Here is a 57,671-nt window from a genome sequence, read left to right as displayed (position 1 = left end):
TTATAAGTCGCACCATACAATGCTGAATACCCTCCAAAACCACTTCCCATTATCGCCACCCTATTTTTATCAACTATACCTTGATGAATAAGCCAAGTAACGCCATCCATAATATCCAACTGCATTTTTCCTCCCCACTCTTTAAACCCTGCACTCCAAAATTTCTTACCATAGCCCGCAGACCCGCGATAATTCACTTGAAAAACCAGATAACCCCTATTCGCTAAAAATTGCACTTCAGACTCAAACTCTATATAATCACGTGAATACGGACCATCATGTATAAGAACGACAACAGGAAGATTTCGTTTTCCCATACCTTTTGGGTAAGTCAGATACCCATTCACCACAAGACCATCTCTACTCTGAAAACTAATCGACTGTTTCTTAACCAACTGCTTATCATCAAGCTTAGGGTTAATTTTCGTCAACAGTTTAACGGAATCTATATTCGAATCATAATGATAGAGAGCCCCTGAATTCACATCCGTAGCTACCTTTACTACCCAATTACGCAAGCTTGTATCCGTATTCAAAACATAGATATCCTGATCCTCAAAATGTGCCGCAAGTTTTTGAAAACTATTTTTAATTTTTTTATTAAAAAAATTCTTTTCTACACGATCAATCGTATGTTCACTAAACACCAGCTCCTCCAGATGATCCGAATACCACGCATCACTTATATCTACCTTGCTATTACCATAGATCATCTTCGTTTCTTCCCCTCTCGAAATATCATACTCTACTACCGCCAATTTATCACGTCCATCGTTAGAAAGAGCATAAATCCGAGTATCAGACCCCTTAACAAAACCTAAAGGTTTAATCAATGTTTGATAATCGGTCACCTCAACCTGTTTAAATTCTTCTGTATTCGCAGAACGATACAAAATACCTTCTTCAACACTATCGCTCGTTACCGCTAGCCTGACCTCTCCATCAGAAGAGGCAAACCAATTTATAACATTGCCAGGATTCTCCGTCAATAATTCTGGGGGACGTCCATCTATAAAAACCTTATACAAATCAAACGCACTTGAATCACGTGCATTGATAGAAGCCAATAAATAATCTTCATATAACCTCTGCGGATATACCCAACGAAGATGCGCATCACTCGCAGGTAAAATAGAAACCGCTTCTTCATTAAAAATATTAATAGAAAAAATACGGGCACTATCAATCGCAGCATAAGAATTTGAGTAAACCATTGTAGAGTCAGAAGTCCAAAAAAAGTACTGAACGTTTACATCCTCTTGATAAGTTAACTGTTTCGATTTTTTCTCATCTCTCAAATCCAAAACATAAATATTCCTACAATGATTATCTATGCCGATATAAGCTATCTTACTACCATCGGGAGACAGCTTAAAACTATTTTTTTCCGACTTCACAAAAAAATCCTCTACGGGCATTACATCAGCGATTTCATCTGATTCTCCACATGAAACAGAAAAAAACACAACAACCAGCACACAGATCCGAACAAGATTTTTAATCATACAGTTATCTATTATCTACCCAAATATTGTTATTTTTCAACGATAATACAGTAATGCAACTTTAATTTTACAGGAATATTTAACGATATCGCATAACCTCATTATTATTATTGTTTTTTGTACATTTGCACATGATTTTATACAATGTTTCTATCATAATAGACGACAGCAGTCACGACGCCCTTTTGGCTTGGTTAAAAAATGAACTTCAATCCATTACTTACGATATCAACTTTCTAAAAATGCTTGATTCTCCTCACGAGGGGTCAACATACTGCATTCAATTAACAACAGAGAACGAAAGTAAAATCACAGATTTTCAACAAGAAGTTCTCGTAAGAATACAAGAATATATTGGCAATAAACATTTTGAGAAAGCTTTTATTTTTGACAGTAAAATGCGTTTCCTATCAATCTAAACGAGAATTAATCTTCTCGTTTTTTTCAATACAGCGATACAAAAAACTCTATTTTTATTATTCGAGAGTCATATTTTTCACGTCACCGCATATACTATAACGCAATACAAGTCTTACAACGTCTGTTCACCAAATGGAGAAACCTTTTTAACGCTCTTTTTTCTAAACTTCTTATACCATAAAACACCAACGACCAACGCTATTAAATAAGGTAATCCCAAAAGAAACATAATACCATCATTTAACCCTTTCCCTAATGTACTGCCATTAGCAACGCTGTTCTCAGCATTAAGCGAACACATAGCACATTGTGCAAAAACGTCACCTGCATTTAGAATAAAAAGACTAAAAAAGCCCAGTAATACTAAAATTGATTTCCTGTTCATAAAACAAAACTACCACTTTTTAACAAGCTAACCTTAAATAGCTTTAATTATTTTAGAAGCCTATTAAACTTCTCCCAAAACCCATCCCTCGGCAAATCTGCAATCAGCTCCATCGGTTCATCTTTTATAGGGTGTAAAAAAGATAAAGATCTAGAGTGTAAACAAATTGAACGTCGCAAACTACCCCGCGGATAACCATATTTATTATCACCAACAATAGGGCAGTTCATATAAGCCAATTGACAACGAATTTGATGAGTTCTCCCAGTAAGTGGATTTACCTGCAGAAGATAATACCCATCAATCTCTCCCAAAACCTTATAATCTAATTGTGCAAAACTACCGTTCTTCACCTCTCTATCATAAGCTTTGGTAACCATCTTCTTACGATCCCTCAAGAGCCAGTTTTTCAATGTACCGGACATCTTTTCTGGACGATTACGAACTACAGCCAAATAAGTCTTCTCCACAGTCCGGTCATGAAATAACCTATTCATTCGATCCAAACCCTTACTCGTTTTTGCAAGAATTATCAAGCCACTAACAGGACGATCAAGCCTATGTACAACACCTAAGAACGCATCATTTGGCTTATTATATTTCTTCACCAAATATTCTTTCACCATATCCTCCAACGTCTTATCCCCCGTAATATCGGCATGAACTAAATCTCCGGCCCTTTTATTTACCGCTATATAATGATTATCCTCATATACAACATCAGAATCCTTAATTCCCATCCCTACATGTCTCTAAATAAACACAAATTTACTGCCCATCGGATAATTCCTTTTCCGCAGTCTTTAATTTATTCTGTTTTTTGAAATACCCCTTCAGCAAGAAATTACTCTGCATAGCCTTCATATTCTCATCCAGCTTCTCCGTACTTTGATTCAAATTTCTAAGTATCTGACGGATTTCATCAGCAGCTTCAGGATCATTAGTCAATACCCCGATCGCATTATCCTTCGCATTTAAACGATCGGAAGTCTTATTTAGATTTTCCATCAGCGCAGTCGCTGTTTGTGTCACACCTTGCAATTGAGCAGCAGACTCTCTTAAGCTTGAAAACACAAGCGTATCCGTCGTTAAATCATGAATTAACCCTTGGTCATTATTAAGCTTGGCGACCATAGCCTCTAAACTACTGCTCGCACGATCAGCTTTCTTCATCATATTTTCCAGCGAACTCATAGAGTTACTCAATGATTCCACAATACTGGAGTCTGTCATCAGTGCACCTACAAGTCCTTTACCATCCACAATGTCTTTGGAAAGCAAAGCAAAATTCTTGGTAATTTCCACTAAATTTTCATTATTACGCTGTAAAGTAGCAAACATAGCTTCTGTATCCGTACCCGAAACAGACTTAAGCACATCCCCATCCTCAATAGGTGTAGAAGCATCTGTCCCGCCGATCAAACTTACAATAGCATTACCTATTAGACCATCTGACCCCAACTTAGCAACAGCATCCTTACGAATAAAAGCACTTGATTTTTCCTCAATATGTAACACCACTTTCACATCATCAATACTCTGGAACTTAATTTCCTTAACAATCCCCACTTTGACACCCGAAAACCAAACATTATTCCCTACTTTCAAGCCCTTTACGTCATGAAAATAAGTAGTTAAAACTAAGTTTTTGCTAAATTTATTTTGCTGTGTGCCCAGTACTAAGATACCGGCAACTAAAATCAGTAAACCAATCAACACAAATAACCCAACAGTTAGCGTACGCTTCCTCTCATTTGTACTCATATCTTTTTATGTAATAAAGTTATAATCATAAAATGCTTTGACACGCTCATCATCTGTGTCAAATATCTCCTCAAAAGACCCCTGTCTTTCAAATTTACCATCCAATAAAATCACCATACGATCACCTACAGTTTTTGCACAAGAAAGATCATGCGTAATCACAATAGAAGATGTACGATAACGTTCCTGCACCTCATTAATCAACGTATTAATCTCTAGGCATGTAATCGGATCCAGCCCAGCAGTAGGCTCGTCATACAACATAATGTCGGGCCGTAGAATCAAAGTACGTGCAATACCGATTCGTTTACGCTGACCGCCAGAAAGCTCAGACGGCATCTGATTAATTGCTTGCAAAAGACCAACGCTATCCAATACCTCCGACACCTCTTTATCAATTTCTCCCCGCGTAAGATTACGTTGATTTCGAACCAAAGGAAACTCCAAATTTTCACGCACAGTCATACTATCGTAAAGCGCACTGTTTTGAAAAGAAAAACCAACCCGTTGCCTCAACATACGCAGCTCTCTCTCATTCAGTAAATTGACTTGTTGTCCCAGAACATTAACAATACCGGAATCAGGTTTTAACAATCCGGATATCATCTTTATAAGAACAGATTTCCCTGTTCCTGATCTTCCCAAGACCACCAAATTCTCACCATTATAAAGCTTAAGATCAACATCTCTCAAAATATGCAGATCGCCAAAAGACTTGCTAACGTTATCCACGTGGATAACGACATCGTCAAAATTTATTTTCGCTCTATTTTTCTCCATATCCTATACTACCCAAAAAACGATAAAATTTGAACAATAAGTAGCTCCTCAATAAAAACCAAAAACATCGAAGAAACAACGGCGGTATTAGCCGCTTTTCCCACTCCTTCAGTCCCTTTAGAAGAATAATAACCTACATAGCAGCTCGCAAAACCAATGGTAAAGCCAAAAACTACCGCCCGAATCACCATTGCCGATATATCTTTTATACCAATTGCTTCAAATACCTGCGTAAAAAAAGACAAAAAACTGAGATCGTCCTGAGAAGATAAACTAAGAAAACCTCCTAAAAGGCCTATGCCTGCTACATAAAAACATAAAACCGGAATCATAAAGGTAGTCGCTAAAATACGAGTTGATATCAAATATTTCACAGGGTTAGTCCCCGATACCTCCATGGCATCAATCTGCTCTGTAACATTCATAGAACTAAGTTCCGCCCCAATTTGTGAACCTACCTTCCCAGAGCCAATAAGCGCTGTAACCAAAGGAGCCAAAGCACGGACAATCGCAATAGAAATCAAAGCAGGAAGCATAGAAGTAGCACCAAACTCTTCCAAAGAAGGACGCGATTGTTTAGTAAAAACAAATCCAACAATAAATCCCGTTAAACTAATCAAAGGAAAAGATTTCCAACCAATTTCGTAACATTGACGAATAATCTCTCGAAACTCGTAGGGTGGAGACACCACTTCTCTTAAAAAATTCATCATGAAACGATGAATTCTAGCAAACTCGATAAGTAGCTTTTCTATTTTCTTTCCCATTTATGCAATTTAATGAAGTTATATTGATTATTATATAACTACGCACACTAAAAATATCGGGCAAAGGTACAAACTTATATGTTTTTTCAAGAAAACCTAAGCCAGAATAATATTTAAACAAGATCAAAAATAGACTATTGAAGTCAATAGTTCAAATAATAAAATGAATTATCAACTCATAAATTAAACCTTTACTGCGAAACAGAAGTCCTACATAACAAAGACAGGATTGTTTAACATTGATTAAAGAAGAGGGACATGAAAAAGAAACTTACAAACACGCTAGTCATAACACTTTTAGTAATTGTTGGACTATTATCGCACAAAAACATTTACGCACAATCCTACGGACATGTCTCATTCGACCTATTTTATCATGAACTGGGTCCCTACGGATACTGGGAAAGAGATCATAACTATGGTGACATATGGTACCCAAGAGTATCGGCTGACTTTCGCCCTTACGGAACAAATGGCTACTGGACTATGACTGAATACGGAAACACATGGGTTTCAAATTATTCATGGGGATGGGCTCCATTTCACTATGGCAGATGGGTTCACACACCTTATAGAGGATGGGGCTGGATACCTGGCTATGAATGGGGACCAGCTTGGGTAGACTGGCGTAGTGGAGGTGGCTACTATGGGTGGGCGCCAATGGCACCTGCTATGGGCGTTTCGGTATCCATGAATTTGTGGGTATTCTTGCCAGTAAATAGAATATATGATCGCCACATGTACAAACATTGGGATCATGGACGTAGAAACGTTTATAACCATACCACTGTAATAAATAATACATACATCGTAAATAACAACCACTACTATGGAGGGCCGCAACGACGAGACATTGAACGGGATCTTGGGCGTCGTGTCGAAGTACGAACAGTGCAGTCGAGCAATCGTCCTGGAAAATCACGTGTAAATAGCCGCTCGGTCTCTATATATCGACCTGAGTCAAGCAACTCACGCGTCACCACATCAACTCGTACTGAGAACCGAGCTTCGAACCGTATAGATCAAAATAATAGAACAACTACTGGCACAAATGGCAGAAGTAGTAGCACAAATCAATCACGCGTATCACAGGGTAACAACAACCGAAATAATAATACCACAAATCCATCACGAGCAACACAAAACAGTCGAAACACAACAAACAACAACATAAACAATGATCGGACAAGATCCAACGAAAGTAGAAGCACAACTCCAGACAAGACGAATCGGACAAATACCGAATTAAATAACCGTTCACAACGTGGGCAACAGGAGAGAAGCAACAGCGCTCGTCAGAACAGAACTATAGAACGCAATAGAAGCACACCGACCCCACCCGTACAACAGGCGAGTCAACGTAGTAGCTCCGTTACTTCGTCAAGAGCAGGGGCACGAGTTGAAAGCAGTGCGGCAATGAATTCTGGCACCACCTCGAGAATAGAACGAAATAACAATTCATCAAGCGTACGCCAATCATCATCCGCTCAAGGAAACACAAGAAGCAATAGTCGGTCTTCAAGTAGATAAAATATCTAAAACAAAGGGGTGCTCTATCTTAAGATAAAGCACCCCTTTGTTTTAGACCACTAAACTACGATTTACATAGATTCCTATCTATTATAAGGCAACTATTTATTACCTTCACAATTCATAACAACAGCATAAAACAGATAGCATGGCGCAATTAAACTCTATTCTGGACAATGACTTTTACAAGTTCACCATGCAGTTTGCGGTAAGCAGATTGTTCCCAAAAGCACAAGCAAAATACCGATTTATCAATCGGGGAAACCATGTCTTTCCAACAGACTTTCAGCAAAAACTTAAAGAGGCTATTCACAAAATGGCTGAACTTAAATTGACAAAAGCTGAAAAAGAATTCTTACGCAAAAAATGTCCCTACATAGACCCCACCTATCTTGACTTTCTCGAAGGATATCGATACGACCCTGATGAAGTACATATTACACAAGATAATGGAATGCTATCCGTAACTATAGATGGCTATTGGTATCGTACTATTTTATGGGAAGTGCCCATTATGGCACTTATTTGCGAATTATACTATGAAGAAGTTCAATTAGAACGTGTAGACGATCCTGAAGTTTGTGTGATTGTTCAGGATAAAATGAGCAAATATGACAAACTCAATATAACTATCGCAGATTTTGGAACCCGCCGTCGCCATTCTTACAAAGTACATGACTTAGTTGTAAGAACACTAAAAGAACATCCTTCTAAAACTTTTATCGGAACTTCCAACGTACATTTCGCTATGAAGTACGATTCTACCCCCATAGGCACACATGCCCATGAGTGGTTTATGTTTCATGCGGCAAAATACGGTTATAAAATGGCCAACCTACTCGGCTTGGAACATTGGGCAGAAGTATATCGTGGAGACTTAGGCATAGCTTTATCCGACACCTACACTACGGAAGTATTTTTCAAACAATTCGATAAAATGATGACAAAATTATTTGACGGAGTCCGACACGATAGCGGTGACCCTATAACTTTTGCACAAATGACCATAGATCATTATAAACAAAAGGGTATTGATCCCAAATCAAAAACAATTATCTTCTCAGATGGTCTAGACTACGATAAAGTCGAAAATATCGTAGAATTCTGCGAAGGAAAAATAGGACACTCCTTCGGTATCGGCACCGATTTCACCAATGATGTAGGTCTACCAAGAATGAATATAGTCCTCAAAATGACAGAAGCAAAACCCGATGACGGTGAATGGACAGAAGTAATTAAACTTTCAGACGAACCGAACAAAAACACAGGAAGTCTAGAAGAAATTACTATAGCTAAAACCATATTAAAAATAAAAAACTAATGAAACGTGATGTATATGGAGAAGCATTATACGACTTCCATACCCTAAATCAACTCCAAGAACCATTACTTTTACACAGTAGCTACGGAGATATAGAAGAAATGCCCATCGAAGTCTTCTTTCGTGACCAAAACGACTTCCCAGAACTCGAACACATTGCCTTGGCACTTTGCGACGGGCATATCCTTGATGTAGGCGCAGGCGTCGGTAGTCATAGCCTACACCTACAGCAAAAAGGATTTAAAGTAGATGCAATCGAACACTCTGCATCTGCTTGCACTATTATGAAACAACGGGGTGTACAAAAAGTCTTACAGGAAGACTTTTTTCAGCTAAAAAACAAACAATATGATACCCTACTTTTTTTAATGAACGGTATAGGATTAGCTGGTACAATCGACGGCTTTAAGAAACTATTACAACACAGCAAGTCACTCCTTACTGAAAATGGTCAGCTCTTATTCGACTCATCAGACATAGCCTACCTTTATGACGAGTACTGCATCACTAAACCCCAACATTATTATGGACAAATCAATTTCCAATACGAATATAAAGGAAACTTTGGCGAACCTTTCAACTGGATATACATTGCGCAAAAAGAACTCATAAAAATAGCACACGAAGAAAATTGGGTCGTTCAGGTTTTATATGAAGATGACAACGATCAGTACCTTGTTCGGATGGAACCAAGAAAAAATCAACAGTCCTTATAAAATAAATTCGATTAAAAAGAATAAAAAAAATTGAATCCCTCTGGATAAAATAAAAGCGAAAGGCATGTGCCCTTCGCTTTTATCATTATATACATAATAAAATTACTAGTCAATATATTCAAAACCGGTGTAAGGCACCAATACCTTAGGAATCCGTATCCCCTTATCCGTTTGATTATTTTCTAAAATACAGGCAACAATACGTGGTAATGCCAAAGCTGAACCGTTCAACGTATGTGCAAGTTGCATTTTACCTTCTTCATTTTTAAAACGCACCTTCAAACGGTTTGACTGATAAGTCTCAAAGTTAGATACAGACGACACCTCCAACCAGCGTTCTTGGGCCGCACTGAACACCTCCATATCATACGTTAGCGCAGAGGTAAAACTCATATCACCTCCACATAAACGCAAAACTCGATAAGGTAGTTCTAAACTTTTCAATAACCCCTGTACATAAACACTCATCTCCTCCAGTACCTCATATGACTTCTCAGGGTGGACAATCTGTACAGTTTCCACCTTATCAAATTGATGCAGCCTATTTAACCCCCGAACATGAGCACCGTACGAACCTGCTTCACGACGGAAACAAGGCGTATAAGCACAATGCTTAATAGGAAACTGATCCTCCTTAACGATACTATCACGGTACAGATTCGTTACTGGCACCTCCGCTGTCGGAATAAGATACAAATCATCCCCCCCAACATGATACATCTGCCCTTCTTTATCTGGCAACTGTCCGGTAGCAAAAGCAGAAGACTCATTAACTAAAATCGGCACTTGAACCTCCATGTATCCCCCTTCGGCTGCTTGATCCAAAAAGTAATTAATCAAAGCTCGCTGCAAACGCGCACCTTTCCCTTTATATACTGGAAAACCCGCTCCCGTAACTTTAACACCAAGCTCTAAATCTACAATATCATATTTCGCAAGTAACTCCCAATGTGGTAAAGCACGTTCACTCAAGACAGGCACAGCACCATCTTCCAAAACTACTTCATTATCCTCTGCTGTCATACCAATAGGAACAGAGCTATGCGGCAAATTAGGCACCTGCACAATTTTATCTTGTAACTCCTGCTCAATCTGAGACAATTTATCAGTCAATAACTTCACCTGCTCTTTATACCCAGACGATTTGGATTTGATAGCTTCGGCTTCTTCTCTCTTACCTTGGCGCATCAAATCGCCAATTTGCTTAGCAGCAGCATTGGCTTCAGCAGCAATTGCGTCCGACTCATTTTGAATTTTACGACGCGACTCGTCTAATTGAATTAAATCATCAATAAGCGAGACCTCGTTAAAATTCTTAACTGTCAAACGTTCAATTACCGCATCTCTATTTTCACGGATATAATTTAATTGTAACATAAATGAATAATTATTTTAGATACGCAAATATAGCAAGTGTAAACGAAATACCTCTATTTTAATCCATAATACCAACATATTATACCTAGATAAAGCCCACTTCTTCCCGTTTTCACTAGCCATAACTTGAATCTATTTTTAAGCAAAGAAACTCCATAGACAATCGACAAATTTTAACAGTACGACCACACTTCTAATGATTAAAATCTAGTAAAGCGTCAATTATGCCTTCTCATTTCATCGAAAGCCATCCAACACACAACGGAAAGCCACGCGCATAAATAACGGGATGCCCCCAGATAAGAAGAAGATAAACACGGGTTATGGATGGAGTAAGCCCCATGAACAGCGGACTTTAACGGACTTTCACGGACTTTCACGCATATTCACGGACTTTCACGGATATCTAAGGTTATAAGAAGTAGAAATTAATTGATATATTACAGCTATTCAGATCGTTATAACAAACATACTAAAACAAAAGCAGTATGAGTAAAAAAGAAAATAAAACCTCGGAAAAAACGCACAACTTGAGTAAGAATAGCAAATCTGCAGGAAAAGACTTCGCCTACGCAAACCGTCTTACTGCATTAATTTATAATACGCTCAAAGACATATTACAAAGACAGGTAGACCGCGATTGCTACAATCGTTTGTTAAAGAAAACAACCAAAATCTTACAAACTGATATTACTAGTAAATTAGGTAATAGAAAAAGGGAATCTATCCCTATTTAATAATTTTAAACTAAACAATAGACGATCTTTTGACTCAATCATGTTTTGGAAACCGTCTATCATATATGATAACGACTTAAAAAAAACTTTTATAAAGTTACCGGATAATAACCTAAGCGACTTACATAATAAACCGAATCGTGCAAGCCAAATACGACTTCAATTTTATGCCATAACAATAAATATCGCAGAAATGACAGTAGGAATCGTAAAAACACCGCCACTCTACATAACGCACGATTCTACAAAAACGAAAACTAGGGCCGCATTTAGTTTTGACGGACTAAATAATTCGCTATTGTTCATTTTAGGAACATGTCAATACTCTCTTTACGAGAAAAACTCAAAAAAAGATTTTCTTTCAAATAACCGTCTATACTTTGCCGCAGACATTTTCGAAGCAGTTTCTATCATAGAAAGCACTATAAACCACTATGAGCATCAGGAAAAAGAAAAAAAAATAATAAAAAAGATAAATATACAAGAAGTCGACTGGGAATAACAAAATAAAGCTTGTATATATCGAAACATATCCGTATATTGAAAACCCTTAACAATTTATTAACGTCGATTTAATAATGGATTTATAGGATGCATTTATATTTGTAATAACAAAAATTAAAATAATAACATATGATTAAAGATTTAGAATTATTTGAACAAGATCAGTACACAGATTTACTGGAACTCGCTTACGATGGCGACGATTACATAAGCTTTGAAGATTAGCTTTCAAAGCTTATCCCTTTCCCCCTATTTTCCCCTAAATTCCCCCTTTTACTCTTCATTCTTCCTTACAGGTTTTAATTAAAATATATTACCTTTGGGTATGCTTTATTTAGTACCTACGCCCATTGGCAACTTGGAGGACATGACATTTCGAGCTGTTCGAATTTTAAAAGAGGTCGATCTTATCTTAGCAGAGGATACCCGAACCAGTGCTCCTATGTTAAAGCATTTTGGAATAGAAAAAAAAATGTTTGCCCACCACCAGCACAATGAACATAAAGCTGTTGCTGAGATTATAAAATTCTTAAAAGAAGGGCAAAAAATCGCCTTAATATCTGACGCAGGCACCCCGGCAATATCAGACCCTGGCTTTCTATTGGTACGCTCAGTATTAGCAGAAGGGTTAGAAGTACAATGCTTACCAGGTGCTACAGCTTTTGTCCCTGCATTGATAAACTCTGGGCTACCAAACGATAGATTTTGTTTTGAAGGCTTCCTCCCTGTAAAAAAAGGTAGGCAAACCCGATTAAAACAATTGGCAGAGGAAAAAAGAACAATGATCTTTTATGAATCGCCGCATCGAATATTAAAAACGATAGACGAATTAATCACGTATTTTGGTTCGGATAGGGAAGCTTCTATTTCGCGGGAAATAAGTAAAGTATTTGAAGAGAATGTAAGGGGTACACTATTCGATCTTAAACAGCACTACGAGAACCACCCTATTAAGGGAGAGTTTGTTTTCTGTGTCGCAGGTTTACCCGATGAGCGAAAAAAAGATTAACAATCCTTTTTGAGTATTTTAGAACAATAAATTATTATTGATAGATTTTTAGTATAAGTTAGATATGAATATTGATAAATTTCTTCAAGACGGCCAAGATCCAAAAGTCCTGGAAAAGATACATAATAAGATTGTGGACATGCTGACGGCCGATGAATATATCCAATATATTTCTTTACAAAAGAAACCCGCTGTAACACTTCTTCCAGACAGCATTGCAGTCAGCAATAAAAGACTGTTCCTCTGCGAGTTTACCAAACTTGGATTAGCAACAAATTTTGAGATTTTCACGTGGAATGACATTAAAGACATTTCTTTCAAAGAGGAAATATTTGGTTCTAAAGTTACCGTTATCCCGTTCAGAGGAGAGAACCTCACGATAGACTACATACCTAAAGTACAGGCCCGAAAACTATATCAGCTTATTAAAGATGCTTTAGAGAATGTCAACAAACCACTCACGACAGGTAATATTGTGACAGAGATTCACACATCCATATTAACAGAGACTATAAAACCTGACGTAACTTCTGAAACGATAGAAGTTGAGGAGGTAATCGAGCCGACTTTCGAAATTCTTCCACCCGAAGAAGAAAAAATGCAACTTCTAAACGACCAAGCTATTGAAGTAGAGCAAGAGCAAAACGAAGATGATGAGCTTACACAACGACTAAAAAAGTTAAAAAACTTATACGACAGGCAGCTGATTACACAGGCTGAATACGAAAGTAAAAAATCGGAATTATTATCTCAATTGTAGACAATCGTGAAGAACAATTATCTATTAGCTTTTCTTAGTTCTATTATACTACTCTTAGCTTGGCCTCCTATCCCCTATAGTAGCCCGCTATTGCTAGTAGCATTCGTTCCTTTATTGGTTGCTATCGAAAATATAATGAGAGGCTCTTATACTAATAAAGGCCGAAAAATATTCGGCGTAGCGTTCCTAAGTACTTTCATCTGGAATACAGGTTCAATATATTGGGTTTATAACGCCATGAATGCTTATTTGCCCGGTTACGTCTCCATATTAATAGCTCTCATTCCTTTCGGTTTAGCCCCTTTACTGATGGCAACGGTTTTTAGGCTTTACTATCAACTTAGAAAAAAGAAAAGCATTTTGTATAGCTTCATCGGTTTAATATCCCTTTGGCTATCGTATGAGTTTTTACATCAATGGTGGAGCCTATCATTCCCCTGGATGTCGCTAGGAAATGGATTTGCAAACTTTCACCAACTTGTTCAATGGTATGAATTAACAGGTGTTTTTGGCGGGACAGTATGGATATGGGTTAGCAACCTCCTTATCTTCCTGATGGTATGGCAGAAGAAAGAAAAAGTGGAAGGTTTCAGTAATAAAAAACTAGGCTTTATACTTGCTACGGTGCTAATCGTACCTATTACAGCTTCTCTAATTCGTTACAATATTTATGTTGAGCACATTAATCCCTCAGAGGTCGTTGTAGTTCAGCCTAACATTGATCCTTATCAGAAGTTTGGCAGTATTAGCCCTGCAGAGCAATTAGAGACATTAATTCACTTATCGGAAAAGGTAGCTAAACCTAACACAGAATTTTTCTTATGGCCCGAGACCGCTTTATCTTCTCCGACGGGTATCAACGAGGAAGATTTTCGTTCACATCCGATATACGATAGAGTTGCTAGCTTCTTAGATCAATATAAAAATGGGAATGTCTTGTCCGGTATCGAAAGCCATTTAATTTACGACGAGCCAAAAACAGGAACAGCGCGCCAATGGGGCAATATCGGTTACATGGATAATTTTAATGCAGCTGTTTTAATCGACCGATCGAGCAAAGTGCAATTTTATCATAAATCTAAACTCGTACCCGGGGTAGAACAAATGCCATTTGGGGAAACTTTAAGTTTTTTAAAACCGGTTTTTGCACATTTCGGGGGTACTACAGGTGGCTACGGCAAGCAAGAGGAGCCTTCCGTATTTTATGCACAAAGTGGCATTGGCGCAGCACCAGTTATCTGTTATGAGTCTATCTGGGGAAACTATGTTGCAGATTATGTTACAAAAGGAGCCCAATTTATTGCAATAGTGACTAATGACGGGTGGTGGGGTAACACTTCGGGAAAAGATCAACATTTACAATATGCCAAATTGAGAGCGATAGAAAATAGACGCTGGGTGGCGCGTTCTGCAAACACCGGGATTTCGGGATTTATCAATCAGCGGGGCGATATTGTGCAAAAAACAGAATGGTGGCAACCCGATGCACGTTTACAGGAAATCAATCTAAATGAAGAACTTACATTTTACACGAAGAACGGTGATTTGTTTGTTTATTTAGGTTTTGCGGGAAGTTTATTGGCTTTATTCTTTATAAGTGTCCCAAAAAGAAAGAAATCAAATTTGCTTTAATTAATTTTGCAGTATGCAAGTATATTTAGATAATGCAGCTACTACTCCTTTAGATCCTGAAGTTATTCAGGTCATGATGGAAAGTATGCAACAAGATTTTGGTAACCCTTCATCAATACATGCACACGGAAGGCAAGTGAAGACACTTGTTGAAAAAGCAAGAAAAAAGGTAGCAAGTTTGCTAAAGGCATCCCCTTCAGAAATATTTTTCACTTCCAGTGGTACAGAAGCCGATAATATGGCTATAGCCCGCTCGATCATTGACTTACAGATAACGCATGTCATTAGCTCCCCTATAGAGCATCATGCTGTACTGCATACATTGGAGGACCTTCAAAAACGTGGGCAGATACACTTAGACTTGTTACGTGTTGGGGCAAATGGGGATATTGACATTGAACAATTAGAAGACATTCTAAAAGATAATCCCCGGACTTTAGTTTCATTGATGCATGCTAACAACGAAATTGGCAACCTTACAGACATCAAACGCATTGCTGAAATATGCAGAGCACACGATGCTGTCTTTCATACAGACACTGTACAGACCATGGGGCATTATAGACATGATGTTTCAGAACTAAACATTGATTTTCTAACAGGTTCTGCACATAAATTTCACGGTCCTAAAGGTGTTGGTTTCTTATATATTAACGGTCGAAATAAAATTAATCCTTTTATCTATGGCGGTGCACAAGAGAGAAATATGCGGGGTGGCACAGAAAACGTGTACGGTATCGTTGGCTTAGCGAAAGCTTTGGAAATAGCTTATGACCATATGGATGAACATCAAACATACATACAAGGTTTAAAAGAATATATGAAGTCCGAACTGCAAGCAAAAATAGCTGATGTAAGCTTTAATGGATGTGCGGATGCTGATAACTCCTTGTATACAGTATTAAATGTTTCACTTCCCTGCACAGAAATTGCGGACATGCTATTATTCAGTCTAGATATTGCAGGTATCTCTGTTTCGGGAGGCAGTGCCTGTAGCTCTGGTTCTGATATTGGCAGTCATGTTTTGCAGGCCGTTAACGGCGATTCTCCCAGACCTTCTGTTCGCTTTTCATTCAGTAAGTATAATACAAAAGAAGAAATCGATTATGTAGTGGCGAAAATAGCAGAGCTTTGTAAAAAATAGGACAAAGCTCTGACTATTCTCATAACTAAACATTACACTCTAACAGTTTCTAAAACCTTTTATATATAACTGCGTTTAAAATGCAGCTTACTACTTTTTTCGACTTTTAAAATAGGGTGCTTTAAATGCTGTTGTACTGGGAGTTTCATCACTAATTTTAGGCCACCCATCTTCCCATATAATTTTGTCTAAAAGTAGTACGCGTCGGCTCGCACCACTATTCACTTTCCCTCTATTGCTATCTATACCATGATATAAAATCCAGTCATCACCATCATCATCTGTAATAATTCTCGAAGTATGACCTACTCCAACAAATTTTTTATTTTTCTTTAATAGCAAAGAACCATTTCCTGGCTCTGCTATATCCTGTCCCTCTTTATCCAAATACGGACCTTTCAAGCTTTTAGATCGTGCAACCATTACATGATAAGTACTCTTTTCTCCCTCACAACATGTACCTTTTGATCCTAAAAAATAATAATAACCTTGTCTTTTATGTATAACTACGGCTTCAAAATCTCCTGCTGCTACTTTAAATTTGTCACTTAAATCCACGACGTTTAAACCAAGATCATCTAAAGGTATTCCATATGTTCCCTGATTAAACAGATTACTAAAACTTCCCCAAAACAAGTATTTGCTTTCATTGTCCTGAAAATAAAAAGGATCTATCGAATTCGGAACCCCTACTTCTTCACTATCAAAAAGCTTTCCTCTATCGGTAAAAGGTCCCTCAGGTTCAGACGACACCGCTACACCGATGCCTGGGTTACTATCTCCCCAAGTCGAGTAAGCATAATACAACATATACTTTCCACCAACATATACCACATCAGGAGCCCAAATTCCCCCTTGTCGCTTCCATTTAGGTTTAGTTAAAAAAGCCTCTCCTACTACCTCCCAATTAACTAAATTTCTAGATTTTAAAATAGGAACTAAACGGCTTCCTTGCCCGTCTCCCCAATCATCTTGAGTACCATAAGCGTAAAAACATCCTGTAGAAGGATCTTTAACAACTGTAGGGTCTGCCAAAATAGGTTCAAAAACAGGGTTTGAATAGTTACTTATTTCTTTTTTCCATTTCTGAGAATTTGCACATCCAAACAGAGACAATGTAATAATAAGGATGATGGTACTTTTAACAATAAAATGCATATAATTTTATGTTTTTGCCCAATAATCAATTACTAAGACCTTGTCCAAATGAGGTTTTAAGACATCAACAAAAGCTTTATGTGCCGGATGAGGCAAATAAGTATCCCTATCCTCTTCCGTTTCAAAACTAACAAAGAATAGGTGTGTGAACCCCTGGTCTTGTCCTTCTGGGCTATTATTTATTCCCCATTCAAAACCAACAATTTCTTTTATCTGACTCGGCAATTTGCGGAAAGCTTCTTCTACTTCCTTTACCTGTTCTTCAGAAGAGGTATCTTTAAATTTTAGCAGGACCACGTGTCTAAGAAGCTCTCCTTCCTTATTTATGATGGGCTGTGATGCCATAGAACTATAATTATAAATTGTAAAAAAAATTATCAATAATACACTTTTAATCTTTGTAACCATGTTTTTTTATTTATTAATGTATGAAATAAATAACTAGAAGTCGCTGTTTAAAAATCTACATCTTTAAAAAAGCATTAAACCCCGGCGTCATTTTTAGATATTTCATATAGATGAAAATTAAATTATATATGTAAAGTATAGCCTATTCTTTCGTTCAGAAAATAACAGAAACCTCTCTCTATGCCCTAAACTATTTCGCATCCGGATGATTTGCTAATATAGATTTCATTTTCTCCAAAATATCCGAACGTTCTGACGCAATATTCTTCTTTTCCACCTTACCTTCACTATAATCATACAGTTCATAATCAATCGGAGCATCAGGCTCATTTATCTTTTTCCACTCTACGAGGCGATAACGATCTGTCCGAATGGCTCTGCCCAGACGTCCTTCACGGGGGAAACTATGATAAGCATGATCACGAAGACGAACAGTTGTGTCTCGAAGGACCGGCAGCATACTAATACCGTCAAAAGGTTGTTCTACTTCAGGTAAAGCAAATCCGGCCAGTTCTACTAACGTAGGATAAATATCAACGGATTCCGTTAGTTGAGAAGTACTACTGTTAGCTGCGTTAACTCCCGGAGCAGATATAATTAAAGGTATGTGATTAGCTAATTCATAATTGACGTGTTTAGTCCAGATCCCCATTTCTCCAAGATGGTATCCATGATCCCCCCATAAAACGACAATCGTATTGTCATTAAGCCCCGACTCTTTCAAAGCATGCATTACTTTTCCTATCTGTGCGTCCACATAGCTTACACTAGCATAATAGCCATGAATAAGTTTACGCTGCAGTTCTTTAGGAAATGGATCTTGTTCAGAGGAGTGCGGTATAGGAAAATACTGATCAATTTCAGTATCCCTTTTTACGGCATAGCTAGGTGCTCCTACCGGTTTTTCTTCATATTCTGGCAAAGGTAAAGTAGCGGGATTATATTTATCCCAGTATTTTTGAGGAACGGAGAATGGAAGATGTGGTCGAGCAAAACCTACTGCTAAAAAGAATGGCTGAGAGTTAGGGTTTTTCTGCATATCCGCCAGTTCTTTAAGACGTTTTACCGCACGATTTGCAATACGCCCATCTGCATAGGCATCATCAGGCACATCCGGAGATTCCCAAGCAACACCTCGTGGCAAACCTTCCGCACTTTTATTAGAAAACAGTGCTTCCTCCCTGGTAAACCCATCTTTCTTACTCGCAGCATCTACATATTCTATTAACAGCTCCGGATGGTGAGGGACAGTCCATGAAGCCTCATCTTGATAGGTACCATGTCCGATATGATAGACTTTACCCATGCCTTCGGTATGGTATCCATTTGTTTTAAAAAACTCAGGCATTGTCAAAGCTTGCGGATAATAATCTCTAAAGTTCTGACCAAAACCATAAATTCCGGTAGAAGATGACCGGCTTCCTAACATCAAATTAAATCGAGAGGGCGCACATACCGCTTGATTTGAATAAGCAAAATCAAAACGAAGCCCATTTGCTGCCAACTTATCCATGTAGGGTGTAATTGCAGTTTTATCACCGTAGGCCCCGATTGCCGGTTTCAGATCATCGACAAGAATCAAAAGAATATTGGGTTTTCCTTTCGTTTCACTATCTATTTGTGCAGACATCTGCAAGCTTGCGAGAACAAGAAAACTTATAATAATTAATCGAAAAAAAACAAGCATTGGATTTGTTATAAAATATTTCCTTCTATAGATCAATTTTCACTAGATACAGCTAACATTAACCCCACCACACCGGATGCATCATAAGCAGAAATAATTTTATGATCTGATGTTTTTTCACTAATGTTTCTCGTGGTAAGATTACGTTCATTTCTATTATTCCAGCCCACTGTTATATTCTTTTTCATCCAATTTAAATACTCAGGTTGATTAACTTCTTTAGCTAGTTGCACGATATATTGTCCTAAAATTGCATGATAAATCCCTTGTTCCTCTCCTGTATCAAAAGGTAAAATACCAGATATAGACATGGTATTTTTCGTAAAATCAGCCGCCAAGACCGCATCGTTCAAATAATGCATCTCACCTGTTATTTTATATAAATCTACAGCAGCTCCTACACAAGTTCCTTGATTGTACCCATGTGGTTTCCAATGGGGCTCGCCGTCCCCATGTTTAGAATCCGCAACTTCTCCTGTTGCTGTGTTAAATAGGTTTTTCCGCGACCAACTATATACATCCTTTGCTTTTTCAAGGTAACTCTCGTTTTGAGTAATTTTATACAAAAGTGCAGAGGCTACTACAGTGGGGTAGTTGATACAAGACATCTTACCTGCTCTTCCCATAGTCCAATCCCAAAACATGCCACCTTTTTCTCTATCGAAAGAACCAATATCCAACTCGGGCACACCATACCAAACTCTATTAAAACCGGAAACGGCATGGGCTAAATATTTTTCCTCTCCCGTAAGTTCATATGCTCTAGCCATGGATATAACCCACCACATGATATCATCATATATAAACCAAACATCCGGATGACTATACCAATCATATCCTGCGTAATATTCATAGCAACCCTGATAAATATCTTCTATACGTTGTTTGTTCTGTTTGCTCGGTTCAGCTTTATAAGCATTCATGGCCATATCCCAGTATATTGCTTGTGTCCATATGGCCGCTACTTCTGTTCCCTTCTTTGAATCACGGAAATACAACTTTCGCATAGGATCATACAATTCATCATTAAAGGACTGGTAAGCCTGTTTGAGATCTTCCTTAGAATAAGTCGAAGTATCTAACTTTTCTACTTTCAAAAAAGGTTCATTAAGATTTAAAATTTCAGCTCTTACCCCAACAAAAACGGGGGTAAGAACCGAAATAAAAAAACAAATATGTTTCTTCATTTTTTATTTAATTAAATTGTTATTATGTCATTTTACCACTGAATGGCCTGATCCTCATCAGGAATTTGTGTATTCAATTGGCGCTCCAAAATTAAAGAGCCTGAAACCAAATAGTTAATATTAACATTAGGAACCATACTATAATCAGTAAATTGATAATCAATATTATTAATAGTGATGTAACGATGTAAGAGATAAGGGCGGACAGCATCCATCTGTTCAGAAATTGTATAGCTGGCATCCTTATTTACTTTAAAATTCATTTTAGGATTGTTTGAAGATAATGTCACTCCGCCTGTCTCATTAAAGTTCACATAAACTTTATAATTACGACGATCTTGCCGTTCTTCATCAATATTTCCTGCATAAAAGAAAATAGTCTTCTCATCAACCACGTAGCTTCTAATTTCACTCTTAACAATCGGGGTTTCTTCTTCATATCCTTCCATTGCTATTTTCAATGCTGTTCCACTATATGTCCCTGAATAATCATTGAAAGGATTAACACGAAGCAAAGCTTTCCTATAATGTTTTCTCGGGTTTGCTTTATAGCTTCCAGATAGATCATCCTCAATAGTTAATGGTAAAACCCACTTCTCCGTCATATCAATACCTTTAAGTGTAAAATCTATATCCATCAAAGATGTATTTTGACCACCACTTATAACAATCGAAGAGGGGATTGAAAAGTATTCATCGCTTAATATCCGATAATAAAAATCATCTCGATTTTGAAAGCGTTCATAATTTAAAACATTTAATGTATCCGGATCAACGCTTATTTTCACATTTAGATCTTTTGAGATTGTAGTAGAACCACTGACAATTAAAGGTTGCTGAAATACTGTTTTTTCGCTATCTCTATACCTAATAAATATATTGGCGATCCCCTCTCCAGATAAAGGTGCTTTAAATGAAATATAGTTTTCAAATTGCTCATCTTTCCACTCATCATTGCATGAGCTAAATATAGTGATGAGTGAAAAAAGCAATAAGGTTATATTAATCTTTTTCATATGCTTATCATTTTTGTGAACATCATATGTCATACTAATTTATTTCCATGATATAGAAAACATACGTACAACACATTGACTTCATATTTTTAATCGTTATAAGTCCATCCTGGATTCTGAGTTAATCTTTTGTTCCGTTTAAGTTCACTATGACTAATCGGCCAAAACCACATTTTATCTGCAAAAGTTGTTTTTAATGCCCAAACCGCAATAGGCTGATGAAAAAGATCTCTTTCTTTTTCATTCATCAAAACATTTGCTCCATAAATTGGCAGTGCTTCCTCTACAGGTGCGTCCATCCAACGACGTAAATCATAATAACGCTGTCCTTCCCCCATTAACTCTAAAAATCGCTCCCTTTTAATTGTTTTACGCAATTCTTCTTTACTACCATAAATAGCTCCTGAATAATCAGGAACACCTGCCCGTATACGAATAGGATGTATTCCTCTCTTTATCTCACTGATATCACGATAAATATTATAACTTCCTCCTCTCCATGATGGGATTGTATATGAGCCATCTAATTCATTCAACGCTTCAGCATATGCTAATAATATATCTGCATAACGAATAGCGGGTTCTGCTTTAGGTACTATATGTGATGAACTGCCCCCCTCATAAGTGTCATTTTGATGTACAAATTTTTTCACTCCAAAGCCTGTACGTAACCAATAAGCATTAGAGGAGTTAAAACCATTGCCTTTATTATCATCTCGGTAATAGAACACTTGTTGGTTACGATTACGTTCTTGAGTTTCATTAAATAAAGTCCAAAAACTTCCATTGTAAGCTACTGAAGCATAAAATCTTGGTTCTCGATTAGCATACTGTAGTGATACTCCCGCTCTCAAAGGTTTATATCTTCCTTCTTCATAATCGGTTTGTGTCACGTAACCGCTTGCCCGAACCGAACCATTTCCCCGCCCGATTTCGAGATCTTTCCCTGGTACATCTTTACCATCATTCATATAATAAGCATCCACAAGTTTTTGCGTTAACCCGTGTGTATTCCAGCCCGTAGCAGACCGTGGTAATTGATGGGCGACCATTGCGGAAATACTTTCTCCCCCCTGATTATCTCCTCTAGTAAAAATAAGTTCAGGATTTCCGGAAGGTTGTAAGGTACCATCAAATACTTGTGCATAGGATTTAGCGGGATCAATATTAGCCCAACCTTCCGGCCAGCTTTTTTCAGAAAAGTTCATATCTTTTGGAGGAATGACTGTTGCATCATCTCCTGTCTCCTGCAGAGGAACCCAATAAAGGGAATACACACCTAACTCCATTACATCCCGAGCTGCAGCTGCAGCTTTCGCCCACTTCTCTTCATTATAATTTACTGATAATAAATTTTTTCCAACATCATCCGTAAGCTTTAAAGCAAAATCAGCTGTGTTACCATTGGCCAATGGACTTGCTGCATATAATAAGGCTTTAGCCCTGGTTGCCAATGCTGCCCCACAAGTAGGTCTAGCGGACGCATCTTGCCCGCGAGTCATCCCTAACACCTCCATTTCCTTAGCCGCTAACAACATCTCACTAGCAATATAGTCTGCACACTCTTCATAACTACTACGAGGAGTCGCCAAGTTATCATAGCTTTCGGTATAATCTAGTCCTTCATCAGGTAAGAGAGGAATAGGCCCATACTTACGCAACAATAACCAATACAGATATGCTCTTGCAAAACGAGCCTGTCCACGAAAGTCTTCAATTTCAACTTCATTCATTTCCGTATTCATATATACATTTTGAATGAATGTTGTTGCGTTACGAATCCCACGATAGCTTTGAGTCCACGTACCTTGCTTCTCATTTTCATTATACAAGCCCATTTTAAACTTATTATAAGAAAGCTCATTTTTAGAAGGATCATAATCACTATCTCTATCTCCGTAAAACATATCATCGGCAAATGCATGAGGAGTATGACCTTTACTCGCAACATCTGCATTTATATCTTTAAACTCTGCAAACACATGTGCTAACCATTCTTCTGTATACACTTTACTCTGAAAAACTTTTTCAATTGTAAGCCGATCTTTAAAATACTGATCAGATTTCAAGTAATCTTTCTTGCAGGAAGAAATGATGCTTATGTTTACAACAATAAAAAGTATAAAATATAATCGTCTTTCCATTTCTTTTAATTTTATAGATTAACACTTATTCCAAATGTAAATGATCGAGGCAGCGGATAATCTTCTCCTCTTGGACTTGCTAGCTCGGGATCCCAAAGTTTAAATGTAGACCATGTTAATAAGTTAGTAGCAACAATAAAGAGACGTATATTATTGGTTTTAATTCGATTTGCTAGATGTTTGGGTAGTGAGTAGCCCACATCAATAGTTTTCAACCTTATATACTGACCATTCCGTAACCAAAAAGTAGACTCTCTAAAATTATTAGGATTACCTCCAAAACTTAAACGAGGATAAGAAGCATTGGGATTTTCTGTGGAAGGATCTCCTGAAATATCAGCGGAAACCCACCGGTTTTCCCCCATGATACCCTTCATTACCTGCCCCCACTCCCCTTCACTAAAAGCGTAGACTGTTTTTCCATAAGTCGAGAAAGTTGACTTACCAGCGCCTTGAAAATGCACACTGATATCTAAACCTTTCCAACTAGCAGACGCCCCTAATCCATAAATTAAATTGGGTCTTCTTGTTGCTCCTATCGCAACACGGTCAGCATCATCAATTACACCATCTCCATTTACATCTTTATACTTAATATCACCGGGCTGAACAGGTCCAAAATTTTGGGTCGGGCTATTACGAATATCATCATAATCCTCAAACAACCCCAAAGCAATAAGTCCCTTAGCTTGATTAACACGGTAACCTTGTTCATTTTGATAAGGATAAACATTATTTTCTTCGTCTTTTTCTAAAATCGAACTTTTACTATATGTAATATTGCTTCTAGCGGTAACATTGACATTGCCTAACTTTTGTTTATACTCAAGCCGCCCATCAAACCCCTTAGACTCAACTTCCCCCACATTTGCTTTTGGCGTACTTTCCAATCCAACAATTGCGGGTAGGAAACGACGCTCCATATAAATACCCGTTCTCTTTTCGTCAAAGAAATCAAGATTGGCAATAATTTTATCTTTAAATAAGGCAACGTCGACACCTAAGTTCTTCTTTGTTGCTATTTCCCATGTTACATAAGGCGAGGCTACCTGAGAGAATCTCATCCCTTCAAACTGCTTATTAAAACCGTAATCAGTCCATTTATAACCACTAGCCCCTCCCGATATTGTATATAAATATGGGAAACGTTGCCCTCCCATTAATTGATCATTTCCAACCCTACCCCACGAAAATCTGACTTTAAACATATTTATCCACTCTGCAGTATTCTTAACAAATTGCTCTTCCGAAATATTCCAAGCCGCAGATACAGCAGGAAAAAAACCGTACTGGTGTCCAGGAGCAAAATTTTCAGAACCATTATAGCCAAAATTAAAATCAGCAAAATATCTACTTTTCCAATTATAATTTACACGTCCAGCAAAAGCCTGATTCCTACGAGAAATACCATTCTTGATATCGTCTCCAATATTAACTGTCCAGACAAAAGCATCTCGAGTATATCTCGCTACCCCTCCAAAATGATGATCACCGACATTCCGTCCATAATTAAACATTAAATCTAAAAACTCCCGTCTATCCCCTCCTGAGCTACTTGATTGATGCATTTCCCTAGGATCTGAAACATGACGGTAAACAATCTCTCCATTTTCATCCCGAGCTCTTTCTGCTCGCCATTGTTCGGGCCATTTACGGCGTTCTATATTGCTGTTATTATTTGTATCAAATCCTAAAATACCTCGGAAACGAAGTCCTTTAGTTATAAAATCAAAATTTTGCTCTAGGGCTATATTAGTTTGTATATTATTTCTCCAGTTTTCATTATACCCAGTTTGTGTTGCAACAACCCATGGATTAGTCTGATTTCCCGTTCCAATAGCGGGAATATATCCATTCGAATAAAGAATAGGTGTCCTTATCGGTGAATAGCCAAAAAGAACTCCCCAAAAATCATGATCACCCAATCCCGGACTATTTCGCTTACTTAAAGACCCCGCTACTCCTACTTTAAGCAAAGTTGTTTTCGTGATATCAATATCCGTATTCAACCGATAATTATAGCGTTTAAAATCTGCATTGGTATTATAGTCACTTCTTAGGGTCTCATCAGTTTTATACATCCCCCCCTCATTAATGTAACTTCCCGAAACGAAATAACGCGCCGTTGCTCCTCCTCCGCTCATATTAAGATTGGCCCGATAAGTCATCGCTCCATCTTTTAAAAGTAAACTCCTCCAGTCAACATTTGGATATAAATCTGGATCTAAACCTAGTCGTAAGATTTCTAGTTCTTCCGGTTGGTAAATAGGTTCACGATTCCTCGTTATCCGCGATTCATTAAGAAGATTTGCATAAGTAAATCCATCTTCAAACTCGGGAGTAATAGTCCGTGTATTATAAATATTTTCATCCTTGATATTAATATTTATCTTACCTTCCTTTCCTCTTTTGGTAGTAATTAATATAACACCGTTAGCCCCTCTCGAACCATAAATTGCAGTAACGGCAGCATCTTTCAAAACAGAAAAGCTCTCTATGTCTTCAATATTAATCTCATTAATATCTCTTTCAATATTATCTACTAAAATTAAAGCTCCAGTCCCTCCTCCAAAAGTAGAGATTCCACGTATCCAAAATTCTGAAATATTTTTACCAGGTTGTCCGGATTGCATCATTGCCATAACTCCAGGTACATTTCCTGCCAAAGCATTTGACAAACTAGAAGTTGGATTGGACTTCAAGTCATCTACATTTACAGTAGTAACTGCCCCGGTAAGAGTTAATCGTTTCTCAGGACCTGTACCTGTTACAACGACCTCATCAAGAATATTCTTTTCTGCCTCATTCAATTGAACATCGATAACAAGTTGCTCTCTTACTATAACCTCTTTTTTTTCATATCCTAACGATGAAATTGTTAGCTTTTTATAACGCTCTACTTTTATTTTATATTTCCCTTTACTATCTGTTACAGTACCTAGCCCAGGAGCATCCGTCACAAAGACACTAACTCCCACTAAAGGTTGTTTTTTCGCGTCTGTAATAACACCTGTTACTTCCACAACATCCTGTCCTCTGATGCTCATAATGAATCCGATGCATAGCACACATGTTAAAATAATTTTATACATAACTTCATCGATTAGTTTATAAATTCGTCTGTATTAATATCTTCTTCAACAATATCATCCATCTCTTCAAGTGCAATCTTCCGAATACGTCGATTCATCTGGTCACCAATGTAAAAAGCTCCTTCTTCCTCGCTATACGCTATACCTGATGGTCTATCAAATCTAGCCTCATTCCTAAGGTCACCATCCACATATCCATACGGATCATTATTAATACTTGAGCTTCCTCTTCCGGCAAAAGTTGTCACACTGCCATGTGGGGTTAATATGCGAATTGCGTGATTATGCTGATCAGTAAAATAAAAGTCATATTGATCACTTTGTCCATCTGCAACATATTTAGAGTTCTTTACAAAAACGCCTTGATAAGGATTACGTAACCGGACAGAAGAACCTACACCATCCTCATATCCTGATGATTTAAGTTGCCCTGCTACTAAATAGGGCTGATTAAAAACCTTCCTTTCCCAATTGTAATCGACACGAAGAATATAATGTTGGTTTATTACTGAGATGTAAGCATAATTACCGGTTGGGTGCATAAAAATTTTATACTCCCACTGTGGGTCATGAACAACGAAAAGTGTTTCATAATCCTTATCGCTTAATCCTTTTTCAAAATATTTGTTTAGGTCAAACCGAAAGAACTGTCCTTTCTCATAACTATTAAAATAAAGTTCTCCATTAACAGGATGCACTGATGCTCCATTACATTGCCTATACCGTGTAAGAATTTCCATATCTTGCCATTTTTTTTGTCTAGCTAGACGATATGTTGCTCTATCATTTTCTCCACCACGATCCTCAGCAATGATCATGTGTTCACCATCAACTGTAAAATCTATGCTTCTAGGACGGTCGAAATCAGATCTTTTCTTTGTTACTGTACTATCTTCAAAATTTATAAGGTATAGTCCATTATTAAAATCAAATGTCATCCATAAGTGCTTGGGGTTTATTGGGTCGAACTTCATAAAAGAAGGTTCCCAAAAACCACTTGCCATTTTATTTTGATCCTTGTCTTTAAATTTACCGTCCTTCCATGGTTCGTCTCCTCTATCATTTCGATAACCTATTAAAGTAGAAACAACCATTTTTCGCTCATAATCGAAAGGTTCAAGAGATTTTCCTATAGATTTCTTATCTCCTTTACCTACTTGCACCTCAATATCTCCCGAAAATGCCTGCCTAGGTACTAAGCAATACAATGACTCTCCCAAAACATTTATTACCTTAGCTTTCTTCCCTCCGATCATAACCTCTACATCTTTAATATTATCTCCAAAATTCTGACCATATATTACAAGGCGCTGCCCCATACCTCCTGATCTTGGAGCAAAATCTGATACAACTATTGGTTTAGATGGATCAAAAGGAGCTATCACATCTAAAACACCTGAATCCTTGTCTTTACAGCTAGTGAGCACTAAACTCATCACCATAAAAAAGAATAGCATAGAACGATAGCTCTGACTAATGTACTTTCTCATATACTTAGTTTTTATAATGTAAATATTACATTGGTTAATTAAAAATTGTATTTAGCGCTGTTTAAAATGGGTTTTAACAATGCTAAAATCATAATTACTCAGAGTGCTTTGTCTCCTTTCATAAGCTTACAAAAGACACTCTATTTAAGTTTATTAACTAAAAGGAATATTTAAATCCTTTATTGAAAGTCTAAAAAAACATAAAAAACACCTCCTTCCCTTACATGAGCTCCAGCTCATATATTGATAACAATTAAACTAAAACGAAACAAATAAGACCTAGATGCTACCCTAGGTCTTTTCTCTCATAATTACCGGTTTATAACCTCCTTTTCTTTTAAAATAAATAATCAATGCTATGTAAAAAACAAATAATCCCATGGGAATTAACGATACAGATGATAGTGCAGATTTTTTAGCGTCATTCTCTACATCTTTCAGAACTGTTTTCACTTTTTCATCTTGAAGAGCAACAGAGCTATAATCTATAGCTTTGTAGTCACCAAAAATACTAGTCTTACTCTCCGTAACTAATCTTTCATGATAATTTTCATTATTATTCACATCATATAAGGCCAACTTCGAATCAATCTGTTTATCCTGTATATATCCTAAAAATACTGCGCCAATAATGCCTACTCCTAATTGCCCTACCGCACTCGTTACATTTAAAGCAAAAGCCCCTCCTCTTGGAAATAGCTCTGATACAAGACCAAGCATAGTCCCCCATAAATAGGTTTTCCCTAAAGCGTAAAGAAGAGCAGCAATGAGGATAAAGTAACCTACAGAAAAAGATAAGATTTGCAAACCGATAGCGGAAATTAAGGCGCTGATTGCTAATAGAGAAAGAGGGGTAAAATACTTCACAGCCACCCCACTATACATTCTTAAAAAAGCCATCACAACAGCAGTCAACACGAGTACCCAACCTCCTTGAAAGCCTAGCTTGGCCATTTCTGGAGTCATTAAATCAGTAATCCAACTATCTGTGCCGAGCTCCATTGTTGCCAAAGGAATCATTGCCAATAATAGCAAGATAAACAAAGGCCGTCCCCACGTACGCACGAAATATGCAAAGGCTAATGTTCCTGCTATAATTATAAAAACATTAGTCATAAAGCTCCAATTAAAAAGATTCCCAAGTTCAAAAACAGCCAAGCCTATAACAATTAATGTCCCTACAATGCCGACTTCTTTCAACATGTCAATATATTTAACCCCTGCTTTTACCCTTTCATTTATGGGGAATTGTTCTCGTATAATTAAAAGACCATACACAATTGTTGGAAGAAAAATAAAAGCTATTAATATTCGCCAATCTACTTGAAGATGAATTAAGCCAATTCCCAACAATCCAGCTATTGCTATTCCCAAGGGCCAGCCCGCATGTAGGATATTAAGCCACTTAGTTTTGTCTTTTGGGAACATAGTTGCTACAACAGGGTTAATAACTGCTTCAGCTGCTCCATTTCCCAGCGCAAATAAAAATGTACCAAAATACAGCATCCAATAGCCATTGGCTAAAACTGTAATAATAACAGAAGAAAGATGACATAAAAACGCAAAGATCATCGATTTTTTATAACCGATTCTATCAATTACCAAGCTAAAAACAACGATACTTAATGCAAATGGCCAAAAGCTGACACCGAAAATCTCTCCCTGCTGTGTTTTACTTAAGTCAAACTTTACTCCCCAGTCGGTCATCAAAAACGACCGAAATACAAACCCAAAGGCAGAAGCAACCAGCACTATAAAACATCCCCAAAAAAGCTTCATATTTGGTTGAACTTTACCCTGATTTTCATCCACATGTATTGAATTATCAATTGTCATTTTACTTGATTTAGTTTTTTATAATTAACGTCTAAAAATACTTTTTAAAAATTCTGCACCTTCCTTCGCTAAAATGTCAGGACTTTCTGCCAACGGGCGCCATATACTTGCTGCACGAGCTAACTCTTTCGAGGGCGCACCAAAGGTTTCAATGACAATACTCCCTTCGTACCCAATATCCATCAACGCTTGATTAATACCTTCCCAATCAACATGTCCTGTACCTGGTATTCCTCTGTCGTTTTCATTACCCTGAATATGCAGAAGCTTCTTACCAATCTTGCGAATTGCATTAGGGATACTTTTTTCTTCTATATTATTATGGAATGTGTCTAAAAGAAGTTGCAAATAATCATCATTTATCTCATTGATAAGCTCTAATGCTTGATCTACGGTATTTATCATATCCGTTTCGAACCTATTTAAAGGCTCCAGAGCTAACTTTACCCCTTTCTCTCTAGCATAGGTTGTTGCTAAAGATAGATTATCCAAACACCACAATCGTTCTTCTCTTTTCTGCTGATCTGACACAAGTCTAGTTTTACCTACTGCCGAATATAAAGGTCCTCCAAATATAGGACTCTCCATATAATTCGCGATATCTAAGCAGTCCTTAATATAAGATAAACCCTTATTTCGAAAATCAGGATTATTACTTGAGATATCCCTTTCTGTACCGAAAGCACCACTGATTGATATTTCCAAATCCAAAGATCGGCACATATCCTTAAGTTTTACAAAATCTATTAAATCCCTATCCTCTACAGCTATTTCGACGATATCATACCCATACTCTTTTACTTTATTAAGTATATTAAAATCAGCAGTAGTAAAGGGAGAAGACCATACAAAAGTGCTTATTCCTATCTTCATATTTACATTTTCTATATGCTCTCTTTATTCTTATTAATAGAGCGGTTTACTTATTACTGGTTATTGAAATACTGCACTTTATAAATCAAGGTTCCTTAAAGCAGTTCTATATTTTTCAGTATTTCAAATTTTACTTGATTTTTCATGACTAATAAAGCAATCAAGCTCTTATTATTCATCCCTGCTTATAGCAACAAGAGGGATGAATAAGTTCTTATATATTTTTATAGCCCAAAAGTTGGAACCTCAATACGAATCCCCCCCTTCATTGCTGACTCATGGGCACAGATACCTGCACATGTGTAGTTAGCTGCTAAAGCCGCATCTACTGCTGAATCACGTTCCTCAATTATCGCCGACACAAATTCCTGCACTAAATGGGGATGTGACCCACCGTGTCCTGCGCCCTGTAAAAATGAAACATGATTTGGGTCATCAATTTTTTCACGTTTCGTAAAGTCGGCTATTTCAGGAATTAACATTTCATCTGTATCCGGTACATCAATTCTCGATGCATTTTCTCCGCCATCAAAAATTATGTGATGTTCATCTTGCAATTGCTCCCATTCGAAAGACATTTTATCACCATATACATCATAACTCTCGCGATATTGACGAACCACATCAAAAAGTGATCTTGTAGCTTCAGCAACTACATTGGAATTTTTAAGTTTAAAAGTAGCTGTTTCTACTGCAAAAGGCGAGTTATACCTACTTGCTAAGTCATCAGTTAGGCGGCCAGAACCATGACAAACTACAGACTCTGCAACCGTATTATTTATTTTTAAGAGCGGCGAGATAGCATGTGTCCCATTTAACATAGGTGGATATCCTTTCCAATAATCAGCCCATCCATCCATACTCATGTCCTGTATGTGCGAACCACGGACAAACTGAATGCGCCCTAGCTTTCCTGTTTCTGCAAGTTTTAATCCATATAAAAACTCTCGTGTATAAAGCGCCGTTTCCATCATCATATACACCTTTTTAGCTCTGCGCTTAGCTTCAACGATAGCTTCACAATCCTCTTTAGTCATAGCCATTGGAATTGTACACGCTGTATGTTTATTTGCATTTAATGAGGCTAATGTCATTTTAGCATGCTCCGGCACAGGTGTTACAATATGAATAGCATCGACATCTTCTCGTTTAACAACATCTTCAAAATTTGTAAAAATAAAATTCTCATCCAGATCGAACTTTTCTTTCAACTCGTTAAGCGTATCTTGATTCCTTGTACAGATACCCACAGCATTAATGTTCGGATGCTTCTGATAAATTGGAATAAACTCCTTACCAAACCCCATTCCGACGATAACAACATTGATTTTTCTCATTGTAACTTATATATTTAAACTTTAATTTATTTAAAAATCCACTCAACAGAATTTCTCACTATTTTCTTATAATCAGGACTTAAATGACTGTGTTCATCATGACCTAGAGTAATACCTACGATTTTTGACTTACTATGGTTTACCGTAAAAACTACGGGGTACACCTTACCTGTCTCTAAAGATTCTCCAATCACAAGTACATCCAAGCCTAAAGAGTTTGGTTCTGGTACATGACGGTATAATTCATCCTTAAAATCAAATTGAGAAGCAACGCCGGCTGTTATAGGATGTACAGGATTGACAACTAAATTTTTAAATAGTTGAAAAGTTTCATGACTTGTACTTCCTCCGCCTACCAATTCAGTATTATACTTCGGCCAATCATTCCAGTTATACCATAAAGCGGCATGCATTAAAATAAGAGGTCCTCCCTTAGCAACATATTTTTCAATAGCCTGCTGCGATTCCTTACTGATAGGTTGGTTATTCGTGAGAATGAGTAAGTCTATATCTTTCAAATAAAATTTGATCGAATCTGTATTATCTGTATAAAACGCTGAAATACCCTGCATAGAATTAATTAATTGCAGATCTTCGCCTTTATACCAACGTTCAAAATCATGAGACGAGCCTCCGCCTACCATTAACACTTTTTTAGGCTTGCTATTCTTATTATTAACAGCATAACCTTTAAAAGTCGAGCCAAAAAGTAATAAGAACATCAATACAAATCGATAATTATAAATCCAGTCTTTCATAAAATTTAAACATTAAATTATTTAACCACTTTAATTACTCCATGCATGCCTCTCCAATGTCCTGGGAAAGTGCATACAAACGGGTAGTCACCGGGCTCATTTAGAGAGAACTTGATAACCGCACTTTCTCCAGAATTCACTAAAGATGTATGGTAAAGCACCTCTTTAACATTTGGAACATATTGTTTCTCTGCAGCATCCGGACTACGCAACATGTCATCTGCCGCCTTTCCTACTATTTCTAAAGTTCCCGGCCTGATGATCAATAAATTATGTGGCATACCATCAGGGTTTTCAAAAATTAAAGTCACATTAGCTCCTGCTTTAACACTGATTTCTTTTTTATCATATTGCATGATATCCTTAACTGCTTTTACCACTATTGTTTCTCCTGCAGAACGATTGCCATCTATCAATTCGCTTTCTAAATTTGACTGATCATTAGCAGAATCTTTTGTTGATGCTACACTCAAGCTGAGATCAACTCCATCTATATTTCCTGTAAATTCAGACCCTCCCTCATAAGAAGTTAAAGCTGTTTTACCGTCTATATCAGCACCTGACCTTAAATATAGTGCTAAGGGCTCTGCAAATAATTTCACATCATTCTTATGAGCTACCAAAGTGCCATTTACATAAAGTTCCATTCCTTTTTTACTATCCAACACGGCACGCAGCTGAAAAGAATTACTAATACCTGACACGCTCGAAATGGAGTGGATAGTACCGGATTGATAAACTTCCCAAAACAATTTATTATCTCTAAAAAACACAGCATAGCCATCTTTCGACGTTCCCTGACCAACGAGAAGTCCATTATATTTATTATTATCTTTTCTTTCGACTTTGGTCTCTATTAGAATATTTTTAGCGGATATATCGGGAGAAAACTGTAATCGAGCACGTCGACCTAATCGATATTTCTCATCACGCAAGCTTTGTAATACATGGGTAGAATACTCGTTTTGTTGTTCGTCCTTAGCTAATTTTTCGATTGTATTTTGATGCGTTTGGCTAGCTGCGAAAAGTGCTGCAGACAACCACCTATCCGTTTGATTTAGCTCGTCTCTATAGAGATCTCCAAACAATTGCTCAAGTTTATCGGAAGCTTTTGCTTCAGCTAGATTCACAAATGCTGCCAACCTTGTATTTAAATTATCATCTTTAAAAATCCCCGATGCCATCAATTCTTGCAAATCATCCTCTACTTTCAAAACCTGGACAGCTGCTTTTCTTACTCCTGCTGATGGATGTTTAAGTGCCTTTATAACTACTGATTTAACATCTTTATTTGATTTAACCAAACCTAATCCATCCAAGGTCCATATTGCATGAATGGCCGTTGTATTTAGTCCGATTTCATCTACCGAATTATCTTTTACTAATGACATCAGTTCATTAGTCACCTTATTAGTCTTACTTTCAACAAGCAGTCTTTGTGCATGTGTCCTCCAAAATTTATTTTTACTTTTCAGGGCTTTAACCAATCCACTTGGGTCCGATTTAGAAAGTTTATATTTTTCATCATGTTTCCCTTTTTTATATACAACCCTATATACTCTGCCATGCTTTTTATCTCTCAAGTCACTTTCGAAAGCATTTCCTGGCCCGTGTGGCTGTTCTGTAAAAGGAAGTACTTTTTCTGAAGGTGCTTGAGCAGGCACAAAGACATTATGCTGTATAATGAAGTTATACCAATCTAAAACCCAAACAGCCCCATCTGGCCCTACTTCTGCATGTACCGGTCCAAACCATTCATCAGAACTTGATAAAAGATTCCATCCATCTTTTTCCTTAAACCCAGCACCATCAGGCTCAATAATAGCATTATGCACCAATCTTACAGTTGGTTCTGTGATGAAAGCAGACCTGTTCCAATAAGATTTCGGATAATCTCGAGCAGTATACATTTGATGTCCTGCAGCTGATGTAAACCCTCCTACTACATCTACCTGTCTCAAATTAGGAGTAAGTGCATGAACCTCATAATGACCATCTATCTTCTGGACAGCATTTACGGACATTCCCTCTTTATTTTGCTTAAGCCTACGTTGAAAGAAACGCTCTGGCATAGAATAAAAAGCACTGTGTGTGTTATTAGCTGTCGAAATAAAAATATTATTATCTTCACTAATTCCCAGCCCCCAAGTGTTGTTATTTGTCGTCGCTAGAAATTCAAAATCAGAACCGTCTGTATTAAAACGATAAAGTCCTTGAGAAAACTGCTCCCGTTTTCCATTAATTTCTCCATCAAAGCCTGCATACCCTGTTACGCCATAAATTTTATTATCGAAACCATATTGGAGATTGGAAGGACCGGCATGTGTATCATTCTTATTCCATCCCATCATAATCGTATCTCTAACATCGGCAACATCATCACCATCCGTATCTTTCATAAAGATGAAATAAGGAGCCATGGCTACAAGAACTCCATCATTTACAAAGGTCATACTAGTCGCAATGTTTAACCCCTCTGCAAACACTGTAAACTTATCTGCTACGCCATCTCCATCCGTATCTTCGCAAATTTTAATTCTGTCATTTGCTTGCCCACTCATCTCTTTAAAGCTATTTGGATAATCCACGGTTTCTACAACCCATAGCCGTCCTTTTTCATCCCAGCTCATAGCAATTGGATTAACGATATCGGGTTCGGATGCAAATAGTTTCAATTCGAAATCAACAGGATTTTGGATTAGCTTCATAGACTCCTCCGCACTTAATGCCTCCTGCATTTTAGGGACATCATACCTAGCTGTAAAATCAGAAATTGTATCTCCATAAATACCGACATCTGGCACTTTTAGTTTACTTACCAATTCTTTAACCGAATCACCAATAGCCCACCAGGCTGCCTTATGAATAAGCTTTAAAAAAGACGCATCTTTCCATACTTCTTGTTTTGCACCAAGTACTGAATAGAAAAATCGTCCCTTGCCTTCTTCCTTAATCCACATATAAGGTTGATCATTAACTTTATTTGCTGCAATAATTTGAACCCCATTTGGAATGTTCTCCAATTCATAAGATTCATTGGACACTACAAAATCATTAATATCGTCGATCATCAGAACATCTTGCTCATTCAATATAATTTCAGATGCACTATTTTCAATAACGCTGTATCCCTGAGAAGATAATTCATGTAACCAAGTCGAATTTTTAAATGAATTTGCTGTACTATTAAATGCAAGCAGACCTTTTCCTGATTTTAAAAAATTATGCAACGCCTTGTCATTTTCGGTAGGCATTTCATCATTATTGGCAAAAAGAATTACAGCATCAAACTTTCCAAGGTATTCGTCAGTCAATTCGTGAATTTCTTCTGTGTAAGTTAGGTTTATTCCTGTTTTAAAAAGTTCTACCCCTAACCACGTGGCATATGTAGATACTCCTTCGGCACCCGCCCCATAAAAGAGTACTTCGGCTCTTCGTGGTGTACTTACACCACATGAAAAAATAAAAGTTATAGCAAATAAAATGAACAATAAACTTGTTTTCATAAATGATAGGTTTACATTAAATATCATAACAACATAACAAAGGTAATTGCAAATAAAATATTAAAGCCTCATTATTTTATCTGAAAAAAGATGTTTTATATCATTTTTACATATATTCACATTCCAATAGAGACATTATGATGCTAAAAAAGAAAATTATACCAAAATCTTTACTTCCTAATGATAAGTCTTTTATCATTAAAGAAATTGTAGAAGCCTACTTCGACCCTACCTTCCATCAACATCCAGATTATCAAATATCTTATGTTGTACAAGGCGAAGGAAAAAGGTTTATAGGTAATAATGTTAAATCTTTTGAGGAAGATGAAGTGACATTATTAGGAGCAAATATCCCTCATGTATGGAAAAGTAACAGTATATATTTCAATAAAAACAGTCAGTTAAATACTAAGGTAATAGTGATTTATTTTTCTGCAGATATTTTCGGAGGGAATTTAAATACAAAAACAGAATTCAAGAAAATAAAAAATCTTCTATCAAGTTCCGTTAAAGGAGTTGAAATAAAAGGTGAAACTAAAAAGAAAGTACAGAAACTGATGCTTGAACTTCTCAACCACAAGGAGTTTGACGGTATTTTGTGTCTCCTCAAAATATTGCACCTTATATCCACATCAAAAGAAATATCGTTTATTAAAGAGGCAAGCACTGCAGTTTTTAGCACAGAGTGCGAAGCTTCTAGACTAAATACAATTTTTGAATACACGATGAAAAATTTCAATAAAAAAATACACATAGGAGATGTTGCAGAACTTGCTCATATGACAAACACTTCTTTTAGCCGATATTTTAAATCAAGAACCAATAAATCGTACTCCGACTTTCTAACCGAAATAAGGATTGACTATGCTTGTAGACTTCTAAAGAAAGAAACTATTACTATTGAAAGAGTTAGTTTTGAAAGTGGTTTTCCTTCTGTAAATAACTTCAATAAATTATTTAAAAAAAACAAAGGAAAAACCCCACGGGAATACAGATCAGAATTTTTAACAATATAAGAACCTAACTATATATACCGCAACCTATTCTTTCACATTAATTCAATGCAGGAAAATGTACCCCCACTATATTCACACCCTCCTAACGAGGAATCGTTTATAAATCAATTATATATTAACAAGATAAGGTTTAATACTTCAAAATGATACTTTTAGTCCCAATCTTCATCATCTATACCAACAGCAAGGTTATAAGCTGCTAGCAATTCACCATATGCATGTCTATTTTTGACCCGTTGAGCTACATCCATTCCTTTTTGATACATAGCTAACGCCTCTTCACGCTGCCCCTTCATATCTAGAAATTTAGCGTAATGATAATAAGTTCCTACATAATCAGCATGTAACTTAACGAGTTCCTCAAATCCCTCTCTAACCTTCTCATCCTCTCCCATTTTTTGATACTCCATGGTAATGGCATACTTTAAAAATGGATCATTTGGGCTTTCACTTAAAAAATTTAAAAGTTCGCTCAATCGTGCAGTCATTATATATTTAATTATGTAAAAAATTATTCCTTGTAAAGTATACGCAAAAATACGAAAACCAATACGCACTTTCCTTTATTTATCCCTAGAAAAATTACGAGGTGAATTTTATAGATTATTAGTTATAGCTACAAATAAAATACTATGCCAGCATAATAATATGACAAATCATTGACGTTACACCAATGGTTAAAAAATTAAATAAATTCAAATAAAAACAAGTAAACAATAAAATAAACGCATATATACATTATAAAAAACAGTTTTTTTTAAACTTAATGTAAAATAGGAATGATTTATGGAAGCCTGAATATTCCATAAAGCATATTGTTTTTATATAATAAAAAGCATAGGTTTGTGTACAAGACGTTATAGTAGCGAACCATTAAAATTAAACCGAGCTTTAAAGCTCAAGAAAAAAAGAACTTGTGGGTTCATATTTAAAATGTAAAATATTCATGAGTTTGCTTAAGAAATAAATTATACACATATGAAAATACTAGTATGCATCAGTAACGTGCCGGACACGACTTCAAAAATAACTTTCACAGATAATAATACTGCCTTTAACAGTAATGGTATACAGTATATTATTAATCCTTATGACGAACTCGCTCTTTCCAAAGCTGTCGAACTAGCAGATGGGGGAAAGGCTAATGTAACAGTTATTCACGTAGGTGACGTCGCATCCGAACCAACTATAAGAAAAGCTTTAGCGGTAGGTGCTGATCAAGCTGTACGTATAGATGCTCCACCAAGAGATGCTTGGTTTGTAGCCAATCAAATAGCTACTTATGCTAAAACTGAAAACTTCGACCTTATTCTTACAGGAAGAGAATCAATTGATTATAACGGAGCACAAGTACAAGCTTATATCGCTGAACTTTTACAGATCCCTTCCGTTTCTATTGCTAAAAGAATTGAAATAAATGGTAACGAAGCTACTATTGACCGAGAAATAGAAGGTGGTAAGGAAGTATTGACTGTAAATCTTCCCGTTGTGATAGGTACTGCAGAAGGTGTTGCAGAAGTAAAAATACCAAATATGCGTGGCATTATGGGAGCACGGTCAAAACCCTTGACTGTATTACCCGCCGTTGATGTACCTGCATTATCTACAATCAGCAACTATGAAACTCCGACACCGAGAGGGGCAGTTACACTTATTGACAAAGATAATATCAACAAATTGGTTGAGCTCTTACACACGGAAGCAAAAGTTATTTAAAACCTTAAAGTAAACACGAATTTTATGTCAATCTTAGTATATATTGAAAACGTAGAAGGAAACTTCAAAAAATCAGGCTTTGAAGCTCTTTCATATGCAAAAGCGATTGCTGACACCTTGCAGCAAGAAGTCTATGCTCTTAGTATAGGGAATGTTGAGAACACTGAATTGGAAAAAGCTGGCAAATATGGCGCTTCAAAAATCATCAATGTTCAGCAAGAACAACTAAAAAACTTTGTTAATCAAGCATATGCATCCATTATCGCAGATATAGCTAAAAGCACCGGCGCATCAACAATTATCTTATCCAACTCTTTCAGTGGAAAAGGTTTAGCTCCAAGAGTAGCAACAAAGTTAAACGCAGGACTAGCAGATGCTGCCACTTCTTTACCCATTATAGAAGGAGAGACTTGGAAAATTAAAAAGACTGTATTTTCAAGTAAAGCTATTGCTACTATCGATTTACTTTCTCCATTAAAAGTCATTTCCTTAGCTCCAAATGCTTATGAACCGAGTGAATCACCTAGTGATATACAAATTGAGAACTATACACCCAAAATAGAGCAAAGTGATTTCTCAACCATTATTAAGGAAATTGTTAGAGCAACAGATAAGGTGTCCTTACCTGAAGCCGACATAGTTGTATCAGCCGGTAGAGGTATGAAAGGTCCAGAGCATTGGGGATTAGTTGAGGAGTTAGCCGATGTTTTAGGTGCAGCAACCGCATGTTCAAAGCCAGTCTCAGATGCAGGTTGGCGTCCACATGAAGAGCACGTGGGACAAACAGGTTTAGCGGTTAGTCCTAACCTATACATTGCTATCGGAATTTCGGGAGCCATCCAACACTTAGCAGGCGTAAGTTCCTCAAAAACAATAGTAGTTATCAATAAAGATCCGGAAGCTCCTTTTTTCAAAGTAGCCGATTATGGCATTGTAGGAGATGCTTTCGAAATAGTTCCTCAGTTAATTGAGGCACTTAAACGTTATAAAAGTAACTAAACAACAATAAGGGGATAATTCAAATGGCTGAACATCAATAAATTATGTTCAGCCATTTTTATTTTGTCTCGAATATTTACATATTTGCAGTATTGTAAGGCTTTAAGAATGAAGAAAATAAAATTGGATATAGTTGGGTTATCGTATAGTCAGACACAATCGGGTGCATATGCTTTGGTGCTTGGTGAAGTAGGCGGAAATCGCAGACTCCCTATTATAATTGGCGGTTTCGAAGCTCAAGCTATCGCTGTTGAAATCGAGAAAATGCAACCTAGTCGTCCGCTAACACACGATCTTTTTAAAACATTCGCCGACGAATTTGAAATTAAGATGGAGGAAGTTCTTATTTACAATCTCATTGATGGCATTTTTTTTGCAAAAACAGCATGGAATACTGGCGATAAAGATGTAGAATTAGATTCAAGAACCTCCGACGCCGTTGCTTTAGCTGTTCGTTTTGGGGCACCGATCTATACCTACGATTTTATTATGGATGCCGCAGGTATTATTATAGAAAGCAACGATTTTGCTTTCCTAGAAAACATCGAAAATGTACAAAAGAAAGAGAATACGCTTAGCAAAGAACCTAAACAAAAAAAAGACAAAGTAAAAAGTTCTCCCTATTCCAATTTATCCGATAAGCAGCTAGAAGAGAACCTCAATAAAGCCATTCAGGCCGAGCAATATGAAAGTGCCGCAAAAATAAGAGACGAAATAGAACGTAGAAAATCATAGAACACTGTGCGCTTCAATAAGAAAACTGATTATTAATAAAACGAATTCCCATAAATAATCATAGAAAAAGCAGCTAAATGTATATAAACATAAGATCCACAGCATGTCCATCAAGTTAAGACTAACAGTTATGAGCTTTTTCCAGTTCTTTGTCTGGGGAGCTTGGTTAATTACTATTGGAATTTACTGGTTTGGGACAAAACAATGGGATGGCACTCAATTCGGGGCCATTTTTGCGACAATGGGGATTGCTTCTTTATTTATGCCCACGGTGATGGGCATTATAGCCGACCGATGGGTAAACGCAGAGAAATTATACGGGCTATTGCATCTATTATATGCAGGGACACTTTTCTACATCCCGCAAATCAACGATCCGAAAGAGTTTTTCTATGTAATGCTTCTTGCCATGTGCTTTTATATGCCGACTTTAGCTCTTTCTAATGCCATTTCTTACAATGCACTCACTACGGGACAATACGATTTAGTCAAGGCCTTCCCTCCAATCCGTGTTTGGGGAACTATCGGCTTTATTGCTGCAATGTGGTTGGTAAACTTAAGCGGCAATAAAGCTAGCGCCTCTCAGTTTTATATTGCAGGCATAGGAGCACTAGGTCTAAGTTTGTTTTCTTTTGTACTTCCCAAGTGCCCTCCTAAGAATATAAAACCAGAAAAGAAGTCATTCGCCCATACATTCGGTCTTGAAGCTTTTAAACTGTTTGGAAGTTACAAAATGGCTTTATTTTTCATTTTTTCCATGTTTTTAGGAGCAGCCTTACAATTGACAAATGCCTATGGAGATGTTTTCCTAGATGAATTTCGATTTTTTCCAAAATATAGTGGATCGGCTGTAATTAAGCATTCTACTATTTTCATGTCGATTTCTCAAATTTCAGAAACACTGTTTATATTGGCTATTCCTTTCTTTCTAAAAAGATTTGGTATAAAAAATGTAATGCTAATATCTATGTTTGCATGGGTTTTACGCTTTGGTCTATTAGCTTATAGCGATCCAATAGGAGGACTTTGGATGATTGTCTTATCAGGGATTATGTATGGTATGGCTTTTGACTTCTTTAATATTTCTGGTTCATTGTTTGTAGAGACATCAACTAATGCAGAGACCAGATCCTCTGCACAAGGGCTTTTTATGATGATGACTAATGGTTTCGGTGCTATTTTTGGTAGTCTGATCTCAGGCTGGGCTATCGATAAGTATTTCACACTCAACTTTACTGTCATTGAAGATTTAGCAAACTATTTACAAACAGAAGTTACGAATCCAATTCTAAGAACTTTCCTTCAAGAAAGACAGGTTGCGGTTTTAGAAAATGGTTTGTTAAGCAAAGTTGTTTTATTAAAAGATTGGCATCATATATGGCTTTCATTTGCCATATACACCTTTATACTCGCTATGCTATTCGCTCTACTTTTTAAACACAAACACAATCAAAATAAGCTCAATGTTTAATACGAGTTATAAGTTATTTACTGCAAAAAAACCGACCAAATACAAAGCAATCTAAACACCTCTTTTAGGGACATTCTTCTTTTGCTTATATTTGCAATATGATAGAACAATCAGACTTTATTACATTAGACTCAGCCAGAAATCACTTAATTTACGAATGGTCCTTAAAAAAAATTGAAAATGTAGGTCTTAGCGAGCCCTCTGCTCATATAACAAATACTATTATCCTACTATGCGCAACGATCATTATTCTAGTACTTATAGACTATATCGTTCAGAAAGTGCTCAAATCCTTATTCATCAATCTGATTAAGAAAAGTGAGAATCAATACGATGATTTTTTAATAAAAAACAACATTTTTACTCACCTAAGCCACATCATTCCGTTAATACTTGCACAACAGTTTTTACCAATAGTATTTTTAGGGTTTCCTGTTCTAGTTTCCTTTATTACAAAAACGCTAGCAATTTTAATTTTAATCTCTGTTTACCGTTTAATAAACAGTTTATTAAAGACTGTGCGAGATATCTTATCTACCAAAAACAGCTTTGCAGACAAACCTCTTGACAGCTATCTACAGGTTGTCCAAATAGTACTCATTTTTATATGTAGTATGATTATTTTCACCATTTTTACAGGAACATCTCCATGGAGTTTTTTGGTTTCCTTAGGTGCGGCGTCCGCCATACTCATGCTCGTGTTTAAAGACACCATATTAGGTTTTGTAGCCAGTATTCAGGTTTCTGCCAATGATTCTGTTCGAGTAGGCGACTGGATTGAAATGACGAAATATGGTGCTGATGGTACAGTATTACAGATTAATTTGAATAATGTTAAAGTTCAAAATTTTGATAAAACAATTGTTACTATCCCTACGCATACACTTCTGACAGATTCTTTTAAAAACTACCGGGGCATGCAACAATTTGGAGGACGACGAATCAAACGCTCCATAAATATAAAAATATCTTCCATTCGCTACCTCACTACATCGGAGATTAATGAATTAAAGAAAATACAACTTCTTCGTCCTATTATCGAAAAAAGACAAGCAGAAATTGACAAATTTAATGCAGAGAGCCAAGTTGATGCTTCAATATTGGTCAACGGGCGCCGTATGACCAATGTAGGCCTCTTTAGAGCATATATTACATGCTACACACAGAATAATCCGGATATACATCAAGATCGCTTGTTAATGGTTAGACAACTTGATCCGACCGAGCATGGTCTTCCACTAGAACTCTATATGTTTACCAAAAGTACAGAATGGGGCTTTTTCGAAAATGCAATGGCCAATATTTTTGATCATCTATTTGCTGCTATTAAGCACTTTCACCTCGAAGTGTTTGAACTACCAGCTTCTGATGATTTAAGAAACATCATGAATGATAAAAAATAAAAAAAGTCGCCATACGGCGACCTTTTTTCTTTGCTTACTTTGATAAACAAAATTGATAGGCATGTTTCACAACAGACCTGCATTAATCTAACACTACGAACAAAATTACTCTACCACAAAAGTGGCTATTAGTTATTAGCTGTGGGTTAAGCTGATATTAAATATAAAATAGTTTCTTGTATATCCCTTAAGTCGCCATTATTTGACTACGTCAATAACCTTAACCGTAGTATGTGTTCGTCCGAACATATCAACCGCTTGAATAGAAATATGTTGCTTTCCTTGCTCTAACTTAGGTAGTTTAAGCTTCCATAAATGAGTAGATTTAACAGGATCAGACGGACGTTTACCTGCAATAAAAGCAGAGGCGCCGTCAAACTCCAATACGTCTTTAGTATACTGCGGATCAGCTATTTCAACACGCTCCATATCCTTCCATTCACTATTATTAATTCGATAACGCACAGCATCGTTCTCAGCACCTATAAAAAAATTTGCATAAAGAGAATATCTTCTACTATTTTTTGATGAAATCACAGCTGGCCCAAAAACATGTATTCCATAGCTATCATCTTCTCCTGCTACTTTATAGTCAAAACTATATGTATTTCCCTGTACTTTTAATAAAGCATAACCTCTTGGTGTTCCATCCCTCATTGTGGAAACAGGCACACCGACTTCATTTAACTTCCCTGAATACCAATCGCCCGATGTCGTTCCTACATTATACTCATGATGAGGTTTGCTCCCATGCCAATCATGTCTGTTATTATAAAAAATTTGCTGTTGATAATGCGTATGTGCCGACATAGAAAGCGTATTTGGAAAATCTTTTAATAACTCAAACAACCTTTTCCTGTCGTCTAGACGGAATGAAGAGCCATTATCGGGATTAAGTGGAATGTGAAATGCTAAAACTATCAATTTATTTTTGTCAACGTGCTTTAAATTATTCTCTATAAAAACAAGCTGATCTTCCCGAAATCCTCCTTGATATCCTTTCCCGGTTGTTGGATGTGGATAGATTATGTTATCTAAAATAATAAAGTGTGCATTTCCTACATTAAAAGAGTAGTTAGCCGGTCCGAAAACTCGTTCAAAAGATTCATCTGCTAAAGAATCACTAGTAACATCAAAGTTAAGATCATGATTACCTATTACATTGTACCAAGGAACTCCCATCTCACCGATCACCTTTTTATAATGGGGGTGTAAAGATAAATCATCACCAACAAGATCACCTAAACTTATTCCAAACACTGGCTCTTTTCTTTGTTTAGCCTCATTAACGATACCTCGTGTGAAATAACCGAGCTCGTCTAAATTATAGGCCTGAGGATCGCCAAAAACAAAAGCTGAGAATGTGTCTGATTCTTCAATTTTATACAATGGAAAATCCAAAGACTTAGGTAATTTGCCTGTTGGCGCAACACCTGAAAATTTCAAATTAGGTGAACCTTTGGGTTTATGGATGTGATAAAACTGTGGATGATTAGTTTCATCAAGAGGGAAGGCATAGCCTGCGGGTTTAATTACAAAAATAATATTATCATCCTGTACGGGTAACTCATAACGTCCAGATTGATCAGTTTTTACAACATCAATACCATTACTTACCTGGACATCGCTTAAACCTTTTTCTTTTCGATCTCTCTGTCCGTTTTGATTTTCATCCAGATATATAAAACCGCTAACAACCTCCTGAGAAAGAACAACATTAAAGAGGACACTTGCAAAAAGCAGTCCTACAAACTTCTTCATAAACTTTTATTTTGATATACCATCAAAGATAGTCTTCCAAAATAAAAGCTATATTAACAAACTATTAAATTAAATATATACTAGAGGTAATTAACGTGCGTTCACAACATTTAGCATACTAATAACCTCTTCGATGGTTGTAGCAACTGCATCTTTCATTTTTTGATTACCAGGGTAATCGGTATCAAAAACAACTCGTTTTCCCTTGTCTTTATAAGTATACTCTAATATATACCTCGGGATATCCAACCCGTCCAAAGAATCTTTACGGATTGTCGTCATATCATCTTCAACGTTCCAAAATCCCATTTCCATTGCTTTACGGTGCAAATACAAAAGATCATCTTTAGATAGTTTTAACTTCTTCTGAACGACTTCCCCCTCATTTGTTAAGTATTGGTAGTCATTTGTCAAAGAATTATATGAATTTAACATCGAATCACGCATGCCATATTGCAAAGTTATAGATTCGAAATCACTAAAACGGAAAGGCGCATTTTTCACCATATTGGCGTAATAAAACACACAATAAATTAGGAATGATCCAATAACACACAATCCTAAAAATATAGTTTTCGTTCTTTTTGTCATGACCTTTTAAAATATTGTGCAAAAATACACAATATGCATGAACTAATATCTGCTAATAGTTTACATTTACAAGATTTATGTAATCTAATTGTTAGATTGTAGGTGTTCCAGCTCTTACAAAGTATTTATAATACCATGAGTCGCGCAAATTGGAAATTATAACACCTCGCTTCGTTGAAACATGTACAAACTTATTATTCTGAAGATACACCCCAACATGATCTATATTTTTTCCTCCAAAAGAGAAAAAAACAAGGTCTCCTTCCTTCAACCCCTTTTCATACTTCCGTTTTACACGGTCACCCATATCTCGAGAAGTGCGCGGCAGATCTTTACCATACACACTCTCATATAATATTCCCACAAAGCGCGAACAATCTATACCACTTTTATGACTTCCTCCCAGGCGGTGAGGACTCCCCATCCAACTATCAATAAAATTATAAAGTGATTTATTATTAAGTTCTTTCGTTGCAACCCCCAACAACCTTGCGTAATCGTCATACTTAGCACCTGTTAAAACAATATCTCTAGCATCGCTAGCATCAGTCAATACTGTTTTTTTTTCTAAAGGCCTCCCTTTATTAGATGCGGGATTCACTAGAACCTTTCTTTTTGTTGCACAGGAAGAAAGTAGCAGGGCACTTAAAACTGCAATGTAAAAAATATAAGATACACGTATATTTCTAGTTACCATAAAACAAATATAAACAACGGACCGACTTTAATCAAAACAATTCTAATATTATGTACCTTCGCCTCCGTGATGAATAAAGATAAAATAAAAGGAATTATTGCAGTCTTTTTAGGGGCTGCAAGTTTTGGGATACTTTCCACATTTGTAAAAAAAGCTTATGCTGAAGGTTTTTCTCTAGGTGAAATAACTGGTATACAAGCTTTATTCGGGATGTTGATACTATGGTTTATTTTAACTACTATTTACCTATTCAATAAAAGCTACTTCCATTCTTTTAAATCCAACACACCTAAATGGCACATCTTGTTAAGTGGTATTGCTACTGGCTCTGTAAGTATTCTATATTATAAATCAGTACAACTCATTCCTGCTTCTTTAGCTATCGTTCTTTTAATGCAATACATCTGGATAGGACAACTCATCGAGTTTTTACTTTTTAAGCAGCGCCCTACAAAAAAACAAAGTATTTGTATCTTTATTATACTATTGAGCACTTTATTGGCTACTGGAATGTTTGAACAAGACCTAAAAGACGTTAATATACTGGGAGTTTTATACGGTATTTTTGCAGCGACAGCCTACTCTATCTTTCTTCTCGTAAGTGGCCGTGTTGGTAATGATCACCCGCCTTTACAAAAAAGTGCTTTCATGGTTTCTGGTGCATTTATCTTTATCTTCATTTTACTACAACCTATAACACTCTTTCAGCCAGACACTTTATCATCCCTCTGGAAATACGGCCTCTTACTCTCTGTTTTCGGCACCGTGCTTCCACCTGTATTATTTACATATGGCATACCCAAAACCGGTGTTTCTTTAGCTGGGATTTTGAGCTCGGTAGAGCTCCCAGTGGCCGTATGCATGTCTTACCTCGTATTAAAAGAGCCTGTTTCACAGATTCAGTTTATAGGTGTACTTGCTATCATCATTGTTGTGATTATTTTAAATCTCAATAGAAAAAAAGATACGACAAGCGCACAGTAATTCTTAACAATTATTTCACTTAAAAACCCACTATTTTTCAACAAGCGACAAGCTTTTACAACGCTCTAGAAGCTTTTATTACAGTGGTAGGCAGAAAACATGTTATATAATCACGGCTATTAAATCGATATTAATTCAAACTTAACATTAAATTAATATAACTTATCGATTTTAAACCGACCTTTGCACTATTACAAACATCTAATTAATGGAAAATTATCTACTGATTGTTCTTCTCGTAATTGTTGCTTTAGCTGCGATTGACTTAATGGTTGGCGTAAGTAACGACGCGGTTAACTTTTTAAACTCAGCAATTGGCTCTAAAGCTATCCCCTTCAAAACTATCATGGTTGTTGCAAGCTTGGGTATACTGTGCGGTGCAGTTTTCTCGAGCGGTATGATGGAAATAGCCCGAAGCGGTATTTTTGTACCTGCACAATTCTCGTTTCATGATGTAATGATCATCTTTCTGGCTGTAATGGTCACAGATGTTATCTTACTTGACCTATTTAATTACTTTGGTCTTCCAACATCAACAACAGTATCCATAGTCTTTGAACTGCTTGGAGCAGCTGTAAGTTTAGCTATCTATAAAATTGTAACCAACGATTTAGCTTGGAATCAGTTAGCCTCTTTTATAAATACGAAAAAAGCCTCAGAGATAGTCTTTAGTATCGTCTTATCTGTTGGGGTTTCGTTTACAGTAGGAATGATTGTACAATATGTGTCACGTCTTTTGTTTACATTCAAATTTGTCGAGAAAGAAAAAACAGTAGGCCCATTTTTTGGAGGGTTAGCCTTAGCTTCAATTTCTTACTTTATCCTTATTAAAGGTCTAAAAGAAGTTTCCTTCATTGGATCAGATGTAAAAGGTTGGATAGCCACACACGAAATGGCATTACTTGCTGGTTGTTTTGTTCTTTTCACTATAATAAGTTATATAGCCATTCAGCTAAAAGTGAATATCTTTAAGCTGATTATTACAATAGGCACTTTTGCGTTAGCTCTTTCGTTTGCAGGGAACGACTTGGTTAATTTCATTGGAGTACCTGTAGCTGCTTATCAAGCAATTGGTATCTTTTCACAAGCAGGTGCGGCGGATACTTCGAGCTTTATGATGACTGCCCTAGCTGATGATGAAATTGTAGCGCCTATTTGGATATTATTAATATCAGGCCTCATTATGGTTGTTACGCTATGGACTTCAAAGAAAGCAAAAACAGTAATAGAAACTGAAATGAGCTTGTCTAGCCAAGGTGGTGGAGATGAAAAGTTCGAAGCAAACTATCCTTCCCGTATCATTGTTCGCTTCTTTATTACTCTAGGTAATGGCTTAAGATATATTATGCCAAGAACGCTACAGAGTAGCTTAAATAAAAAATTCGAAGCGCCAATAGCAACTAAAAAGAAATCAGATGATGAACCTATGTTTGATATGGTTCGTGCATCTGTCAACCTGATGGTTGCAAGTAGCCTAATTGCACTTGGAACATCTATGAAACTTCCTCTTTCTACCACTTATGTAACCTTTATGGTGGCTATGGGTACAGCTTTTGCCGACCGTGCTTGGGACCGCGAAAGTGCTGTATATAGAGTTTCTGGCGTTTTCCATGTTATTGGTGGTTGGTTTGTCACAGCAGCTTTTGCTTTCTTAGGAGCTTTTATTGCGGCCTATCTTTTAAAAGTTGGCGACATATATGCGTTTATAGGCATATTAGCAGTTTTAGTTTTCTTGTTATGGAAAAACGCTAAAAACCACGATAAAAAGGTTAAAGAGAAAGAATTAGAAAAACAAAAGCTTGCTAAACAAAATATTCAAACTATACAACAAGTAACAGAAGCCAAAGCAGCCCAAATCAGCGAGGTGGTCACAAAGACCAACATTTTATATAAGGAAATGATTGATGCTTTAATCAATCAAGATTTAAATTCGCTATCTACTGATCGTAAATTGATAAGGAAACTGAACAAAGAATTAAATTCAACAAACAATTGGCTATACGACTTCATTCGCAATTTAGACGACAATTCTGTAAAAGCAAGTAGGTACTATATTAAGTCGTTAGGTTACCTGCAAGATATTGTTGAAAATTTAATTGTAATATCAAATAATATCCATACACACGTTGATAATAACCACAAGGCATTAAAGATAAATCAAGCAAAAGACTTAAAGCAAGTCTCTGAACACTTAAGTCACTGGTTTTCGAAAATAAATGATATGTACAAACGTTTAGACTTCACTAAAATTGATGATATCATTAACGAGAGAAATGCACTACAGGACTTTATCAACGAGATGTTGGACACTCAAATTGAGCGTATCCGCACCTCAGAAAATAGCCCTAAAAACTCTAAACTATACTTCTCTATATTATTAGAAACAAACGAACTGGTGAGTTCAACTTTCAAACTATTAAGAACACACACCGAGTTTAGTGACTTTAGAAATAAAACACGATAAAATAAGAAAGGCGCTTCATGAAGCGCCTTTCTTATTTTATAGAAATCATTTTTTTAATGAACTAATAGCGCTGGTAACTCCTCCACATCTACATCTCCATGCTCACTGATTGAGGTAAACTTCACAGCGACAATTTCATTGACAAGCAAAGGATCATACAACGATCTTACTTTAACATAGTTTTTAGAAAAACCATGCATATACCCATCCTTTATATCTCCTTCAAACAGTACTTCCCCAGTTTTATCCAATTGTGTTTCATAAAAAGCACGTCTCTTTTTTTCTGAAAGAATATGCAGCATCTTACTACGATCGCTACGTTGTGAGCCAGGGACAGCTCCCTCCATTTGGGCAGCAATAGTGTTTTCACGCTCTGAATAAGTAAAAACGTGTAAATAAGAGATATCTAACTCGTTTAGAAAGTTATAAGTATCCAGAAAATCTTCTCTTGTCTCTCCAGGAAACCCGACGATAACATCGACACCGATACATGCATCAGGCATCAGAGATTTTATCTTTGCAACACGTTCTAAATAAAGCTCCCGTTTGTAACGCCTACGCATCATGCCTAAAACCTTATTACTCCCCGACTGTAAAGGCATGTGAAAATGCGGCACAAAACGTTTGGACTTTGCTACAAATTCAATAATTTCATTTGCCAAAAGATTTGGCTCTATAGAAGAAATACGAATACGATCTATGCCTTCTACTTGGTCTAACGCTGTAACCAGATCTACAAATCGGTCTTGCCGTTTCCCATCTCTTATTCCATAATCACCGATATTAACACCTGTCAATACAATTTCTTTAACACCAGATGCTGCAATCTCTTCAGCCTGTTTAACAATATCTTCTATCTTACCTGAACGACTAGCTCCCCGAGCGAGCGGAATAGTACAAAATGTACACGAGTAATCACAACCGTCCTGTACTTTTAAAAAAGTACGCGTACGATCGCCCATAGAATAAGCTGAAATAAACTGATTGGTTTCGTCAATAGGCGAACTATGAACAACAGCTTTTTCCTTTTTCGTCAAGTCATTAATATGCTCAATAATATTAAATTTTTCTGCTGCCCCTAGCACCATATCAACACCTGGTATTTCCGCAATTTCCTGAGGCTTAAGCTGTGCATAACAACCTACAATAGTTATATATGCATTGGGAGAGTATTTTAATGCCTCCTTAACGACCTTCCTACACTTTTTATCAGCATGATCAGTAACAGAACATGTATTGATAATATATACATCTGCCTTCGTATTAAAGGCTGTTGTTTCATAACCAGCATCTTTAAAAATACGACCTATTGAAGACGTCTCGGAGTAATTCAACTTACATCCCAAGGTATAAAAAGCAACTTTTTTATCCATAATAATTTTACAAAAATACATAAAAAGAACTAAAATATAGGCTGTTGATAAATTGTGATATTTTAATGATTTAAAAACAAGTATATTCGTAAACTTACTATCAGATCTTTCCCGATGAAACAATATTTAGATTTACTAGAACATGTTTATAAAAATGGCACCGATAAAAGTGACAGAACCGGTACAGGCACTAGAAGTGTTTTTGGACATCAAATGCGGTTCAATCTGAAGGAAGGCTTTCCTTTAGTCACCACAAAAAAACTACACTTACGTTCTATAATACATGAGTTAATTTGGTTTTTAAAAGGAGACACTAACATACAATACTTAAAAGAAAATGGTGTTAGTATATGGGATGAATGGGCTGACGACCAAGGAAACCTCGGCCCTGTTTATGGCTCACAATGGCGTTCATGGCCAACAGCTGACGGAAGATATGTAGACCAAATATCACAGATAATACAGCAGTTGAAAAAAAATCCTGACTCGCGGAGAATCATAGTGTCTGCTTGGAATGTTGGAGAAATCGAGCACATGGCACTGCCTCCATGTCATGCTTTTTTTCAATTTTACGTAGCACCAGCTCAACCTGAAAAAGGTCTCTTCAAACCCCAACTATCCTGCCAGCTTTATCAACGTAGTGCAGACATCTTTCTTGGTGTTCCTTTTAACATTGCTTCCTATGCATTATTAACCATGATGGTGGCACAAGTATGTGATATGGAGGCAGCAGATTTTGTACATACTTTGGGAGATGCTCATGTCTACAGTAATCATTTTGAACAAACAGAGTTACAACTCAGTAGGACTCCTAAGGCATTGCCGAAAATGAAAATAAACCCTGAGGTTAAAAACATTTTTGATTTCAAATTCGAAGATTTTGAGCTTGTAGATTACGACTTCCATCCACATATCAAAGCTCCTGTTGCTATTTAGCACGATTTTAGAAAAGCATATATTATTTAAACAATGAGTCATTTAAAAGTAAACATCATAGTTGCCGCTGCAGAGAATAATGCTATAGGAAAAGACAACAAAATGCTATGGCATCTTCCGGACGACTTTAAATATTTCAAAAAAAACACAGTAGGTCATTCCATTATTATGGGGCGAAAAACTTTTGACTCCATTGGCAAACCGTTACCGGATCGTAGAAATATCGTGGTTACACGTAACCAAAACTGGGTCTCTGACGAAGTTGATGTTGCAAATTCATTAGACGAAGTACTCACCTATTGTCGCGATGAACGTGAGATTTTCATTATTGGAGGAGCAAATATTTATGAGCAAACTTTACCTCTAGCACAAAAGATACTTTTAACCAGAGTACATACAAATATAGAAGCTGATAGCTTCTTCCCTGAGTTACCCCAAGCACAATGGAAACTTACTCATCAAGAATATCATCCGAAAGATGATAAACATGCCTATGACTTCACTTTCGAAGTATGGGAAAAGATATAAAAAAAATCCCCCGATCAGATTACTAATGGGGGATAATTAATTATCGCTAGTGGAAATAGATCTAAAGGTTGCTTGTCGTCAAAGCAGCTTCAATTAACTCACTATAAAATGTACACTCGTTCACTCCCATAGCACGAACCTGCTGAGGAATAAAGCTTTGTGCAGTTTGTCCCGGCACCGTGTTAATCTCAATAAAGAAAAACTTATCGCTTTCCTCCTCCAAAAAGAAATCAACACGCACTAATCCACTACAATTTAAACGTATATAGATTTCTTTAATAATACGATCCGCTCTTGACTTTTGTTCATCCGTTAAGTCTGCAGGTGTAATTTCCTCGGTCAAACCTGGTGTGTATTTGGCCTCAAAGTCAAAAAACTCTCTGGTCGTTTTTACTTCAGTTGCTGGCAATACAATTAACTCACCTTTTACATTCTTAAATATACCTTGCGAAAACTCCCTCCCCGTAACAAACTCTTCTACTAACACCTGCTTTCCTGTATTTTCAGTATCGTAAGCTTTATCAATAGCTTTCTGCAGCTCGTCTACTTTTTTTACTTTCGTCATCCCAATACTGCTGCCCCCAGCATTAGGCTTTACAAAGTAAGGTAATCTAAGTCTTTCAGAAACCATTGCCACACTATTTAAGCGATGGCTTTCAAACAATAAAACAGAGGGAGCTACATAGAGTTCTGGAATGTCAGATATGATTGACTTTGTATAGCCCTTATTCATCGTTAAAGCAGAAGTTAAAGCACCACAAGTCGTATAAGGTAAGCCTATCATGTCAAAATATCCCTGTAAACGCCCATCCTCACCAGGGGAACCATGAATAATAATAAAAGCAACATCAAAGCGTACGGTTTCACCTCCAATTGATAAAGAAAAGTCTTCTCGATTCACTGGATGTTTAATACCTAATTTATCTGTGAACATCCAATCATCAGCAGTCAGGATAATTTTATATACATCATATTTACTTCGATCTAAATGGTCAGCTACAAAAGCTGAACTTTTCAAAGAAACCTCTGCCTCTCCTGTATATCCACCTGTTATTAGCGCTACTTTTATTTTCATCTTTTTTTAGTTTACCTTTTAACGACCATATTAAATATCTACTATACGCTTATGCCTAATCTTATTTCTATTCACATACATAGATTATTATGCATCTTTATATGTTTGCACAACCTATCCCCTATCGATATTTTATATACTCAACTTCTCTGGAAGCTCATAAGCTTCAATTTTAATATGATTATAAAGCCTTCCTTATTACGCTCGACTTTTATTTATTTACTTATCGATTATAAATATTTATCATTAGCAATCTCTACTTTACAGTACCTTTATGAAATTGTTATGTTTAATAAAGTATTCATTCGTTATCACTAATTATTCCTGTTTTCCTAGCATTATAACTACTGTTATCAGTATATTTAGGAAAATATAATTAGACACATAGCAATATAAGGGTTACATAATTTCGACCTTAATATAAAATGTAGACAAATATAATTTGCGTTACACAGAAAAACGAATAATTTTGTTTAATATAAATCGTGGAGTTACGAATATAAGAAGTTAGACTCCTGTTAATAGTTGTATAAAGAAAAATTGATGTCAAAATTACTATTATATCTAAAGACAAATGCTTTTAAAAGAAGTCTAATTGCCCTTCTTGTGGTCATCATCATTCTTTTTTCAGCAATTTATTTCGGCTTAAAATCATACACGAAACATGGTGACTCGATTGAGGTGCCTACAGTTAAAGGCATTCATATCAACGAAGCTAAACGACTTTTAGAAAATGCCGACTTAGAATACACTATAGACTCTGTTTACCAAATGGATATAACGCCAGGTACCGTTATTGAACAAGACCCAGAGCCACAATCACATGTAAAAACAGGACGTACTATCTACCTCACAGTAATTACAGAAACAGCTCCAGAAGTTGCTTTTCCAAACATTATCGACAAAACGTTAATCGAAGCCTCTGCTATCATACGCAACCAATCCTTAAAAATAAAAGACACTGTTTATATATCGGACATAGCCCGCGATGTAGTTTTAGAAGTAAAATATGAGGGACAACCGTTAAATGCGGGGCGTATGATTGCCAAAGGTTCCCAAATCACACTTGTATTAGGAAATGGTCGGGGAGCTAACGAAGTCGAGATGCCTAATCTCATTGGGCTTTCCTTAGAGGAAGCACGTTTTGCGATCAAAGGGGCAGGCTTAGAAATGGGAGAAATCACCTATTCTAATGGAGACAATCCAGATGCTAAGGTAACCTTTCAGTATCCCGAAGTAAGTGCAGGTATCGTAAGTATAGGCACAGTAGTTGATATTACACTAGCAAATTAATTCGATGACTAGAATGTCTGAACATCAAAAAGGAAAATCAAAAATTGTATGGTTTATATTAACCTTTTTCTTAATTGCAAGTGCATTTATAGGTTGGATAGGCTATCAAACTTTTATCGGCAATAATGTCACTGAGCAAGAAAGTCACTTATACATAGCTACAAATGACTCTTATGAAGATGTACTACAACAGCTAAATGATAGGAAAATAGTAAAAAATGTAACATACTTTGACTACGCAGCTAAAGCAATGGATTACAACAATTCGGTAAAACCCGGTCGTTACAAATTAAATCCAGGCATGTCAAATCGTGAACTTATTAGAAATTTAAGAACAGGAAATCAAGATCCAATAAAATTTAGGTTTCAAAACTTAAGACTTAAAGAGAACTTTGCTGCCCTATTAGGCAATAGCTTCGAGAGTGACTCAACCGCTTTCTCCCAAGCATTAAACAACAAGGAGCTAGCTGAAAGTTACGGTTTTACACAGGACAACTTTTTCACAATGTTCATACCGAACACTTATGAAATCTATTGGAACACATCTCCAGATAAAATTATAGAAAGATTTAATAACGAATACAACAAATTTTGGACCAGTGCACGGAAAGATAAAGCGAAAGCTTTAAACCTCACGCCTCAAGAAGTAGGCGTTTTGGCCTCTATTGTTAAAGGTGAAGCTTTACATATAGATGAAATGCCCCAAATAGCAGGATTATACTTAAATAGATTAGAAAAAGGTATTCTACTTCAGGCGGATCCAACTGTAATTTTTGCCAACAACGATTTTACTATCCGCAGAGTACTCAATAAACATCTTACTATCGATAATCCCTACAATACTTATCGTTATAAAGGCTTACCTCCAGGCCCTATTATGCTACCCAGCATTGCATCAATAGATGCTGTCCTGGATTATGCAAAACATGATTACATCTATATGTGTGCAAAAGATGATTTCTCAGGTTATCATAATTTTGCCAAAACACAAGCAGAACATATAATCAATGCTCGTAAATTTCAAAGAGCATTGGATGAGCGAAATATAAAAAAATAATAAAATGTTTATACACGAAACCAACCTACGCATACGTTATGCAGAAACAGACCAAATGGGCTACGTGTATTATGGAAATTATGCTTCTTTTTACGAAGTTGCCCGAACAGAAATGTTACGGAGTACAGGAATTTCTTACAAAGAGTTAGAAGAAATGGGCGTAATGCTCCCCGTTACGGATCTCCGTTCAAAATATATAAAACCTGCACACTATGATGATCTGATTACAATTCGAACGATTATCAAAGAGAAACCACTTGTCAGACTGTCTTTCGACTATGAAATTTTCAATGAAAATGGAGATTTATTAAACACGGGGTCAACACAGCTTGTTTTTGTCGATATGAAAAAAAACAGACCTTGTAAAGCTCCTCAAGTTTTCTTAGACAAAATAAATGTCTACTTCTCTAAATAATGTTTAAGAAGATACATACTCTTCTACTCCAGGCCAAAATCTACGACAACCTTATAGAGTGGTCTAAAAGAACTATTTTACCAGGATTTGGTTCGCTTCCTCTGTACACAGTCTTAACTTTCTTCTTCCGAGAAATAGCACGAGAATCCTTAATACATAAAGCTTCGTCTCTCGCCTACAATTTTATGCTTGCTTTATTTCCAGGTATTCTATTTCTATTTACCCTGATTCCTTATATTCCGGTTAATAACTTTCAAAAGAAACTGATGGACATCATACAGATAGCGTTACCACACAATGCATATGAAGTCCTA

50 protein-coding genes (2 of these 50 only partly in view) are annotated in these 57,671 nt (G+C 36.6%); 24 read left to right on the top strand and 26 right to left on the bottom strand.

All coding sequences use genetic code 11. The annotated features are described in order from the left end of the window. Positions 1 to 1,505, bottom strand: the 5' portion of a protein-coding gene (locus ORI89_RS10740) for an alpha/beta hydrolase family protein (protein WP_268230480.1). Its footprint begins 388 nt before the window's first position; only the first 1,505 of its 1,893 coding nucleotides appear in the window; its start codon is at positions 1,503 to 1,505; its stop codon lies beyond the left edge, outside the window. Between the two features lie 131 nt (positions 1,506 to 1,636). Between ORI89_RS10740 and ORI89_RS10735 the strand changes: the two genes are divergently transcribed. Next, entirely contained in the window at positions 1,637 to 1,924 is a 288-nt protein-coding gene (locus tag ORI89_RS10735) for a DUF4286 family protein (RefSeq protein ID WP_268230479.1), read from the top strand. A 113-nt stretch (positions 1,925 to 2,037) separates the two neighbouring features. On the opposite strand, the gene ORI89_RS10730 is transcribed toward ORI89_RS10735, so the two are convergent. The 5 genes from ORI89_RS10730 to ORI89_RS10710 are packed head-to-tail and all read right to left on the bottom strand — an operon-like array spanning position 2,038 to position 5,621. After that, on the bottom strand, positions 2,038 to 2,310 hold the full coding sequence (locus tag ORI89_RS10730; protein ID WP_268230478.1) for a hypothetical protein: 273 nt from the start codon (positions 2,308 to 2,310) through the stop codon (positions 2,038 to 2,040). 47 nt (positions 2,311 to 2,357) lie between these two features. Then, a complete protein-coding gene (locus ORI89_RS10725) occupies positions 2,358 to 3,050 on the bottom strand; it encodes an RluA family pseudouridine synthase (protein ID WP_268230477.1) in 693 nt (230 codons plus the stop codon). A 28-nt stretch (positions 3,051 to 3,078) separates the two neighbouring features. Then, positions 3,079 to 4,074 carry an MlaD family protein gene (locus tag ORI89_RS10720; RefSeq protein WP_268230476.1) on the bottom strand — a complete coding sequence of 332 codons (996 nt, stop codon included), beginning with the start codon at positions 4,072 to 4,074 and terminating at the stop codon, positions 3,079 to 3,081. Positions 4,075 to 4,080: 6 nt separating this feature from the next. Then, complete coding sequence (locus ORI89_RS10715) at positions 4,081 to 4,854, bottom strand: ABC transporter ATP-binding protein (protein ID WP_268230475.1); 774 nt, start codon at positions 4,852 to 4,854, stop codon at positions 4,081 to 4,083. A gap of 8 nt (positions 4,855 to 4,862) precedes the next feature. Then, positions 4,863 to 5,621 carry an MlaE family ABC transporter permease gene (locus ORI89_RS10710; protein WP_268230474.1) on the bottom strand — a complete coding sequence of 253 codons (759 nt, stop codon included), beginning with the start codon at positions 5,619 to 5,621 and terminating at the stop codon, positions 4,863 to 4,865. 258 nt (positions 5,622 to 5,879) lie between these two features. On the opposite strand from ORI89_RS10710, the gene ORI89_RS10705 reads away from it, so the two are divergent. The 3 genes from ORI89_RS10705 (at position 5,880) to ORI89_RS10695 (ending at position 9,188) form a co-directional block, all read left to right on the top strand. Continuing rightward, positions 5,880 to 7,151 carry a DUF6600 domain-containing protein gene (locus tag ORI89_RS10705; RefSeq protein ID WP_268230473.1) on the top strand — a complete coding sequence of 424 codons (1,272 nt, stop codon included), beginning with the start codon at positions 5,880 to 5,882 and terminating at the stop codon, positions 7,149 to 7,151. Between the two features lie 148 nt (positions 7,152 to 7,299). Further along, complete coding sequence (gene pncB, locus ORI89_RS10700) at positions 7,300 to 8,472, top strand: nicotinate phosphoribosyltransferase (RefSeq protein WP_268230472.1); 1,173 nt, start codon at positions 7,300 to 7,302, stop codon at positions 8,470 to 8,472. Further along, complete coding sequence (locus ORI89_RS10695; RefSeq protein ID WP_268230471.1) at positions 8,472 to 9,188, top strand: class I SAM-dependent methyltransferase; 717 nt, start codon at positions 8,472 to 8,474, stop codon at positions 9,186 to 9,188. Before pncB ends, ORI89_RS10695 begins: the two co-directional genes overlap by 1 nt. A gap of 105 nt (positions 9,189 to 9,293) precedes the next feature. Here the strand turns inward: ORI89_RS10695 and serS are convergent, their stop codons facing one another. Further along, entirely contained in the window at positions 9,294 to 10,565 is a 1,272-nt protein-coding gene (gene serS, locus ORI89_RS10690; RefSeq protein ID WP_268230470.1) for a serine--tRNA ligase, read from the bottom strand. Positions 10,566 to 11,053: 488 nt separating this feature from the next. Between serS and ORI89_RS10685 the strand changes: the two genes are divergently transcribed. From ORI89_RS10685 to ORI89_RS10660, 6 genes are all read left to right on the top strand, one after another. Then, on the top strand, positions 11,054 to 11,302 hold the full coding sequence (locus ORI89_RS10685) for a hypothetical protein (RefSeq protein ID WP_268230469.1): 249 nt from the start codon (positions 11,054 to 11,056) through the stop codon (positions 11,300 to 11,302). A 193-nt stretch (positions 11,303 to 11,495) separates the two neighbouring features. After that, positions 11,496 to 11,804, top strand: coding sequence for a hypothetical protein (locus tag ORI89_RS10680; RefSeq protein ID WP_268230468.1), 309 nt, complete (start codon positions 11,496 to 11,498; stop codon positions 11,802 to 11,804). A gap of 327 nt (positions 11,805 to 12,131) precedes the next feature. Then, positions 12,132 to 12,815, top strand: a complete 684-nt coding sequence (rsmI, locus tag ORI89_RS10675) for a 16S rRNA (cytidine(1402)-2'-O)-methyltransferase (RefSeq protein WP_268230467.1) — start codon at positions 12,132 to 12,134, stop codon at positions 12,813 to 12,815. Between the two features lie 64 nt (positions 12,816 to 12,879). Beyond that, positions 12,880 to 13,575 carry a PH domain-containing protein gene (locus ORI89_RS10670; RefSeq protein ID WP_268230466.1) on the top strand — a complete coding sequence of 232 codons (696 nt, stop codon included), beginning with the start codon at positions 12,880 to 12,882 and terminating at the stop codon, positions 13,573 to 13,575. Positions 13,576 to 13,581: 6 nt separating this feature from the next. Then, entirely contained in the window at positions 13,582 to 15,207 is a 1,626-nt protein-coding gene (gene lnt, locus ORI89_RS10665; RefSeq protein ID WP_268230465.1) for an apolipoprotein N-acyltransferase, read from the top strand. 13 nt (positions 15,208 to 15,220) lie between these two features. Then, positions 15,221 to 16,351 carry a cysteine desulfurase family protein gene (locus ORI89_RS10660; RefSeq protein WP_268230464.1) on the top strand — a complete coding sequence of 377 codons (1,131 nt, stop codon included), beginning with the start codon at positions 15,221 to 15,223 and terminating at the stop codon, positions 16,349 to 16,351. A 90-nt stretch (positions 16,352 to 16,441) separates the two neighbouring features. Here the strand turns inward: ORI89_RS10660 and ORI89_RS10655 are convergent, their stop codons facing one another. The 13 genes from ORI89_RS10655 to ORI89_RS10595 form a co-directional block, all read right to left on the bottom strand. Beyond that, positions 16,442 to 17,509 (bottom strand): family 43 glycosylhydrolase, encoded by a 1,068-nt coding sequence (locus tag ORI89_RS10655; RefSeq protein WP_268230463.1) that lies wholly within the window; start codon positions 17,507 to 17,509, stop codon positions 16,442 to 16,444. 6 nt (positions 17,510 to 17,515) lie between these two features. Then, positions 17,516 to 17,854, bottom strand: a complete 339-nt coding sequence (locus ORI89_RS10650; RefSeq protein WP_268230462.1) for a Dabb family protein — start codon at positions 17,852 to 17,854, stop codon at positions 17,516 to 17,518. A 253-nt stretch (positions 17,855 to 18,107) separates the two neighbouring features. After that, on the bottom strand, positions 18,108 to 19,547 hold the full coding sequence (locus ORI89_RS10645; protein WP_268230461.1) for a sulfatase: 1,440 nt from the start codon (positions 19,545 to 19,547) through the stop codon (positions 18,108 to 18,110). A gap of 89 nt (positions 19,548 to 19,636) precedes the next feature. Next, entirely contained in the window at positions 19,637 to 20,791 is a 1,155-nt protein-coding gene (locus ORI89_RS10640; protein ID WP_268230460.1) for a glycoside hydrolase family 76 protein, read from the bottom strand. Positions 20,792 to 20,823: 32 nt separating this feature from the next. After that, positions 20,824 to 21,807 carry a DUF4973 domain-containing protein gene (locus tag ORI89_RS10635; protein WP_268230459.1) on the bottom strand — a complete coding sequence of 328 codons (984 nt, stop codon included), beginning with the start codon at positions 21,805 to 21,807 and terminating at the stop codon, positions 20,824 to 20,826. An 89-nt stretch (positions 21,808 to 21,896) separates the two neighbouring features. Continuing rightward, positions 21,897 to 23,951: a RagB/SusD family nutrient uptake outer membrane protein gene (locus tag ORI89_RS10630; protein WP_268230458.1), complete on the bottom strand. Its 2,055-nt coding sequence runs from the start codon at positions 23,949 to 23,951 to the stop codon at positions 21,897 to 21,899. 11 nt (positions 23,952 to 23,962) lie between these two features. After that, entirely contained in the window at positions 23,963 to 26,998 is a 3,036-nt protein-coding gene (locus ORI89_RS10625) for a SusC/RagA family TonB-linked outer membrane protein (RefSeq protein ID WP_268230457.1), read from the bottom strand. A 56-nt stretch (positions 26,999 to 27,054) separates the two neighbouring features. Continuing rightward, entirely contained in the window at positions 27,055 to 28,533 is a 1,479-nt protein-coding gene (locus tag ORI89_RS10620) for an IPT/TIG domain-containing protein (RefSeq protein WP_268230456.1), read from the bottom strand. Between the two features lie 291 nt (positions 28,534 to 28,824). Next, complete coding sequence (locus ORI89_RS10615) at positions 28,825 to 30,369, bottom strand: MFS transporter (protein WP_268230455.1); 1,545 nt, start codon at positions 30,367 to 30,369, stop codon at positions 28,825 to 28,827. A gap of 24 nt (positions 30,370 to 30,393) precedes the next feature. Beyond that, positions 30,394 to 31,242: a sugar phosphate isomerase/epimerase family protein gene (locus tag ORI89_RS10610; protein ID WP_268230454.1), complete on the bottom strand. Its 849-nt coding sequence runs from the start codon at positions 31,240 to 31,242 to the stop codon at positions 30,394 to 30,396. A 224-nt stretch (positions 31,243 to 31,466) separates the two neighbouring features. Next, complete coding sequence (locus ORI89_RS10605; protein ID WP_268230453.1) at positions 31,467 to 32,579, bottom strand: Gfo/Idh/MocA family protein; 1,113 nt, start codon at positions 32,577 to 32,579, stop codon at positions 31,467 to 31,469. A 26-nt stretch (positions 32,580 to 32,605) separates the two neighbouring features. Next, entirely contained in the window at positions 32,606 to 33,337 is a 732-nt protein-coding gene (locus tag ORI89_RS10600) for a ThuA domain-containing protein (protein ID WP_268230452.1), read from the bottom strand. 17 nt (positions 33,338 to 33,354) lie between these two features. Beyond that, on the bottom strand, positions 33,355 to 36,843 hold the full coding sequence (locus ORI89_RS10595; RefSeq protein WP_268230451.1) for a PVC-type heme-binding CxxCH protein: 3,489 nt from the start codon (positions 36,841 to 36,843) through the stop codon (positions 33,355 to 33,357). Between the two features lie 137 nt (positions 36,844 to 36,980). On the opposite strand from ORI89_RS10595, the gene ORI89_RS10590 reads away from it, so the two are divergent. Further along, complete coding sequence (locus ORI89_RS10590; RefSeq protein WP_268230450.1) at positions 36,981 to 37,859, top strand: AraC family transcriptional regulator; 879 nt, start codon at positions 36,981 to 36,983, stop codon at positions 37,857 to 37,859. 152 nt (positions 37,860 to 38,011) lie between these two features. Here ORI89_RS10590 and ORI89_RS10585 read toward each other — a convergent pair whose 3' ends face one another. Next, a complete protein-coding gene (locus tag ORI89_RS10585; RefSeq protein WP_268230449.1) occupies positions 38,012 to 38,347 on the bottom strand; it encodes a tetratricopeptide repeat protein in 336 nt (111 codons plus the stop codon). Between the two features lie 490 nt (positions 38,348 to 38,837). Between ORI89_RS10585 and ORI89_RS10580 the strand changes: the two genes are divergently transcribed. The 5 genes from ORI89_RS10580 to ORI89_RS10560 all read left to right on the top strand — a co-directional run bounded on the left by ORI89_RS10580 (position 38,838) and on the right by ORI89_RS10560 (position 44,183). Further along, a complete protein-coding gene (locus ORI89_RS10580; RefSeq protein WP_268230448.1) occupies positions 38,838 to 39,575 on the top strand; it encodes an electron transfer flavoprotein subunit beta/FixA family protein in 738 nt (245 codons plus the stop codon). Between the two features lie 24 nt (positions 39,576 to 39,599). After that, entirely contained in the window at positions 39,600 to 40,574 is a 975-nt protein-coding gene (locus tag ORI89_RS10575; protein ID WP_268230447.1) for an electron transfer flavoprotein subunit alpha/FixB family protein, read from the top strand. A 108-nt stretch (positions 40,575 to 40,682) separates the two neighbouring features. Next, positions 40,683 to 41,309, top strand: a complete 627-nt coding sequence (locus ORI89_RS10570) for a bifunctional nuclease family protein (protein WP_268230446.1) — start codon at positions 40,683 to 40,685, stop codon at positions 41,307 to 41,309. A gap of 103 nt (positions 41,310 to 41,412) precedes the next feature. Further along, entirely contained in the window at positions 41,413 to 42,780 is a 1,368-nt protein-coding gene (locus tag ORI89_RS10565; protein ID WP_268230445.1) for a nucleoside permease, read from the top strand. A 98-nt stretch (positions 42,781 to 42,878) separates the two neighbouring features. Next, positions 42,879 to 44,183 carry a mechanosensitive ion channel family protein gene (locus tag ORI89_RS10560; protein WP_268230444.1) on the top strand — a complete coding sequence of 435 codons (1,305 nt, stop codon included), beginning with the start codon at positions 42,879 to 42,881 and terminating at the stop codon, positions 44,181 to 44,183. Positions 44,184 to 44,381: 198 nt separating this feature from the next. Here ORI89_RS10560 and ORI89_RS10555 read toward each other — a convergent pair whose 3' ends face one another. The 3 genes from ORI89_RS10555 to ORI89_RS10545 form a co-directional block, all read right to left on the bottom strand. Next, positions 44,382 to 45,944, bottom strand: coding sequence for a calcineurin-like phosphoesterase family protein (locus ORI89_RS10555; RefSeq protein ID WP_268230443.1), 1,563 nt, complete (start codon positions 45,942 to 45,944; stop codon positions 44,382 to 44,384). 90 nt (positions 45,945 to 46,034) lie between these two features. Next, positions 46,035 to 46,535, bottom strand: coding sequence for a hypothetical protein (locus ORI89_RS10550; RefSeq protein ID WP_268230442.1), 501 nt, complete (start codon positions 46,533 to 46,535; stop codon positions 46,035 to 46,037). A gap of 91 nt (positions 46,536 to 46,626) precedes the next feature. Continuing rightward, positions 46,627 to 47,232 (bottom strand): C40 family peptidase, encoded by a 606-nt coding sequence (locus ORI89_RS10545; protein WP_268230441.1) that lies wholly within the window; start codon positions 47,230 to 47,232, stop codon positions 46,627 to 46,629. 69 nt (positions 47,233 to 47,301) lie between these two features. Here ORI89_RS10545 and ORI89_RS10540 point away from each other — a divergent pair, with 69 nt between their 5' ends. Both ORI89_RS10540 and ORI89_RS10535 read left to right on the top strand, forming a co-directional pair. Next, positions 47,302 to 48,216: a DMT family transporter gene (locus ORI89_RS10540; protein WP_268230440.1), complete on the top strand. Its 915-nt coding sequence runs from the start codon at positions 47,302 to 47,304 to the stop codon at positions 48,214 to 48,216. 208 nt (positions 48,217 to 48,424) lie between these two features. Then, positions 48,425 to 50,680, top strand: a complete 2,256-nt coding sequence (locus tag ORI89_RS10535; RefSeq protein WP_268230439.1) for an inorganic phosphate transporter — start codon at positions 48,425 to 48,427, stop codon at positions 50,678 to 50,680. 53 nt (positions 50,681 to 50,733) lie between these two features. Here the strand turns inward: ORI89_RS10535 and mtaB are convergent, their stop codons facing one another. Beyond that, complete coding sequence (mtaB, locus tag ORI89_RS10530; RefSeq protein ID WP_268230438.1) at positions 50,734 to 52,053, bottom strand: tRNA (N(6)-L-threonylcarbamoyladenosine(37)-C(2))-methylthiotransferase MtaB; 1,320 nt, start codon at positions 52,051 to 52,053, stop codon at positions 50,734 to 50,736. A gap of 114 nt (positions 52,054 to 52,167) precedes the next feature. Between mtaB and ORI89_RS10525 the strand changes: the two genes are divergently transcribed. Both ORI89_RS10525 and ORI89_RS10520 read left to right on the top strand, forming a co-directional pair. Then, the gene (locus ORI89_RS10525) at positions 52,168 to 52,989 is read left to right on the top strand and encodes a thymidylate synthase (RefSeq protein WP_268230437.1); all 822 of its coding nucleotides are present in this window, start codon (positions 52,168 to 52,170) and stop codon (positions 52,987 to 52,989) included. A 33-nt stretch (positions 52,990 to 53,022) separates the two neighbouring features. Continuing rightward, a complete protein-coding gene (locus ORI89_RS10520; RefSeq protein ID WP_268230436.1) occupies positions 53,023 to 53,517 on the top strand; it encodes a dihydrofolate reductase in 495 nt (164 codons plus the stop codon). Positions 53,518 to 53,578: 61 nt separating this feature from the next. Here the strand turns inward: ORI89_RS10520 and ORI89_RS10515 are convergent, their stop codons facing one another. Next, complete coding sequence (locus tag ORI89_RS10515; RefSeq protein WP_268230435.1) at positions 53,579 to 54,592, bottom strand: D-alanine--D-alanine ligase; 1,014 nt, start codon at positions 54,590 to 54,592, stop codon at positions 53,579 to 53,581. Between the two features lie 543 nt (positions 54,593 to 55,135). Here ORI89_RS10515 and ORI89_RS10510 point away from each other — a divergent pair. The 4 genes in view from ORI89_RS10510 to ORI89_RS10495 are tightly spaced (at most 13 nt apart) and all read left to right on the top strand, a layout consistent with a single transcriptional unit that may run on beyond the window. Beyond that, entirely contained in the window at positions 55,136 to 55,885 is a 750-nt protein-coding gene (locus ORI89_RS10510) for a PASTA domain-containing protein (RefSeq protein WP_268230434.1), read from the top strand. 13 nt (positions 55,886 to 55,898) lie between these two features. Then, on the top strand, positions 55,899 to 56,942 hold the full coding sequence (gene mltG / locus ORI89_RS10505; protein WP_268230433.1) for an endolytic transglycosylase MltG: 1,044 nt from the start codon (positions 55,899 to 55,901) through the stop codon (positions 56,940 to 56,942). 4 nt (positions 56,943 to 56,946) lie between these two features. Next, entirely contained in the window at positions 56,947 to 57,357 is a 411-nt protein-coding gene (locus ORI89_RS10500; protein ID WP_268230432.1) for an acyl-CoA thioesterase, read from the top strand. Then, a protein-coding gene (locus ORI89_RS10495; RefSeq protein ID WP_268230431.1) for a YihY/virulence factor BrkB family protein crosses the window boundary here: on the top strand, positions 57,357 to 57,671 show its 5' portion. Its footprint extends 654 nt past the window's final position; the window shows 315 of its 969 coding nt (coding positions 1–315); its start codon is at positions 57,357 to 57,359; its stop codon lies beyond the right edge, outside the window. Before ORI89_RS10500 ends, ORI89_RS10495 begins: the two co-directional genes overlap by 1 nt.

It is taken from the genome of Sphingobacterium sp. UT-1RO-CII-1 (assembly GCF_026711005.1).
Classification (GTDB): domain Bacteria; phylum Bacteroidota; class Bacteroidia; order Sphingobacteriales; family Sphingobacteriaceae; genus Sphingobacterium.
The sequence above is the reverse complement of the archived record's forward strand: the minus strand, read 5'-3'. Positions and strand labels throughout refer to the sequence as shown.

Excerpts from the sequence above, each read along its gene's own strand:
- ORI89_RS10585 (WP_268230449.1), bottom strand. The coding sequence starts at position 38,347 with ATGACTGCACGATTGAGCGAACTTTTAAATTTTTTAAGTGAAAGCCCA.
- ORI89_RS10600 (WP_268230452.1), bottom strand. The coding sequence starts at position 33,337 with ATGAAAGACTGGATTTATAATTATCGATTTGTATTGATGTTCTTATTA.
- ORI89_RS10535 (WP_268230439.1), top strand. The coding sequence starts at position 48,425 with ATGGAAAATTATCTACTGATTGTTCTTCTCGTAATTGTTGCTTTAGCT.
- ORI89_RS10550 (WP_268230442.1), bottom strand. The coding sequence starts at position 46,535 with ATGACAAAAAGAACGAAAACTATATTTTTAGGATTGTGTGTTATTGGA.
- ORI89_RS10580 (WP_268230448.1), top strand. The coding sequence starts at position 38,838 with ATGAAAATACTAGTATGCATCAGTAACGTGCCGGACACGACTTCAAAA.
- ORI89_RS10735 (WP_268230479.1), top strand. The coding sequence starts at position 1,637 with ATGATTTTATACAATGTTTCTATCATAATAGACGACAGCAGTCACGAC.
- ORI89_RS10575 (WP_268230447.1), top strand. The coding sequence starts at position 39,600 with ATGTCAATCTTAGTATATATTGAAAACGTAGAAGGAAACTTCAAAAAA.
- ORI89_RS10660 (WP_268230464.1), top strand. The coding sequence starts at position 15,221 with ATGCAAGTATATTTAGATAATGCAGCTACTACTCCTTTAGATCCTGAA.
- ORI89_RS10500 (WP_268230432.1), top strand. The coding sequence starts at position 56,947 with ATGTTTATACACGAAACCAACCTACGCATACGTTATGCAGAAACAGAC.
- ORI89_RS10730 (WP_268230478.1), bottom strand. The coding sequence starts at position 2,310 with ATGAACAGGAAATCAATTTTAGTATTACTGGGCTTTTTTAGTCTTTTT.
- ORI89_RS10640 (WP_268230460.1), bottom strand. The coding sequence starts at position 20,791 with ATGAAGAAACATATTTGTTTTTTTATTTCGGTTCTTACCCCCGTTTTT.
- ORI89_RS10540 (WP_268230440.1), top strand. The coding sequence starts at position 47,302 with ATGAATAAAGATAAAATAAAAGGAATTATTGCAGTCTTTTTAGGGGCT.
- serS (WP_268230470.1), bottom strand. The coding sequence starts at position 10,565 with ATGTTACAATTAAATTATATCCGTGAAAATAGAGATGCGGTAATTGAA.
- ORI89_RS10725 (WP_268230477.1), bottom strand. The coding sequence starts at position 3,050 with ATGGGAATTAAGGATTCTGATGTTGTATATGAGGATAATCATTATATA.
- ORI89_RS10605 (WP_268230453.1), bottom strand. The coding sequence starts at position 32,579 with ATGAGAAAAATCAATGTTGTTATCGTCGGAATGGGGTTTGGTAAGGAG.
- ORI89_RS10595 (WP_268230451.1), bottom strand. The coding sequence starts at position 36,843 with ATGAAAACAAGTTTATTGTTCATTTTATTTGCTATAACTTTTATTTTT.
- ORI89_RS10590 (WP_268230450.1), top strand. The coding sequence starts at position 36,981 with ATGATGCTAAAAAAGAAAATTATACCAAAATCTTTACTTCCTAATGAT.
- ORI89_RS10555 (WP_268230443.1), bottom strand. The coding sequence starts at position 45,944 with ATGAAGAAGTTTGTAGGACTGCTTTTTGCAAGTGTCCTCTTTAATGTT.
- ORI89_RS10715 (WP_268230475.1), bottom strand. The coding sequence starts at position 4,854 with ATGGAGAAAAATAGAGCGAAAATAAATTTTGACGATGTCGTTATCCAC.
- ORI89_RS10565 (WP_268230445.1), top strand. The coding sequence starts at position 41,413 with ATGTCCATCAAGTTAAGACTAACAGTTATGAGCTTTTTCCAGTTCTTT.
- ORI89_RS10680 (WP_268230468.1), top strand. The coding sequence starts at position 11,496 with ATGACAGTAGGAATCGTAAAAACACCGCCACTCTACATAACGCACGAT.
- ORI89_RS10650 (WP_268230462.1), bottom strand. The coding sequence starts at position 17,854 with ATGGCATCACAGCCCATCATAAATAAGGAAGGAGAGCTTCTTAGACAC.
- ORI89_RS10645 (WP_268230461.1), bottom strand. The coding sequence starts at position 19,547 with ATGTCTGCACAAATAGATAGTGAAACGAAAGGAAAACCCAATATTCTT.
- ORI89_RS10520 (WP_268230436.1), top strand. The coding sequence starts at position 53,023 with ATGAGTCATTTAAAAGTAAACATCATAGTTGCCGCTGCAGAGAATAAT.
- mtaB (WP_268230438.1), bottom strand. The coding sequence starts at position 52,053 with ATGGATAAAAAAGTTGCTTTTTATACCTTGGGATGTAAGTTGAATTAC.
- ORI89_RS10720 (WP_268230476.1), bottom strand. The coding sequence starts at position 4,074 with ATGAGTACAAATGAGAGGAAGCGTACGCTAACTGTTGGGTTATTTGTG.
- ORI89_RS10570 (WP_268230446.1), top strand. The coding sequence starts at position 40,683 with ATGAAGAAAATAAAATTGGATATAGTTGGGTTATCGTATAGTCAGACA.
- ORI89_RS10615 (WP_268230455.1), bottom strand. The coding sequence starts at position 30,369 with ATGACAATTGATAATTCAATACATGTGGATGAAAATCAGGGTAAAGTT.
- ORI89_RS10515 (WP_268230435.1), bottom strand. The coding sequence starts at position 54,592 with ATGAAAATAAAAGTAGCGCTAATAACAGGTGGATATACAGGAGAGGCA.
- ORI89_RS10695 (WP_268230471.1), top strand. The coding sequence starts at position 8,472 with ATGAAACGTGATGTATATGGAGAAGCATTATACGACTTCCATACCCTA.
- ORI89_RS10560 (WP_268230444.1), top strand. The coding sequence starts at position 42,879 with ATGATAGAACAATCAGACTTTATTACATTAGACTCAGCCAGAAATCAC.
- ORI89_RS10610 (WP_268230454.1), bottom strand. The coding sequence starts at position 31,242 with ATGAAGATAGGAATAAGCACTTTTGTATGGTCTTCTCCCTTTACTACT.
- ORI89_RS10625 (WP_268230457.1), bottom strand. The coding sequence starts at position 26,998 with ATGAGCATCAGAGGACAGGATGTTGTGGAAGTAACAGGTGTTATTACA.
- ORI89_RS10670 (WP_268230466.1), top strand. The coding sequence starts at position 12,880 with ATGAATATTGATAAATTTCTTCAAGACGGCCAAGATCCAAAAGTCCTG.
- ORI89_RS10620 (WP_268230456.1), bottom strand. The coding sequence starts at position 28,533 with ATGAGAAAGTACATTAGTCAGAGCTATCGTTCTATGCTATTCTTTTTT.
- ORI89_RS10655 (WP_268230463.1), bottom strand. The coding sequence starts at position 17,509 with ATGCATTTTATTGTTAAAAGTACCATCATCCTTATTATTACATTGTCT.
- ORI89_RS10630 (WP_268230458.1), bottom strand. The coding sequence starts at position 23,951 with ATGGAAAGACGATTATATTTTATACTTTTTATTGTTGTAAACATAAGC.
- ORI89_RS10510 (WP_268230434.1), top strand. The coding sequence starts at position 55,136 with ATGTCAAAATTACTATTATATCTAAAGACAAATGCTTTTAAAAGAAGT.
- pncB (WP_268230472.1), top strand. The coding sequence starts at position 7,300 with ATGGCGCAATTAAACTCTATTCTGGACAATGACTTTTACAAGTTCACC.
- ORI89_RS10705 (WP_268230473.1), top strand. The coding sequence starts at position 5,880 with ATGAAAAAGAAACTTACAAACACGCTAGTCATAACACTTTTAGTAATT.
- mltG (WP_268230433.1), top strand. The coding sequence starts at position 55,899 with ATGTCTGAACATCAAAAAGGAAAATCAAAAATTGTATGGTTTATATTA.
- ORI89_RS10545 (WP_268230441.1), bottom strand. The coding sequence starts at position 47,232 with ATGGTAACTAGAAATATACGTGTATCTTATATTTTTTACATTGCAGTT.
- ORI89_RS10710 (WP_268230474.1), bottom strand. The coding sequence starts at position 5,621 with ATGGGAAAGAAAATAGAAAAGCTACTTATCGAGTTTGCTAGAATTCAT.
- rsmI (WP_268230467.1), top strand. The coding sequence starts at position 12,132 with ATGCTTTATTTAGTACCTACGCCCATTGGCAACTTGGAGGACATGACA.
- ORI89_RS10685 (WP_268230469.1), top strand. The coding sequence starts at position 11,054 with ATGAGTAAAAAAGAAAATAAAACCTCGGAAAAAACGCACAACTTGAGT.
- ORI89_RS10525 (WP_268230437.1), top strand. The coding sequence starts at position 52,168 with ATGAAACAATATTTAGATTTACTAGAACATGTTTATAAAAATGGCACC.
- ORI89_RS10635 (WP_268230459.1), bottom strand. The coding sequence starts at position 21,807 with ATGAAAAAGATTAATATAACCTTATTGCTTTTTTCACTCATCACTATA.